Genomic DNA, 55,909 nt, shown 5'->3' with positions numbered 1-55,909 from the left:
GTCGCCGGCCGACACGGGACGGCTGGCCACACCCGCAAGAATGATCGAGGCTAGGATGCTTGCGAGGGTAAGTGAGTCGACCACGTGAGGCGGCGAGCATATGGTGACCCAGAGCAACGAAAACCGATCCCTGTACCTGTCTTATCTTGGGTACTGTAATGAGCACGATTTTGATGGTATGGCGTCGTTTTATACATCGACGATCAAAGTCGATGACGTTCCTATGGATCCAGCCGCTGTTACGGCGCAATTCTCACCTCTTGTCTCCGGATTTCCTGATTGGCATTGGGAGATGCGGCACCTCGTCGTCGACGGCGACTATATCGCGGTGCACTTCACGGTAACCGGTACCCACCGGGGGACTTTCCAGGGAATTGAGGCGACCGGTCGTCGGGTGACTATTTCGGAGTTCACTCTCTATCACCTCGAAGACGGCAAGTTCGCCGAGGTCTGGGACTACACCGATATCGACGCGCTGATGAGGCAAATCGGGCAAGACGAGGCACCGCTGAGGGCCCCCGCCGACCAAGCCGGTACCGCAGACAGCTGACTTCGCTCCCGTCCATTTGGTTTGACTCCAACCTCCTGGAAGGCAGGCCGATGACCCCCACCACACCCTCGTTCTTCGAGGCACAACTTCCCGCCCTCTTGAGCAGCGGAAGAGACGCACCGGCGTTCTGGATGCTCGATCTGCTGTGGATTCCGCTCCTGGAGGCCCGTCAAACCGGGGGCGTGTTTTCGGTCACCGAGCAGTGGATGCCGAAAGACTCTGGCGCACATACCAAGCACGTCCACAATGTCGACGAGTGGTTCTTCGTCCTCGACGGCACCGTCGACTTCGAACTCGACGGCGAAACGTCGTCGGGGCAAGATGGTGACTCGCTGTGGATTCCTCGGGGCACCGTGCACAGTTTCAATGTCACGAGCGATGTCTGCCGTGTGCTCAACGGCTACACCCCGGCCGGTTTCGAGCAAGTGATCAAGGGGCTCGCGCGACCGGCGCCGAAGCGTGAGCTTCCCCCGAGAACTGAAGAGCCGGCGCCAGCAGACATCGCGGCAGCACAGTTCCTGTTCAGCAACTACTGGACCGCACGAGCCGACGATCCCTGGGCGAAATTCTTCGTCCGCTGATCCCGCGCCCGCATGGATAGCACGCTCAATTGCCGACGCCCACCGGAGAAAGGGGCTGATCGATCATCATGGCCACGAAATCGTCCGTACAGAGCGTCACATACGATTTGCTGAGGTCGCTGCGCCTGACAACGATCTTCGGTAATCCGGGTTCGACCGAGGAGACATTTCTCAAGAACTTCCCGGATGATTTCACCTACGTTCTGGGGCTGCAGGAAGCATCTGTCATCGCTATGGCGGACGGCTTCGCCCAGACCACGCGGCGTCCTGCGCTGGTGAACCTGCACTCTTCGGCGGGGCTGGGCAACAGCATCGGCAACCTGGTCGCGGCCTATCACGGACACACGCCGCTGATCGTCGTGGCCGGTCAGCAGCACCGCGAGCTGTTGATCGGCGACCCGTATCTGAGTAACCGCGACGCGGTGGCAATGCCGAGGCCGTGGGTGAAGTGGTCCTATGAGCCCGCACGCGCCGAGGCCGTGCCCGAAGCGTTCATGCGTGCCTACGCGATGGCCGTGCAGCCTCCTGCCGGACCTGTTTTCTTGTCCATTCCGCTCGACGACTGGAACCAGCCGCTGGAAGGGCCCGCGGTACTGCGGGATGTCAGCACGACCTACGCGCCCGACCCGGAGCGGCTGCGGCGCTTCGCCGAGCGCATCACGGTGAGTCGGCGGCCGGCCCTGATCCTCGGGCCCGACGTGGACCGGGCGCGAGGGTGGGACGCCGGCATCGCGCTGGCGGAGAAGTTGCGGGCTGCGGTGTACAGTCCTCCGCTTCCGGATCGTGCCTCCTTCCCCGAGGACCACCCGTTGTTCCAGGGGTCGGTCGGTATGTCGGTCAAGGCCATCGGCGAACGGCTGGCCGGACACGATCTCGTCGTGGTGATCGGGGCCGAGGTCTTCCGCTACTACCCCTACGTACCCGGCGACATCCTGCCCGCCGGAACCGAGTTGCTGCAGATCACCGACGATCCGGGGATTGCCGCGGCCGCCCGTGTCGGGGACAGCCTCCTCGGCGATGCCCGGCTGTCGATCGAGCTTCTCACCGAACTGGTGGGCGACGGCGCCGGCCGTGAGGTGCCCAAGCCCATGCCGCGCGACCGGAGGCTGCCGGAAACGTCGAACGGGACGCTCACGCCTGCCGAGGTCTACGCGGCCCTCAGCGAAGTCCGTCCCGAACACGCCGTCTTCGTCAACGAGTCCACCTCGACCATGGCCCAGCACGCCACCTGGCTGCCCGCCGTGGAGCCGGACTCGATGTTCGCCACTGCCAGTGGTGGTATCGGCTGGGCCGCACCGGCTGCGGTCGGTGTCGCACTGGGCGACCGCGACCGTGGCGTCACGCGCCCGGTGATCGGTCTGATCGGGGACGGCTCGTTCCAGTACTCGGTCCAATCGCTGTGGACCGCGGTACAACACAAGGTGCCGATCGTGTACGTCGTGATGCGCAACCACGAGTACTCCATCCTCAAATCCTTTGCCGCTCTGGAACAGACACCGGGTGTCCCCGGACTCGACCTCCCCGGTCTCGATATCGCCTCCGTGGCACGAGGATTGGGCTGCCATTCCGTCGACGTCACCTCCGCCGGAGACCTCGAGAAGGAGTTCCGCCTCGCGCTGGAATCAGGCACCACCACGGTCATCGTGGTGACCACCCAACCCGAGAAGGCCACACTCTGAGCGATCGGCAATTCCGATTCCGCTCAGGCTCGACCTCGTCCAGGTCGGCCGGTCACCAGACCCCATGCTCGCTGCCCACCAGCGCAAGTTGGCGCGATCGAAGGAGCCGCAGGGGGGACCTGCGGCTCCTTGGGGTTCGGGTTACTTGGTGGCCGGTGGGGTGAAGGGTTGGTTGATGGTGGTGAAGTATTGGGCGGCGGCGAGGATGGCTACCGGGGCGGTGACGAGGAGTAGGCCGGCTACGGTGCCGAGGGGGGCGATGGCGGCGATGCCGCCGATGCAGCCGACGGCGGCGGCGGGGAGGAAGGGGCCGAAGAGGCCGACGATGGTGGCGGAGGCGGCGGCTGCGCCTGCTGCGCCGCCCAGGAGGCAGCCGACGGCGGCACCGCCCAGGCCGCCTACCAGGGTGCCGATGGCGGCGCCGGTGACGAGGGTGGTGCCGAGCCGGGCCCAGGCGGCTTGTTCGCGGTCGTATTCGTTCTTCCAGGGCGCCTGGTTCTCGTAGGGGAGGGCGACGGGTTGGTAGACCGCGTGGTCGAGGTCGAAGCGGGGGGTGAGGACGGCGGTGCGGTTTGTGATGTCGGCGGTGATGGGAAAGACGAAATCGTCTACGCGGAAGGATAATTCGGTGCCGGCAAGGGTGGTGCCGTCGGCGGCTTCGATCTTGAAGGTGCCGTGGTCGTTCACCAGGGAGCCGGCGTCAGTGGTGATGGTCAGCGCGCTGTCGGTGCGGACGGCGGTGTAGTCGACTCGGCCGGTGGTGCCGGAGTCCGCTTGTGTGGTGCCGGAGTCGGCGTGTGCGGTGGCGGGTAGGGCGGTCAGGGCGGTGGCCGTGAGCAGGGCGAGGCCGATGTTCTTGTGCAAGAGGATGACTTTCAATTCGGGGTGGTGAGGATGGGGTCGTGGGTGATGCTGCGTTCGCGGACCAGCCACGAGGTGCCGTGCGGAACGAGGTGATCGCGGATATCGGTGCTCAGGTGCAGCCGCGGGGACTGCCCGGGGCCGGCTTCGACGACCAGGGAGTAGAAGCGGGTACGGATGATTCCTGTTGCCGCGCCGTCGTTTTCGATGGTCAGGTTGCCCAGCCAGTGGCGGCGCACGAGGCCCGCGGCGCGGAGTCGCTGCGCGGTGCGGCGCAGCCCGTCGGCGATCTCGGCCCGCCCCGTGTGGGTGGCGGCCCGCTGCGGATGGATCAACAGCCCGGCGGGTTCGAACTCGGCCGCCCATTCGTCGACGCGCCCGTCGTCGAGCAGGCGCAGGTGCGCGGCATAGAACTGCTGGAGGTCGACATAGAGCTGTCGGGTGCGGTCAGCGTCGGACATCGGAGCCCCGTTCGGTGGATTCGGCCCATTTCTTCGCGTTCTCGAGGGTGGACAGGGAATTGCGGCCCAGGGCGTTTCGAATGAAGGCCGTGGCATCGGCGAGGGTCTTGCCCGTGCCGAGGATCGAGGGGATCGCCTCGGTGATGAGGGCGACGGTGTGCTCGGAGGTCGCGAGCGTCCCCCCGTCGCGCGGTGTGAAATTCCAGCGACCGCGGTGCAGGGAGAGCAGCGCGGGCAGCCGAGTCTGCTTGTAGACGATGTCGCCGGAGTCGAGGACCACGCGCCACGAGGCGGTGGTGTGGACGTCGCCGTCCGGTGTCCGGGTGTCCAGGCTCAGAAACTGGTGTCCGGGTACCGGTTCGGTGAGGGTGACCGCGTCGACGTGGGCGAGTCGCTCCGCCCACAGGTCAGCGCGGTCGATGAATTCCCGGACCCGTGCCGGTTCGGCGTCGATCCACAGCGAGTCCGCGAAGGTGACGGTGGCCTCGGGTCGCCGGGCCAGCGCCTCGGCCGCGGACTTGAGCGATTCGAGCTCCCGGGTCGAGTTGGTGTCGACCGCGGCCTCGATCCATTCCCGAGCTCCCGCGCTGTCGTCGGGAGAAAAGCTGTGCAGCAACAGCACTCGGCTGCTGTCGGCGTCGATCTCCTGCACCACCCATTCCCCGCTCATGGCGGCGACCGGGGGAGCGGAGACCACCTGCCGGAAGGTGATCCGGCGCTGTTCGGGGTGGAAGGTGCGGCGCGAGGTCCAGGTCTTCAGCGACTCGTTCGCGGTGGCCCACAGCCGGATGTGGTCGCCGGAGGCGTCGTGCTCGAGGGTCTCGGCGTGGATGGTCGGGGGAAAGATGTCGGGCCAGTCGACGACCGAGCGCAGCGCGTCGTGCACGACCTGGGCCGGCGCTGCGATCGTGATGGTGTGTTCGGTGTGATGGAGGCTCATCCGAGCCACCTCCTGATCTCTCGGTGGCTCAGTAGTTGCCCAGTCCGCCACAGACATTGATGGCCTGCGCGGTGATCGGCGCGGCGGCGGGCGTGGTGAGATAGCCGACCAGTCCCGCGACCTCCAGCGGAGTCGAATACCGCCCCAGCGGGATCTTGGCTTCGAACTTCTCGAGCACGGCGGCCTCGGTGGTGTTCCACACCTCGGCGTAGCCGCGCCGGACCCGTTCGGCCAGTGGGGTTTCGACGTATCCTGGGCAAACGGCGTTCACCGTCACCCCGGTCTTGGCCAGTTCCAGTCCGAGTGCCTTGGTGAATCCGATGACGCCGTGTTTCGACGCGGAATAGGGCGCGCCGAGCACCACGCCCTGCTTGCCGCCCGTCGAGGCGATATTGATGATGCGGCCGTCCTGGGCGTCGAGAATTCCTCCGTGCGACAACACTTCTCGCGTCACCCGGAAGGTTCCGGTCAGGTTGATGTCGAGCACGTCCTGCCACAGCGAGTCGTCGATGTCCCGGGTGACGCCCCCGCCGTTGCGGCCCGCGTTGTTGACCAGCGCCGTGACCGGTCCGAACCGCGCGACCGCCGCCGCGACGAAGGCCCGCACGTCGTCGGTCGATCGGACATCGGCGGCGATGCCGTCGATGGTGATGCCTTCGGCGCTCAGCTCCTCGACCGTGCTCTTGACCCTGCCCGCATCGCGGGCGTTGATGAAGACCTGATATCCGGCCAGGCCCAGCGTGCGGGCGATCTCGAGGCCGATTCCGCTGGTGGCGCCGGTGACAATGGCGTGCTTGCTCATGCGAGTGCTCCTGAGGATGGATCGGAGGCACCGGCGTCGTGGCCGGCGCCCTCCGCGAGGGTGGTGTTGACCAGCTCGAGAAAGTCTCGAACGGTCACGGCGTCGACCACCGAACTGTCGAGAAGCGTTATCCCGTACCGGATTTCAATTTGGTTGGACAGTTCCAGGACCGCGAGGGAGTCGTATCCCAGGTCCTCGAATGAGCGATCGGTGATGTCTCCGCTCAGGTCGATAGTCTCGTCTTCGCCGGCGACCCGCTGCAGTACCTCGCGCAGCTGATCGGTGGTCACGGCTGGGTTGGCAGACACCATGTGCCTCCCTTCTCGGTCGGGTGCTGTTGGGGGAGTGGGGTTTTCATCGGACGCCGCGCAGGACCACCGCCGAGGTGAACCCGCGCCCACCGCGGGCGAGCACGAGTGCGGCCGGCGTGGTCAGCTCACGCGGCTCCCGGACCAGGTCCAGGCGGGTGGGACAGGGATAGTGCTCGAGGCCGGGGGTGGGCGGGATGGTGCGGCTGTCCAGCGTGAGGGCGGCCGCGGCGATATCGAGCGCCCCGCCGCCCGCGAACAGTCGTCCGGTCCCGGTCTTGGGGGCGGTCACCGGGACCCTGTGCGCGCCGAATACCGTGTCGAGCGCGGCGATTTCGTGATCGTCCTGTTCGCGGACTCCGGCCGCGTCGGCGAACACCACCCCGATCTCGCCGGGCACAACGCGGGCGTCGGCGAGCGCGGCCCGGATGATCCGGGCCAGCGCCGGTGGCCGCGGTGAGCCGGGCCGAGGATCGAATCCGCTGGCATACCCGCTGATGTGGGCGTAGACGCGCGCACCGCGGTCGCGTGCCCGGTCCGGATGTTCGAGGACGGTCAAGGCGCCGCCTTCGCCGGGTACGAAACCCTCGGCGGTGTCGGCGAATGGCTGGTAGGCCCGTTTCGGGTCGGTGCTCGTGCTGACATTGCCCGCGGCGAGCGTGGCCAGCCAGCCCCACGGCGAGAGTACGGAATCGAAACCGCCGGTGAGCACCAGCGGGGTGCCCGTGCGCACCAGCCGGCGGGCCTTACCGACCGCGTCGAGGCTGCCCGCCTGGTCGGCCACCACGACACTCGAGGGTCCGCGCGCGCCGTGCCTGATCGCGAGCTGCCCGGTGTTCACGGCGTAGAACCAGGCGAAAGACTGATACCCGCTGACATGGCGACTGCCCTGGGCCCATAGTTTCTGCAGCTCCTTCTGCCCGAACTCGAAGCCGCCGCTGGTGCTGGCGGTGACCACTCCGAGTTCGAAGTCGTCCCGGTCGTCCGGGCTGATGCCGGCGTCGCGCATCGCGGCGTCGGAGGACACCAGGGCGTGCCGGGTGGAAATGTCGGTTTGCGGAAGCAGGCGGCCGGACAGCGGCGAGGGGTCGAAGTCGCGAATCTCCCCGGCCAGGGTGGCGGTGTACGGACTGGGATCGAAGCGGGTGATCCGGTCGATCGCCGAGCGCCCCGCGAGGGTGTTGCGCCAGTAATCCGCCACGGTGACTCCGGTCGGCGCGTGAACGCCGATGCCGGTGACGGCGGGCTCCACCGTGGCCGCGAGTCCGGTCATGGCGCGACCAGCACTGCGGCACTCTGGAATCCGCCGAATCCGCTGCCGACGCTCAGCACGGTGTCGGTGCGCTGGCCGCGCGCGGTCAGCGGCACGTAGTCGAGATCGCAGCCGGGGCCCGGGTTGTGCAGGTTGGCGGTCGGCGGGATGACGTCGGTGTCGATGGCCAGCGCCGAGGCGGCCAGCTCGAGGGAGCCGACGGCGCCGAGCGAATGCCCGATCATGGACTTGATGGAGCTCATGGGAACGCGCCGGGCATGATCGGCCAGCGCCCTTTTCACCGCGGCGGTCTCGTGCAGATCGTTCTGTTTGGTTCCGGAGCCGTGGGCGTTGACGTAGTCGACCGCGGTGGGGTCCACCCGGGCCTGGTTCAGCGCGGCGCCGATGGCCTCGGCCATCTCCACTCCGTCGGGCCGCAGGCCGGTCATGTGAAAGGCATTGCCGCGCGTGGCGAATCCGGCGAACTCGGCGTAGATGTGCGCGCCTCGGGCGCGGGCCCGGTCCCAGTCCTCGAGGATCAGGGTCGCGGAACCCTCGCCTAGGACGAAGCCGTCCCGATCCCGGTCGAACGGACGCGACGCGTGTTCCGGGTCGTCGTTGTTGGGGCTGGTGGCCTTGATGGCATCGAAGCAGGCCACCGTGATCGGTGAGATCGGGGCCTCGCTGGCGCCGGTCACGACGATATCGGCGGCGCCCTCGCGGATCAGATCGGCGCCGTGGCCGACCGCGTCCAGCCCGGACGTGCAACCGGTGGAGACCACCGAGGTGGGTCCTTCGGCGCCGATCGTCCAAGCCAGCTCCGCGGCAATGGAACTGGGCACCAGGTAGTCGAAGAGCTGCGCCACCGCCCAGGCCGGGTCCACCAGCCATTCCCGGCCCTGATCGCTGACCAGGGAGTACTCGCGTTCCAGGCCCGTCGTGCACCCGACCGCACTGCCGATGCTGATGCCGATTCGCGCGGGGTCCACACGGCCGAGATCGAATCCACTGTCCTGCAATGCTTCCCGGGCGGTGGTGACCGCGAACTGGGTGACCCGATCCCAGGCCCGCTCCTCGCGTCGGCTCAATCCGTGGTCGTAGGGCCGGAAGTCGATCTCGCCCGCGATCCGGGACCGGTAGCCGCCGGTGTCGAACGAGCTGATCCGGCGGGTGGCGGTGCGGCCCGCGGTGAGCAGGTCCCAGAATTGGCCGGTGCCGACCGCTCCGGGGGCCAGTATGCCGATTCCCGTGATCGCGACCCGGCGCGGTCCGTGCGTCTTTGTTGTCTTTGCTTGCGCCCCAACGTATGCCATGTTCCATCCTTTCGAGTTCGGAACAACTGCTGGCGATCGCCACGACTTCGTGTCAGTGGCGTCGACACTCGCATCGGCTGCTGGAGGCGACGCCGACGAATGCTGGAGGACCACTGGAATCGGCTGCTCCAGCGATCCTGTAGGCGGTTGTCGGGCGGGTGTGGGCACAGTCGAGCGACGACTGTCCACCTGGAGGAGAAGTAATGACTGTGCAGCCGAATGGTCTGGCCGAACGCCGCATCGTGATCACCGGGGGTGGCCGCGGGCTGGGCCGAGTGGTGGCCGAGGATCTGCTCCGCCACGGCGCGCGCGTAGTGATCGTCGGCAGGGAATCGACTGCGACACAGTGGATTCAGGAGCATCCGGCCGGGAGCGCCGTGACAGCGGATGTCACCGACGCCGTGCAGCTGGCGGCAGCCTTCGCCGAGGCCGGCAGCAGGCTCGGCGGTGTCGATGTGGTGTTCGCGAACGCCGGCGTGAGCCGCCCCGGCCCCTTGGCGATCACGCCGCCGGCGAATTTCACCACGGTGCTCGAAACCAATGTCGTCGGAACGTTTCTCACCCTGCAGGCGGCGGTGCCCTATCTGGCTGCCTCCGGGTCCGCCCGGTTCATCGCCCTGTCGTCGGCCCTGGCGCAGCGGATCGCACCGGGAGCGGGCGCGTACTCGATCAGCAAGGCGGCCATCGAGACCCTGGTCCGCATCGCGGCGATAGAGCTTGCACCACAATCCATCTCGGTGAACGCCCTGTCTCCCGGTTTTATCGACGAAGGGATGGGGCGCGATCTCATCGCGAATCCTCCGGTGTGGGACCGGTACCTACCGACCATCGCGGCGGGTAGGCCGGGGCGGGCCGAGGAGATCGCCGGTGTGGCCCGGTTCCTTGCGGGTCCGGACTCGGACTACGTCAACGGCCATGTGCTCGAGGTGAACGGCGGCCTCGCGTTCTGACGCCTGCTACCAGTGCAGGACCGCCTTGCCGTGAAAGGTCCGCTCCCGGAGTGCGGACAGCGTGTCGTCGAGCGTGTCCAGCGGCCCGGTTCGGTTCACGGCGAGGCTCAAATCCCCTGCGGCCCAGCGCCGTCCGAGCCAGAGCAGATCGTCGGCGGCCCCGGTCCCCGCGTCGAGCTCGTCGAACAGGTTCACATAGCTCAGACTCACCCCGGGCCGCCGATGTCCCCAATCGACCGGCAGCTCGAGCGGCGCGCGGACGGTATTGCCGAAACTCACCAGCACGCCTCGCGGTTTCAGCAGCTCGAACGCCGCCTGCAGCGTCGGTCCGCCGACACTGTCGAACACGACGTCGACCGGCCGCGGTGCGGTCGGTTCGCCTTCGGGAGAGACGACATCGAGTCCGGCGCCGGTGAACCGGTGCCGGACCGACAGCACCTCGGCCCCGGCAGCGTGCGCGAGCTGCGCCAGCACCCCACCGACGCCGCCGCTCGTTCCGGTGACCAGCACGGTCCTGCCGATGATCGGCCCGGCTCGTCGGATGGCCGCGAGCGCGGTCAACCCGGCCACGGGCAGTGCGGCGAGATCGACGGCCGCGCCGGGGTCGTCGATGACCGCGACGTCGCGGCGCGGCACGGCGACCCGATCGGCCCACCCGTCGCCGCGCGCGAGCGCGACGACGGCCCGCGAGTGCGCCGGCCCGTCCGCGTCGGCGTCCTCGATCGTGCCGAGAATGTCCCAGCCGAGCCGGGATCCAGCCGGAAGTCGCTCCGCCCGAGTCAGCTCACCCCGGTTGATCCCGATGGCCCGCACTCGGACCAGCACCTCACCGGGCCCCGGCGTCGGCTCGTCGACCTCGATCAGCCGCGTCGGCGTCTGCCGGTCGCCGGTGGTCACTACCGCTCTCATCGCGCACCCGTCCTGTCTCGCGTATTCACGCGATCCAGCAAAACGACTGCCGCGCAACGCTGTCCAGCAAGCGCCGGATGCCTTCCAGCGTTCCTCCAGCGGCGCCGGAGTGCGGCTGCATCGGCGGCGACAACACTGCGAACCATGATGGGTAGAACCGTGTGGCCGCTGGCCGCCCTGTTGACCGCTGCCGCGTTGGTCGCGGGCTGCTCCCCGGGTACGGACGGCGGGGGATCGGACGGGCCGCCGGTGGCCGGCGGCACGCTGCGCTTCGCGCTGCCCTCGGAGCCGAGTTGCCTGGACCCGGGGGTGAGTCCCGCCGACGCCACCGCCCTGATCGATCGCGGTGTGGTGGATTCCCTGGTGGCGCAGGGCAATGACAACACCTTCCACCCTTGGCTGGCGAAGAGCTGGACGATCAGCGATGACCTGACGCGGTACGTCTTCACCCTGCGCGACGATGTGGTGTTCCACGACGGCACCCGGCTCGATGCCGCCGCGGTCAAGGCGAACTTCGACCGGATCGTCGATCCGAACACCAAATCCCAATGGGCGGCAACGTTGCTGGGACCGTACAGCCGGTCGACCGTGATCGACGAGCACACCGTCGAAGTGGCGTTCACCGAGCCCTTTCAGCCGTTCCTCGCGTCGGTGAGCACCACCGCCCTGGGTATCCAGTCGCCGAAGAACTTCGCCGACAACGCCGGCAAGCTCTGCGATCACGTGGTCGGGTCGGGTCCGTTCACCTTTGCCGGGCATACCGCGCAGCAGCGCGTCAGCCTCGCCAAGTTCGCCGGATACGACTGGGCCCCTGCGACTTCGGCGCATGCGGGACCCGCGCACCTCGATGGTGTCGAGTTCCGTTTCGTGCCGGAGAACTCGACCCGCATCGGGGCGTTGACCAGCGGCCAGATCGACGGACTGCTGTCGGTGCCCGCGCAGAACGTCAGCGACCTGAAGGCGGATCCTTCGCTTCGGTACACCCGCTACGACGCACAGGGCACCGGCTACGGCGTCTACATCAATACGCGGCGGGGTCCCTGGCAGGACCCACGCGTCCGCCGGGCGTTGCAGCGATCGACCGATGTCGACGCGATCCTGTCCTCGATCTATTTCGGCGTCTACAGCCGGTCCTGGAGCATCCTGACCCCGGCCACCCAGTTCTACGATGCGGCACTGGAGAATTCGTGGAACTACAGCATCGACGAGGCCAACCGGCTGCTCGATCAGGCCGGGTGGAACCAGCGCGACGCCGAGGGCTACCGGATCAAGGATGGCGTCCGGCTCCGCGCGACCTGGACGACCACCAGGGCACAGGACGAATCCAACTATCGGGGCCTGGTCGGGCTGGCCATCGTCGCCTCGGCCAAGAAGGTCGGCATCGAGATCGTCCGCACCAATGTCCAGACCGGTGAGCTCTTCCAGCTCGTCGCGCGCGGCGACTACGACCTCTTCGACACCAGCTGGTCATCCAACTCGCCGGACATCATGCGCAACTTCCTGCTCTCCACCGCCAAACCGATGGCGGGACAGAATATTTCGTGGGTCGACGACCCGCAGGTCGACGCGTGGGTCGGCAATGCGGCGCGCACGCTCGACGCGGGCGCGCAGCGCGCGGACTATGCCGCCGCCCAGCACTGGGCCATCGATCAGGCGGTGCTCGTTCCGATCTTCGTGCCCGCCAGCCAGGTCGCGACCCGGACCCGGGTGCACGGTATCGCCGCCGCCCCGGCGTCGTACCCGGTCTTCTACGATGCGTGGCTGAACTGATGGCCGTCCTGGTGACCGTCGCCGGTGCGATCCTGCGCCGGGTACTCGGAATCGCCGGAATCCTCACGGGGGTGGCGACCGTGACGTTCCTCGCCATGTCACTCGTGCCCGGCGATCCGGCCTACGCCATGCTCGGGAATGCGCCCGCGACCCCGGCGACCCTGGCCGCCGTCCGTGCGCAGATGGGCCTGGACGAACCGCTGCCGCAGCGGTTCCTGCACTATCTGGGCCGCCTGGCCCGCGGTGATTTCGGCGAATCCTTCCAACGACAGCAGCCGGTACTGCAGGTGATCGGCGAACAGCTCACTCCGACACTGCAACTCGCCGCCGCGGCTATTATCCTCGGCGTCGCGGGTGCGCTGGTCACGGTGGTCGCGACCTCGGGGGCAGGCCGCGTGCCGCGGGCGATCGCCCATGCGCTGGAGCTGATCGCGGTATCCACGCCGACCTTCTGGACCGGCACCCTGCTGCTGGCGGGCCTCTCGTTCCGCCTGCATCTGTTCCCCTCGACCGGTTCCGGTCCGGCGGCCCTGGTGCTGCCCGCGACCACCCTGGCCGTGCCCATCGGCGCGCTGCTCGCCCAGGTGATGCGGGACGGTGTGGACGCGGTCATGCTGTCCCCGTTCGTGCTCAGCGCCCGCGCCCGGGGGTTGGGTGAGCTGGACATCCGAATCCATCACGCCCTACGGCACACGCTGCTGTCCGCCGTCACGGTCAGCGGTTGGCTGGTCGGCGGTCTGCTCAGCGGCGCGGTGCTGGTCGAGACGGTGTTCGCGCGCCCCGGTCTGGGGCGAGTCTTGTTGTCGGCGGTCACTACTCACGATTTTCCGGTGGTCATCGCGCTGGTCATGTTCGGCTCGCTGCTGTTCATCGCCGTCAATTCCGTGGTGGACCTGGCCTATCGGGTCATCGATCCGCGCTCGGCGACGCCCTCGGGGGTGGCCCGGTGACCGTGACGCGGAACGCGCGACTGCTCCTGCCCGGCCTTGTCGCCGTCGTGCTGGCGGCCTGTGTCCTCGTGCCCGGCTGGATCGCGACGCGATCGCCCATCGAGGTCGATCTCGGTCAGGCGCTGGCGACGCCCGGCCGCCACCACTTCCTCGGCACCGATCAGCTCGGACGAGACATCTTCGCGCGCAGCGTCTTCGGCGCCCGCTATTCGATCCTCGTCGGTCTCACCGCGACCCTGCTGGCCGTGCTCGGCGGCACGCTGATCGGGCTGTGCGCCGCGCTCGGCGGCCGGCTCATCGACACCGTCATCGCGCGGGGGCTGGACATCGTGCTGGCGTTTCCGGGCGTGCTGCTGACGCTGTTGGTGATCGCGATGCTCGGACAGGGGGCGGGCAGCCTGATCGCGGCGATCGCCATCGCCGAATCCGCCTCGTACGCCAGGCTGGTCAGGTCGCAGGCCCTGGTGGTGCGGAATGCCGACTACGTCCGGGCGTCGATCGCACTGGGTCGCTCGCCCGGATATCGGATTGCCCGCCACATCGTCCCGAACTCGCTGCGCCCGACCGTCGTGCTGGCGACCCTCGGCGTCGGCAGCTCGATCATGATCGGTTCGGCCTTGAGTTTCCTGGGGCTCGGCCCGAAAGAGCCCACCCCCGAATGGGGTTCGATGCTCGCGGCGGGTCGTGAACTGTTGTCCAAGTCGTGGTGGGTGGCCGTTCCGCCCGGAGCCGCCATCACCCTCACCGTCGTCACCGTCACTGTGCTCGGCCGGGCACTGCAACAACGTTGGGAGGGCGACCTTGCCCGTTCTGCACGTCGATGATCTGCACGTCTCCTTCGGCCGGGGTGGTGACCGGGTAGCGGCGGTGCGCGGCATCGGTTTCGAGCTCGCGGCCGGTGAATGCCTGGCGCTGGTGGGGGAATCCGGGTCCGGCAAGAGCGTCACCGCCCGCGCGCTGCTGGGCCTGACCGGACCGGGCTCGACGGTCGCGGCCCGGTCCCTGCGCCTGGGGGACATCGATCTGGATCAATTGTCCGCGCGGGAGTGGCGTTCCGTGCGCGGCCGGGAGATCGCGCTGATCCTGCAGGACGCGCTGATCTCGCTCGACCCGTTGCGGCCGGTCGCGGCCGAGGTGGGCGACACGCTTCGCGCGCACCGGCTCGCGCGCTCCGCGGCCGACCGCGCCCGCCGGGTCGACGAGTTGCTGCGATCGGTCGGCATCGACGATCCGGAACTGCGCAGAACTATGCGCCCACACCAGCTTTCGGGCGGGCAGCGCCAGCGGGTATTGATCGCGTCCGCCCTCGCGGGCCGGCCGAAGGTGATCATCGCCGACGAGCCGACGACGGCCCTCGACGCCACCGTACAGGCGCGGATCCTGAAACTTCTGTCCGCCCTGCGTGATGATGGCACCGCCCTGCTGCTGGTCAGCCACGACCTGTCGGTGGTTGCCGGAATAGCCGACCGGGTCGCGGTCATGCACGAGGGCCGCATTGTCGAACAGGGCCCGGCCGCACGGGTTCTCGGCGCACCCGGGCACCCCTACACCCGCCGGCTGCTGGCGGCGGTCCCGACTCCCGGCAAACGGGGCAGGCGGCTGTCCGGGGATGGCCGGACCGTCGCGCGATCGGAACCGGCGGTCCTCGCCGACGCCGGGACCGAATCCGCCCAGCCCGCCCTGTCCGTGACGGGGTTGTGCAAGTCGTTCCGCGTGGCCCGCGGCCGGTCGGTGGCGGCCGTCACCGAGGTCGGCTTCGAGCTGCCGGTCGGCACCACGCTGGGCCTGGTCGGCGAATCCGGCTCCGGCAAGAGCACCACCGCCGCACTGGTTCTCGGCCTGCTGAGACCGGACGCGGGCACTGTCACCCTCGGCGGCCAACCCTGGAGCGCCCTGCCCGAGCGGGCCCGCCGGGCCCGGCGTCCGCGGGTCGGCGTCGTCTGGCAGGACCCGGCGAGTTCGTTCGATCCCCGCTGGGATGTCAGCCGGATCATCGGTGAGGCCCTGTCCGCGCGCGGGCGCAGCGCCGCCGATCGGCGCAAGCGAATTCTGAGCCTGCTCGATTCCGTCGGTCTGCCACACACTTTCGAACGGCGGCGGCCCGGCGAGATGTCCGGCGGGCAGCGCCAGCGGGTGGCCATCGCCCGCGCCCTGGCCTCCGATCCCGCCGTCCTGATCTGTGACGAGCCGGTCTCCGCCCTGGACGTCACGATCCAGGCGCAGATCCTGGATCTGCTCGCGGATCTGAAAGCCCAACGGGGACTGTCGATGCTGTTCGTTTCGCACGATCTCGCGGTCGTGCGGCACCTCAGCGACTCCGTGGCGGTGATGTCCGCGGGCCGGATCGTGGAGCAGGGGAGTGTCGACCAGGTCTTCGACACTCCGCAGCACGACGTCACCCGGGCCCTGCTCGCCGCGGTCCGGCTTCAGCCGCAGAGCGAATCCACCTGTGGTCGCAGTCGACCCGCGATGAGCTCGGCCGAATAGCGCGAGGCGGCAACAATTTTCGGTGGCGGAGCCAGCTCCGGGGCGCTGCGCAGCACCTTGTGGTGCAGTTGCTGCAGCGCCGGGGTGGGCTCCAAGCCCAGCTCTTCGGCCAGCCGGTGCCGCAACCGCTCGTACACCTGCAGCGCGTGCGCCTGCCTACCGGAGCGGTAGAGCGCAATGATCAGATGCGCGTGCAGGCTCTCCAGCAGCGGCGAGCGCTGCACCATGCCGCTGAGTTCACCGATCAGTTCGCGATGACGGCCCAGCCGCAGATCCACCTCGATGCGGTGTTCGAGGATCGACAGCCGCACCTCGTTCAGGCTGGTGGCCCACATGGTCAGCACCGGACCGGGTTTGATGTCGGTGAAGACCGGGCCGCGCCACACGGCCAGGGCCGCGCGCAGCGCGCTGTCGGCGCTGTCGTCGTCCTCGGCGGCGAGCGCCAGCCGCGCCAGCCGGACCTTGTCCTCGAAGACGTCGACATCGAATTCCCCGGGGCCCACGTGCAGGAGGTAGCCGCGTTCGCGGGTCTCCAGCCGGGACTCGCCCCGATCCAGGTTCGAGCTGTGCTCGCCGAGGCATTTGCGCAACTGCATGACATAGGTCTGGAGCGTGGAGGCCGCCGAGGACGGCGGCGCCGACTCCCACAGTTCCTCGATGCAGTAGTCGGCCGAGATCACCCGGTTCGCGTTCATCAACAGCAGGGCGAGCAGTTGGCGCTGCTTCGGTGCGCTCGGGACTGCGCCGACACCGTCGATGCAGCACTGCAGTGATCCCAATACCCCGAATTTGATCATGTGTAGCTCCCGAGCTGTATGAAGATTTCAGCGCGCCGGAAATCCGGTCACGCTGGTCGTTCGATCGCGTAGGCGCGCAGAATCAGTCGTGCGGCGCGCGCCGAGATCTCTGCGGCCCGGTCCGGCGTGAGCGCGATGGTGCCGAAGGCCGAGGCCTGCTGGCCGTCGTGGGACAGCTGCGCGAAGAACTGGCCCGCCACCTCCGCCGGTTCGGTCGTCTCCAGAATGCCCGCCGCGGCGAGCACTTCGAAGCGATGGGCGAGCCACCCGGCGATCCGCGGCCCCTGCGCCACGGATTGATCGGCACAGACCTGATGCAGGTCCGGATGCCGCGCCACCTCACCGACGATCAGCCGCCGTACCGCGGACACCCGTTCGGACAGGGTCACCGCGAGGAACAAACGCCCCACCGTGACCAGATCCTCGAAGACGGTGCCCGGATTCCGCAGCAGGCGCGGATCGAGTTCGTCGGCCGTATCGGCCGCCGCCCGCACCCCGGCGAGTACCACCCGGAACAGGGTCCGTTTGTCGCCGAAGTAGTTGTAGATCGTCTGCTTGGACACGCCGGCCTGCTCGGCGATGGCCTCGACACTGGTTCGCTCGTAACCGAATTCGAGGAACGAGTCCGTGGCGGCATCCACGATCACCGACCGCTTGCTCGCCGCGCGTGAATCCAGCGCGACTGCGGCCCGGGACGAAGCTGACACCATGGGCACACTCCTTCATTCGAAATGCGATCCGATTCCACAGGCTAGCCAGCGTCCGCCGGGTGCGGAATCGTCCCGCTCGCCGTGATCGGAAGGCTTCGTCAGTATTTCATAATCTGTTACGGCACAGTCGAATTGGTGACATGGTCGGCAATCGGCGGGTGGGCGTGCCGAGGTCAGGCGGAGGCCGGGATCGAATGCCCCAGGAAGGCCGCCATATCCGCCAGGACCGGTCCCGAGCGGATCGGCGCGGCGGTGTCCGCGATCTCGGCGTACGCACGATGGAGATTGGCCACCAATCGCTCCGGTTCATTCCACGACGACCACGGATGCTCGCCCAGTCGCGCCGGATCGACCTGGCGGGCCGCCTCGAGTGGCGTCGCGCCGGACGGCATCGCGTCCCGGGCCACCGCGAGCAGCCAGTCGAGATAGTCACGGGTCTCGGTGAGGACGTGACGGTCGGCGACCTCGCCGTGGCCGCCGATGATGGTCTCGGGCGCGAGGTCCCGCAGCCGATCCATCCAGTCGAGCGTGCCGCGCACCGAACCCGACAGCAGGAACGGTGTCGTGCCGGGCATGACGAGATCACCCGCGACGACGACCCGCGCGTGCGGCACCCATACCGCCAGATCGGCGTCGGTGTGTCCGATACCCCCGGTGAGCAAGTGGATCTCGCGCTCACCGGCGTGCAGGACGGTCCGATCACCCACCCCGACACCGGGCAGCACCAAAGGCAGGTCCCCCCAATCGATCTCGGGCCACAGGGCCCGCACCGCCCAGCCGTCGCGAGCCATCGCCGGCCGGCACCGTCGATGCGCGACGACCGGAGCCGGGGCGAACAGCGCGTTCCCCGCCGTGTGGTCCCCGTGCCAGTGGGTGTTGATCACCATCGCCGGCGAGCCCGCGCCCATCCGCGTCAGCGCGGAACGCAAACCTCGGGCCCGGCTTTCGGTGCCCAACGTATCCACCAGAACGGATTCGCCGTCAGCGCGGACGAGCGCGGCATTGCTCACGCACCAGCCGCCGGGGCGCTCGATATAGGCGAAGACGTCGTCGGCGACCTCGTCGAGTGCGCTCACCCCGACTGACCGGCCGATCGAATGATCCGGCACAGCTGCGGATCTCCGGCCGCCACTTCACCGACCCGGGTGCGGGTGCGGAATTCCGGATTCGAGGTCGCGCGCAGGAATGCCTCGCGGCCGGACCAGCGAGCGATATTGATGTAGACGTGCGGATCGCTCTCGGATTTGAGCAATTCGTAATGCCGGAAACCGGGTTGCCGCGAGAAATAGTCCGCGACATCGGCATAGATCGATTCGAATCGCTCCGGCGGACCTGCCAGGCGCAGGACGTTCACGAAGACGTACTCGGACTGCCCGGCCGCTACCGGGTCGGTCGTTGGATCGGACATCGATCGTCCCCACTTCTCATCGATCGAACACGTGTCTCCAGCATGTGCGCGGGATCTGCAGCGCCACTGGAGTCCCGCTGGAGTCTCGCTGGAGTCCCGCTGGAGCCGGATTGACGGTGGACTCACGAGTCCAGATATTGGACCCATGAGTCCATCGGACTCGAATCACCTTTGTATCCAAGGAAATTGGAGCCCAATCCATGTCCACACCGTCTCCGTCGTTCGACACCACACGGTCCCGGATTTCCCGTCCGCCGGATTGGGCGGTGCTGAGCCTGCTCTGCCTGGGGCAGTTGATCGTCGTCCTCGACCTTTCGATCGTCAATGTCGCGCTACCCGCCATCCAGGGTTCGCTCGACTTCTCCGACGCCGGACTGCAATGGGTGGTCAACGGCTACGCCATCACCTTCGCCGGCTTCCTGTTGCTCGGCGGCCGGGTCGCCGACCTGATCGGCCGCCGGCGGGTGTTCCTCATCGGCCTCACCATTTTCACCCTCGCCAGCCTGGCCGGTGGTCTGGCCAGGTCGTCGGAATGGCTGGTGATCGCCCGTGTCGTCCAGGGTTTCGGCGGCGCGCTGCTCTCGCCCGCCACCCTGGCGATCCTGTCGACCACCTTCACCGAGGGCAGGGCGCGGGCCCGTGCCACCGCGGCCTGGGGTGCGATCTCGGGGGCCGGGGCTGCACTGGGGTCGGTGCTCGGCGGCGTACTGACCGATATCGCCAGCTGGCAGTGGATCTTCTACGTCAATATCCCGCTCGGTGCGCTGGCCCTGGCACTGACCTATCCATTGCTCGGTGAGAGTCGGGGCGCGGCGGGGAAGCGACTCGACGGGGTCGGCGCGGTGCTCGTCACCACGGCGCTGGTGGCGCTGGTGTTCGGTGCGGTCGACTCCCAGAACCACGGCTGGTCCGCACCTTCGACCTGGGGGCCGATTGTGGGTGCGGCCGTGCTGCTGGTCTGGTTCACCGTGCACGAGGCGAAGGTCGCGGCCGCGCCGCTGATTCCGTTGTACGTCTTGAAGATCCGTTCGGTCGCCTTCGCCAATATCGTCATGTTCTGGATCGGCGCGGCGGTGATCGCGCACTTCTACTTCTTGTCGCTGTACATGCAGAACATCCTGGGCTACAACGCCTTCCGCACCGGCATCGCGTTCCTGCCCGGCGCGGTGGCGATGACCATCGGCGCGTACTCGGGTCCGCCGCTGGTCAAGCGATTCGGGGGCGTCCGCCCGCTGCTGACCGGCGCGCCCGCGTTGAGCGCGCTCGGCTTGATCTGGCTCGCGTTCGTCCCGGATCACGGCTCCTTCGCGCTGCATGTGCTGATCCCCCAGGTCCTGATCACCCTCGGTGCGGGCTTGGTGATGGTGCCGCTGGTCATTGCCGCCACCGGCGGCGTGGCGCCCGCCGAGGCCGGCGTGGCCTCCGGAATCATCAACACCACCAGGCAATTCGGTGGAGCCATCGGGCTGGCGGTGCTGGCCACCATCGCTGCCTCCCGGACCGGTTCCGGCAGCGGCGGCCACCCGCCGTCGCACGCTGAACTGCTGTCCGGCTATCACGCCGCGTTCGGTGTCGGCGCGGTCTTCGCGGTGGTGGCGCTGGTGTTCACCTTCGGGCTGCGGACCGCCGCGCCGCCCGCACCGGCGGCGGCGACCCCGGCGGAGCCGGAGATCGACGCACCTGAGTCCGATACCGCGCTGGAGACCACCGAAAGCAGTTCCGCCCGCCCGTGACCGGCGCCGGGCGAGGGTCCTCACGAGTCGCCGAGGAACCTCGCCCGGTGGTCGCGCACGAACTTCTCATAGCTGATCGGCGGTGTCCCGGTGAGTATTTCGACGTCATCGAAGATCAGGCTCCGGACCGGGCCCGCGGCGGCACGGGCCGCGGTGACCGCGTCCGCGACCGCCGCGGGCACCCGGCGGGCCAGCCGCTCCCGCTCCTGGTCGATCGAGATCTCCCGCACGGCGATCGGCCGGCCGAGCACCTCGGCGAGGACGGCCACCTGCTCACGCGGGCTCACCGCCCGCGGGCCGCTGAGCCGCAGCACCGGTGCGCCGGCGGGGTCGGTCTCCGCGGACAGCGCCCGGGCTGCCACCCGCCCGATATCGCGGGGATCGAGGTGGGCTGCGGGCAGATCGGGCAGCGCCACCTCGACCACGCCGGTGCCGAGAATCGAAGGGATCCACGCGAATGTATTGGAATAGAACCCGTTCGGCCGCAACACGATCGACGGAATTCCGGACTCGACGGCCACTCGCTCGCCCGCGGCATGCCAGCCGCCGAGCGCGCCGTCCGGATTCTCGTCCACTGCCAGCGACGAGACCGTGACCACCCGCCGAACGCCCGCCGCCGCGGCGGCCGCGACGACGGTGGCGTCCTGCCTCGCCTTCAGATGGCCGGAGGTCGCGATGAAGACCGAATCCACGCCCTCCAGTAGCGGAACCAGTGTGCGAGGAACATCGAGGTCCCCGGCCACGAATTCCACGCCCGCCACCGGGGCGGTCCGGCCCGGATCCCTGGCCAGGGCGCGAACCTTCGCGCCCCGCCGCGACAATTCCCGTACCGTCGCGGTGCCGACGATACCGGTGGCTCCGACCACGAGAATCATTCGAATCATCTCCCTTGCAACGCGATTCACTGCGACGGCGGGAGCGTATCCGGCAATTCGGGCGCACGGCCGAATGCCGGATCCACGCTCCAGAGATCCTCCAGGAGCCGTGCAGCAGCGCTTTCTACGGTCGATTCCGACGCCAAACCTCAGGAGAACTCGATGAGTCACGTCTCCACACCGCTGATCCCCGCTCCCGGTGAGAACCTCGACAACACCGATTCCGGTGGATCGCCCGCACATATTCTCGGCCTGGTCTCCGGGGCCCGCCGCGCCCAGGTGGTGCTGGCCGCGGTGGAGCTCGACCTGTTCACCGCACTGGCCGACCAAGAGCTTCCGGCAGTCGAAATCGCCGCGATCACCGGAATTCAACCCGAATGGTCGCGCGATTTCCTCGATGCCGTCGCCGCCACCGGACTGCTCATCACCGATAACGGTCGCTACGCGAACAGCCCCGACGCGCACCGTTATCTGGTACATGGCCGTCCCCACTATCTCGGTGGATTCCTGCGTTTCCTCGACAAGACCCTGCATCCGGCCTGGACCGGGCTCGCCGCCAGCCTGAAATCCGGGAAGCCGGCCAATTCCGATGCGGCGGGCGGTGATCCATACGGCACCCTGTTCACCGACGCCGACGATCGTCGCGCCTTCTTCGAGGCGATGGATGTGCTCAACGCCCCCATCGGCGCGGCGCTGTCCCGGCTGGACTGGTCGCAGCGCACCACCTTCGCCGATATCGGCGGCGCGCGCGGAAATATCGCCGCGGAAGTGGTGCGAGCCCACCCACACCTCACGGCACAGGTCTTCGACCTGCCCGAGGTCGAGCCCGAATTCGACGCCCACATCACCGAACTGGGGTTGACCGACCGGATCGCCTTCCGGCCCGGCGACTTCTTCACCGATCCGCTGCCCAGCGCCGATGTGCTGATTTTCGGGCACGTCCTGCACAACTGGCCCGTCCACCGTCGGCAGCAGCTCATCGCCGCCGCCTACGCGGCGCTGCCGGAGGGCGGCACCATCGCCATCTACGACCCGGTGCTCGATCCGGTCAGCCCCACCCCACCGGCCCTGCTCGCCAGCCTGAACATGCTGGTGTGGTCCTCGGGCGGCAGCGAGTACACCGTCGCGGAGGCCGAAACCTGGCTGCGCGCGGCGGGATTCGTCGATATCGCCGCGGCTCCGCTCGGTCCGACATCCACGCTCATCACCGGCGAAAGGCCACATCATGGCGGTGCCACTGCAGCGATCGCGCAATAGCACCCGGGATCTGGTGCTGGGCTGGCTGTCCCGCACCTCGACCGGGTACGACATCGATCCGGACAGCGTCGATATCTCGCTGCCGCGCAACGGTTTCTCGGCGGAGACCATTCAGGTGACCGCGCGCGATATCGCGGGCGGCACTCACCGTTCGATCATCCGGGTCGGCGCTACCGGAGAGCGGATCTATCCCACCGAATCGATTGTGGCGCAGGCCGATGCGCTGCGGGCGGTGCGCCGCCACAGCGATGTGCCCGTGCCCGAGGTGCTGGCCGTCGAACCCGATGCCACCGTGCTGGGCGCGCCGTTCTTCCTGATGGAGTTCGTCGACGGCCGGGTCCCGCCGGACTTTCCGTCCTACCACCGGTCGGGCTGGGTCGCCGATCTGGTGCCCAGCGAACGCACGGCGGTCTGGTGGGCGGCCCTGACCGCGCTCGAACGACTGCATTCGATCACGGCGGACACCGCCGATCTGCCCGATCTGGGTCCTGCGGGTCCCGCTGCGCAGGTGCGGTATTGGAGCGATGCGCTGGACTTCTATCGCTGCGCGGACGATCCGGTGATCCGGCGGGCCGAGCGGTGGCTGGCGGGCAATATTCCGGTCCACCGGTCGCCGTACGTGCTGCTGTGGGGTGACGCCAGGCTCGGCAACATCATCTACCGCGATACCGAGGTCGCCGCCCTCGTCGACTGGGAGATGACCGGATACGGCGAACCCGAGAGCGATCTCGCCTGGTTTCTGTACCTGGACCGGCACCTGAGCCGGGGGATCGGCGCACAGCGACTGTACGGGCTGCCCGACCGGGACCGAACCGTCGAGGCATACGCCGCGCTGTCCGGCCGGACCCTGCGGAATCTGACCTTCTACGAGGTGCTGGCCGGATTCAAATTCGCGCTCATCACCGCGGCGGTGACGCGCCGCGCGGAGCGCACCGGACTGCCCTCGGATACGCCATTTCCCTTGCACCGCAATGCGGTAGCCCTGCTCGACGAAACCCTGGAGGCGCTATGACCATCAGATTGTCCATCCTCGACCAGGCTCCGGTCCCCGAGGGCACGCCCCAGTCGCAGGCCCTGGCCAATTCTCTCGACCTCGCCCGCCACGCCGAACGCTTCGGCTACACCCGCTACTGGGTCGCCGAACACCATGCCATGTACTCGCACGCCATCTCGGCGCCCGAGATCCTGGTGACCGCGATCGCCTCGGCGACCTCGACGCTGCGGGTCGGATCGGGCGGGGTGCTGCTCACGCACTACAGCCCGTTCAAGGTGGCCGAGACGTTCCGGACGCTGACGGCCCTGCATCCGGGCCGCATCGACCTCGGTATCGGACGGTCCACGGGCGCCGACGAGGTCGAGACCCTCGCACTGCGACCGGTGCCCGAGGCCGGACGCGGACCGTCGATCGACGCGAAGGTCGAACAGCTGCGCGCGCATCTGGCCGGCTCCCCGGCCGTCGACGGGGCGCGCCGCGCCCCGGTCGCGGTCCCGCTCGACGCGCCCGCACCGGATATCTGGCTGCTGGGCAGCAGCCCCGGGAGCGCCGTGTCGGCAGGCCGGGCCGACATCGACTACGCGTTCGCGCATTTCATCAATCCGGGGGCGACCCGGGAGTCCATCGAGGCGTACCACCGGCTCGCGCCCGGGCGGTCGCCGATCCTCGCCATCACGGCGGTGGTCGCCGATACCGAGGCCGAGGCCGCGCGACTGTACTCGGCCCAACGCGCGGTGCGTAATCGGTTGTTCCGCAACGATGTCCGGCCGATTCCGGAGCCGGACACCGCGTTGGCGGAGCTGGCCCGTTACGGCGACATCCTCGAAAACGAGAACTTCGAATGGCCCCGGTACTTCTGGGGCACGCCCGACCGGGTCGGTGACCGAATCCGTTCGCTCGCCTCGAGTCTCGACGTCGAGGAGATCATCGTCGTCACCACGGTGCACGACCATCAGGCGCGGGTGCGCAGTTATGAACTCCTGGCCGCCGAGTTCGCGCTGCCGGCCGCCACCTCTTCACTCCAGGACGTGACGCGATGAAGTTCGGCATCAACCTCTTTCCCACCGTCGGCCCGCGCGACCAGGCGCCGGTCGACTATTACGATCACGCGCTCTCGATCGCGGTGTATGCCGAAGAGCTCGGCTACCACCACGTCAAGACCGTCGAGCACTACTTCTTCGAATACGGGGGCTACAGCCCGGATCCCACCACCTTCCTGACCGCCGTCGCCGCCCGGACGGAGCGGATCCGGCTGATCACCGGCGCCGTGGTGCCCGCGTTCGATCATCCGATCAAACTCGCAGCGCGGCTGGCGGTGCTGGACAACATCAGCCACGGGCGGCTCGATGTCGGTGTCGCACGTGGATTCCTGCCGGACGAGTTCGCGGCCTTCCAACTGTCCCTGGATGATTCGCGGCCACGGTTCGACGCCACCGTGGCAGCGATCGTCGAGCTGTGGACGGGATCCGACGTGACCATCGACAACGGCTTCCACTCGTTCGGGCCGGTGACGCTGCAGCCGCGTCCGTTTCAGAGTCCGCACCCGCGCATCCTGGTGGCCACGGCGATCACCCCGGAGTCCGCCGAGCGGGCCGGTGCGGCCGGGCACGGGCTGCTGCTGGTGCCGTCGATCAATCCGCGGGAGAAGGTGCAGGACATCATCGCCAGGTATCGGGTGGCCCGGGAAGCCGCCGGATTCGACCCCGCCACAGCCGAAGTGCATCTGAGCTACAGCTCGTTTCTTGCCGACGACGCGGACGAGGCGCGCAGCCTCGGCGAGCAGTTCGCGAACACCAACCACCGTGCGCTGGCCCGGGCCGTCTCCGGCTGGTCGACCGCCCGCAGCACCCAGTACGAGGGGTACGAGAAGATCGTCGACCGGGTCGCGGGCGGGACCTTCGCCGCCCAGCTCGCCGCCGACAAGACCATAGTCGGGACGCCGGCCCAGGTCGTCGATCAGATCGCTCGTATCAGAGAGGCGTTCGGCGACGTGACGATCAGCCTGCAGACGCCGCCCAGCACCGCGCCCGAGGCCGTCGTGCGGCGCTCGGTGCAACTCTTCGCCGAGGACGTGCTGCCGCACTTCTCGACGCCCGTCGCGCTCGACGGCACAGCTCCCGGCGTCGCGGCGGCGGCTGTCGCGCCGGGCCGATAGAAAACACCCGCATCAGAAGGAGTTTCGAGCATGGCGCTCTTCGCCGTCTTCACCAAGCAGCACCCCATCGGCATCAGCGCCGACGAATTCCGGCACCGGCTGCCGGAGGGATTCGCACACCACGTCGATCTCGTGAAGCGTGGCATCATCAAGCACAGCTGGATCATTGCCGGACAATCCGGCGGGCTGAATGTCTACGAGGTGGCCAGCCACGAGGAACTCACCGACGCGCTGTACGGCAACCCGCTGTCCTCGCACCTGGAGTTCGAGGTCTTCCCGCTGTCGGACCCGGGTGGGTTCGATGTCGACGAATTCGCCACGCGGGACTAGGACATGCGAAAGCGGGGTGGTCACCGATCGGTGACCACCCCGCTTTCGTGCATGCGGCTATCAGCCGCGGGCCAGGAACGTCTCGACGACGGAGCTGAACTCGGGCGCGTTGTCGACCCACGGATAGTGGCCCGCTCCCGCGATCGACACGTGCGTCGCGACCGGGAACAGCGCGGCGGCGGCGTTTCCGGCCTCCACACCGGTCAGCGCGTCCGCGGCGCCTGTCACGACCAGGACAGGTGCGGTGACCTGCCCGAACGTCGGCAGGAAGCGTTCTGGCTCGGTGCGATCGCCATTGCCGTGGAAGTGCTTCCACGCCTCGAGCGAGAACTGTTCGCGCTGTGTCGCGGCATGCGCGCGCTGCCGCTCACCCCACCCGCCGTACGCGGCCGGGACATAGCGGTCCAGTAAGTCGAGCACAGCCTCGGGCGAGTCCTGTGGCCCGGCTGCTGCCAATTCCCCGGCAGCGGTACGCACCTCGTCGAACCACGGCTCGGCTGCGCGGGCATTCAGCAGGCTCGCGATATCGCCACCCCCGCCGAAGAAGTCCGGTCCCGGCACGACCAGCACCAGCCGGGACACCCGATCCGGATGATGCCCGGCGTACACCGCCGCGACCACCGCCCCCGACGAGTGGCCGAGCACATCGATCGTCTCCACCCCGAGATGGGATCGCAGCGCGTCCACGTCCCGGGCGAGCGACGGATAGGCGTACTTGGCTGGATTATCCGGGGCCGCAGTGGATCCCGTGCCGCGCGCGTCGTACCGAATCAGGGTCCGGCTCGCGGCGAGCCCCCCGAGGTCCTCGAGATACCGCGAATCCCGGGGTCCGCCCGGCACCACGACCAGCGGTGGCCCCGATCCGATCGCCTCGAACGCCAGCTCGGCCCCATCGAACGACACTGCGGTGCCATGAGTCGAAGTAGTCATAGCCCGAACCTACGAACCCCGGGTCCACTCTCCCTACGACCTCGCTACAGCCCCGCTGGAAGCCTCACGGCGACTCTGTCAGGCGACGACGGAACGTTGTGGGACGCCGACGTATTGGCTCAGGGGGCGGATCAGGGCGTTGGAGGCGCTCTGTTCGATGATGTGGGCGGTCCAGCCGGTGATGCGGCTCATGACGAAGATGGGGGTGAAGGACTCGATGGCGAAGCCGAGCAGGTAATAGGCGGGGCCGGTGGGGAAGTCGAGGTTCGGCTCGATGCCGGTGGCCTCGTTCATCGTGCGTTCGAGGATGTCGTACATCCGCACCCAGGTGCCGCCGTCGGTGGCGGCGGCGATGTCGAGGAAAGCCTTTCTCATGGTGGGCACCCGGGAGTCACCGCTCTTGTAGACCCGGTGGCCGAAGCCCATGACCTTTTCCTTCTTGAACAGCTTGTTGCGCATCCACTCCTCGGCCAGCGCCGGATCGCCGATCTCGAGCATGTCGTGCATGACCGCCTCGTTCGCCCCGCCGTGGAGCCGGCCCTTGAGTGCGCCGATGGCGGCGGTGACTGCGCTGTAGATATCCGAGAGTGTCGAGGTGACCACGCGGGCGGCGAAGGTGGAGGCGTTGAAGCTGTGCTCCGCGTACAGGATCAGCGAGACTTCGAAGGCCTTCACCAGTTCAGGTGCGGGGACTGTGCCGAAGCACATGTTCAGGAAGTTCTCGGCGAAACCCAGATGTGAGTGCGGCGCAATGGGATCCAGGCCCTGGCGGCGGCGGTGATCGGCGGCCACGATGGTCGGCAACACCGCCATCATGCGAAGTGCTTTGGCGCGGTTGGCTTTCGCCGAGTTGTCGTCCTCGGCGGGGTCTTCGGCGCCGAGATAGCTGATAGCGGTGCGCACCACGTCCATGGGGTGGCAGCTGTCGGGCAGCTTGGCCACCAGCGACAGCAGCGAGCGATCCGCGCGCCGCGAGGCACGCTCCTGCTGCAGGAACTGGGCCAACTGGGTGTCGTTGGGCAGTTCGCCGTACCAGAGCAGGTAGGCGACCTGTTCGAAGCTGCAGTGCGCGGCCAGATCCTGGACCGCGTAGCCGCGGTAGATCAGGGAGTTGGTTTCCGGCACCACCTTGGAGATCGCGGTGGTGTCGACGACGACGCCGGCGAGACCCTTGTAGATGGTCGGAATCGCGGTCTCTATCATCACTGGTTCCTTCCCAGGGTGAAATTGAAGATGTCGGAATCGAATTCGTTGTAACGCTCGTACTGCAGCAGCTCGTAGAGCCGGCTGCGGTGCTGCATGCGATCCAGCAGCCCGGACTGGGTACCGGTCGCCGCGATCTCCCGCAATCCGGTTTCGGCGGCGAACATGGCCAGCCGCAGCGTGGTCACCGGGTAGATGACCGCGTTGTAGCCGATCGACTCGAGCGTCTGGGCCGGAATCAGTTCGGACTTCCCGAACTCGGTCATGTTGGCCAGCAAGGGAATCGACAGCGCAGCCCGGAATTTCTCGAAGTCGGCCTCGGTGTGCAGCGCCTCGGTGAAGATCAGGTCGGCACCGGCCTCGGCATAGGCCTTGGCCCGGTCGATGGCCGCGTCCATGCCCTCGATGCCCGCGGCGTCGGTGCGCGCACAGATCACGAGGTTCGGGTCCCGGCGGGCGGCCACGGCCGCACGCAGGCGGCGCACCATGTCGGCGGTGGGCACCACGGCCTTGCCGTCGAGGTGGCCGCAGCGCTTGGGGTTCACCTGGTCTTCGAGGTGCAGCCCGGCGATGCCGGCGTCCTCCATGACCGTGACGGTGCGCGCGGCGCTCATGGGTTCGCCGAATCCGGTGTCGGCGTCGATGAGCACGGGCAGGTCGGTGACCCGGGCGATCTGCTGACCGCGCCCGGCCACCTCGGTCAACGTGGTGAGCCCGATATCGGGCAAGCCGAGATCAGCGGAGAGCACCGCCCCGGAGACGTAGACGCCTTCGAAGCCGATCTCCTGAATCAGCCTGGCCACCAACGGATTGAACGCACCGGGGAACCGCTGGATCGTGCCGGAGCTCAGCCCCGCTCTGAACGCTGCGCGCTTGTCTGCGGCCGAGGCGGCGGCGGCGAGCAGGCCGGTCATCGGAACAGCCCCTTCGGCGACCGGGGCGCGCGGGCGAGCACGTCCGACGAGACGGTGAACGTCAGCTCCGACAGCTCGCCCGCGGACAGCTGGCCCGCGCGCTGGGCCACCTCGAGGAAGCGATCCTGCTCGGCGGGCGCGATGACACCCTCGGCGAGAGTGCGGAACTTGGCGACGTATTGATCCCGGGCGAAGGGACACGCGCCGAGTGGATGCGCATCGGCGACGGCCAACTCGTCGATGATCACCTCACCGCTCTTCAATGTCACCTCGGCGCGGGCGCCGAACGCCTTCTCGTTCGGGTCTGTCGAGTGGTAGCGCCGCGTCCACTCCGGATCCTCGGCGGTGGAGATCTTGTTCCACAGCTCGATCGTGTCCGGACGCTGCGCGCGCTCCGGCGCGTAGGAGCGCTCGTGATGCCAGGTGCAGTCCTGCAGCGCCACCGCGAAGATGTACATGACGGAGTGGTCCAGGGTTTCGCGAGAAGCCTTGGGGTCGAACTTCTGCGGATCGTTCGATCCGGTGCCGATCACGTAGTGGGTGTGGTGGCTGGTGTGCAGCACGATCGACGCGATCTGGTCGAGGTCGCCGATCCGCTCCCGCATCCGCCGCGCCAGATCGATCGGGGCCTGGCTCTGGTATTCGGCCGAGTGTTCCTTGGTGTAGGTGTCGAGAATCCCGCGCTTGGGCTCACCCGGACCCGGCAGCGGCACCGAGTATTCCACGTTCGGGCCGCCCAGCAGCCACGCGATCACACCGTCCTCGCCCTCCCAGATCGGCGCGGGCGCGCCTTCGCCGCGCATGGCGCGATCCACGGCCTCCACGGCCATCTTCCCGGCGAAGGCCGGTGCGTAGGCCTTCCAGCTCGAGATCTCACCCTTGCGGGACTGACGGGTCGCGGTGGTGGTGTGCAGGGCCTGACCGACGGCCTGGTAGATGGTCTCGGTGTCCAGGCCGAGGAGTGTGCCGATACCGGCGGCCGCCGACGGTCCGAGGTGGGCGACATGGTCGATCTTGTGCTCGTGCAGGCAGATCGCGCGCACCAGATCCACCTGGATCTCGTAACCCGTTGCGAGACCGCGGATCAGGTCACGGCCGGTGCGTCCGGTGTGTTGCGCGACGGCCAGGATCGGCGGGATGTTGTCCCCCGGGTGCGAGTACTCGGCGGCCAGAAAGGTGTCGTGGAAGTCGAGTTCGCGCACCGCGACCCCATTGGCCCACGCCGCCCACTCCGGGGAGTACGAGCCCTCGACCCCGAACACGGTGGCGCCCGGCCGGTAAGGGTGGGCCAGCGCCTGCGCACGGGCATTGGCGACCGGCCGGCGGGCGATCGAGGCCGCCGCGACCGCCGCATTGTCGATGATCCGGTTGACGATCATCGCCTCCACCTCCGGAGCGACCTCCACGGCATCCGCGGCAACCTCGGCGATCCGCCAGGCGAGGTGTTCCTCTCGGGGGAAGTGCTCGGCGGAGCGGTGGGTGCGGACGAGATGGTGCTTCACTGTCGGAGTCCTCCAGGGCGTCGATTTCACCGGTACATTTCGCACGCTACACAGCGCTGTATTCGACCGAAACACCACGCAAATGCCGATTTTTGTGGAACCAGCCCCGCGAATTTGCAAAGGTTGTGAAAATAGGAATTGCTAGATTGAACCCAAGTAGAAGATGTACGCGGGTGCGCGATTGCGCACGGTCCGGGAATAGCGGGGGGTTCACCCAGTCGGCCTGAGCCAAGGCGCTCGGGCTATCCGTGAGCTACGTCAACCAGCTCGAGCACGACCAGCGACCGCTGACCGTGCCGGTGCTGCTGCGCCCGGGCAGGCACGGGTGCCGTTCTTCTTCGTGCGCACCGACCGCGCCGGCAATATCTCGAAGCGGCAGTCCACCACGGCCCTCCACTTCTCCCGGGTGGGCGGCAGCTGCCCGCTGTCGGTGGTGCACGAGGCGTTCTCGACGCCGGGGAGCACCCGCCACCCAGATCGCCCAGATGCCCGTGCCGACCGTGGCGTAGCGGTCAGGCGCTCAGGGGCGCGGCGGTCACCTCATAGCCCAAGTTGGTCAGCACCTCGGTGGTCGCCTTGGCGAAGTTGTGGGTGATGAAATGCAGGCAGGGCGCGCCTTCGTCGATCAGGCGCTGCGCCATCTCCGTGGCGATCTCGATACCGGCCGCGCGTGCGGCGGCACGATTCTCCTCCGGACCGTCGCCCGCCGCCTTCCGCAGGCGCTCCAGCACCGTCGTGGGCAGCTCGCGCCCGGACAGCTCGACCGCCCGCCGCACCGTGCGCAGCGAGGTGATGGGCATCAGCTCGGGAATGATCGGCTTGGCCCCCTCGACCGGATCGACCTGCAGCACCCGGTCGCGCAGGCGTAGATAGTGCTCGGGGTCGAAGAACATCTGTGTGATCGAATAATCCGCTCCGGCACGGAGTTTCGCGGCCAGGAACGCGGTATCGATGTCCAGGTCGGGGGAGCGGTGATGGCCCTGCGGGAACGAGGCCACCCCGACATGGAAGTCGCCGAGATCCCGCACGATCCGTACCAGCTCCTCGGCGTACTCGACGCCGTCGGGATGCTTGCGCCAGTCACCGAGCGGGTCGCCCGGCGGGTCGCCACGCAGCACGAGAATATTCCGGATACCGCAGTCGGCGTACGCGCCGACGAGCGCGCGCAGTTCGGCGACGCTGTGACCGACCGCGGTCAGGTGCGCGACCGGCAGCAGCGTGGTCTGCTGCGCCAGCTGCCCGGTGATGCGCGCGGTGCGGTCCTTCGTGGAACCGCCTGCCCCGTAGGTCATGGAGACGAAGGCCGGGTGCATGCGCTCGAATTCGCGTACCGTGCGCCACAGCCGCGCCTCCCCGGCGGCGTCGCGGGGTGGATTGAATTCCACCGAGAAGGGCACCCGGGGGCCGGAGTGCGTGCGCAGGCTCCGCACGACCGACGGTACTCCGGTGACTATCGGTGAGATCCGGGTCGAGCGCTCAGCGATCGAACGGTTCCGTTCGAGTGGGGAATCCATGATGACCTCGTGGAAGAGATTGTGGCGCGGCCGATGCCGCGCCGATGGGAGAACGACGTCACGCCGGGGCGCCCGCGGTGTGGAGCGCCCCGGCGCGCGGTCAGCGCAGCGCCTGTGCCGCCGTGACCAGGTTGCGCAGCGAGGCGGTCACCTCATCGGTGTGACGCGTCTTCAGGCCGCAGTCGGGGTTGACCCAGAGCCTTTCGGCCGGAACGGCTTTCAGTGCCAGGCTCAGCGACTGCTCGATCTCGCCCGGGCTCGGCACGCGCGGCGAGTGGATGTCGTACACGCCCGGCCCCACGCCCAGGCCGAAGCCTGCGGCCGTGAGGTCGTCGAGCACCTCCATATGGGAGCGGGCGGCCTCGATCGAGGTGACGTCGGCATCCAATTCCGCGATGGCGCCGATGATCTCGCCGAACTCCGAGTAGCACAGGTGCGTGTGGATCTGCGTGGCGTCCGCGACGCCGGAGGTCGCAAGCCGGAACGCGTCCACCGCCCAGTCGAGGTAGGCGGGCTGGTCGGCGCGGCGCAGCGGGAGCAGTTCCCGCAGCGCGGGCTCGTCCACCTGGATGATGCCGATACCCGCGGCCTCGAGATCCACGGTCTCGTCCCGGATCGCCAGCGCTATCTGGCGTGCGGTGTCCGCGAGCGGCTGATCGTCGCGGATGTAGGACCATGCCAGGATGGTGACCGGCCCGGTGAGCATGCCCTTGACCGGCTTGGCGGTCAGCGATTGCGCGTAGGTGCTCCAGCCGACAGTCATGGCCGCGGGGCGCACCACGTCGCCGAACAGGATCGGGGGCCGGACGCATCGGGTGCCGTAGGACTGGACCCAGCCGTTCGCGGTGGCGGCGAATCCGTCGAGCTGCTCGGCGAAGTACTGCACCATGTCATTGCGTTCGGGCTCGCCGTGCACCAGCACGTCCAGGCCGATTTCTTCCTGCAGCGCAACGACTTCGGCGATCTCCGCTCGCATCCGCGCGTCGTACTCGGCCTGATCGATCTCCCCGCGGGAGAGCTCCGCGCGCGCTACCCGGATCCGGCCGGTCTGCGGGAACGAGCCGATCGTCGTGGTCGGGAGCACCGGCAGGTGCAGTCGCTGCTGCTGGAGCGTCCGGCGCTCGTCAGCCGGGGCGCGCCGGGCGTCGGTCGTCCCGGCCAGACGGGCCCGCACGGTCGGGTTGTGCAGCCGGGGGTCGGATCGCCTGTCCCGCACGGCCGTTCGCGCGATCTCCAGCTGCTCGCCGACCGCGTCCTGCCCCTCATGCACGGCGCTCGCGAGCATCCGGATCTCCGCGATCTTCTCCGCGCCGAAGGCCAGCCATGAGCGCAGCCGCGGCTCCAGCGCGGTCTCGGCGTCCAGACTGTAGGGAACATGCAGCAGCGAGCAGGAGCTCGATACGGCGACCCGGGCACCGCCCTCGCGCAGGGCGGCCAGCCGGGGCAGCGCGCGATCGGGATCGACGCGCCACACGTTGTAGCCGTCGACGATGCCGGCCACGATGAGTGTGTCCCGAAGCGACTGCGCCGCAACCACATCCGCGTCGCCGCCCGCGACCAGATCGACGGCGATACCTTCGATGCCGGTCGCCGCCAGCACCGGCAGTGCCTCACCCAGACGGCCGAAGTACGAGGCCACCAGCAGCGCGGGCCGCGCGGACACCTCGGCCAGCCTGCGATAGACGGTGTGCACCAGCGCCAGTTCGGTCTCGCTCAGATCGGTGACCAGCACCGGTTCATCGAGCTGCACCCAGCGCGCGCCCGCCTTCGCCAGCAGGCCCAGCAGCCGCTCGTACAGCGGCAGCAGATCCGGCAGCCGGTCCAGCAGGTCGCTGCCGTCCACCGACTTGGCCAGCTTCAGGAACGTGACCGGTCCCAGGATCACCGGACGGGCCGGAACGCCCAGTGCCAGCGCCTCTTTCAGCTCGGCCAGCGGCTTGGCCGGATGCAGCGAGAACTCCGTCACGGCCGAGAGCTCCGGCACCAGGTAGTGGTAGTTGGTGTCGAACCACTTGGTCATCTCCAAGGGCGCGACCTCGGCGGTGCCGCGCGCGGCGGCGAAATACCGGTCCAGCTCGTCCTCGATGCCGCCCACCCGGTCGGGCAGTGCACCCAGCAGCACCGCGGTGTCGAGCACATGGTCGTAGTACGAGAAGGTCCCCACCGGAACCGAATCCAGGCCGGTGTCGCGGATCCGCAGCAGCTGTGCGGCGCGCAGCCCCGCCGCGACGTCGTGCAGCGTGGCGGCGTCGATCCGCCCCGCCCAGTACGACTCGACCGCGCGCTTGAGCTCGCGGTTGGGCCCGATGCGCGGCAATCCGAGCACCGTGGCGGTGAAAGTGTTGTCAGGGTTCAGCATTGATGAACTCCTTGGTCAGTAGCCGATGGCCGCCGCCCTTGAGAAACGCACGCTGACGGAGCCCGCAAAGCATCGATCCCGTGCCCAGGTCCCACTCGGCGTACCGCCCAATCCACGAGGCGACGACCGCCGGATACGGCGTATCCGGCACAACGGCAGGTCTTCGGACTCGTGGGCATCGACCCGGAAGGGTCGGCCCCGGCGCTCGAGGCCGGGGCTGGTCCTACTGGCCGTCGCTTCCCAGGCATCACTTCATGCGCCCAGTGCGAATGACGGCTGTCGTTCCCACTCACCGCTGCGGGACAGTCCCGGATTCTCACCGGGTTCCCTCTCACCCGCTCGGCACGCGCACGCGCCGCCGGGCTTCGACGCCATCGGATGGATCAGGGGCTCCTCGACTCCACCTCCGGCGAACCAGCTGCGATGGCGAATATAGCGAAGGTTCGTACGAACCCGCTGCGCGGCCGGTGCGATCCCATCAGCTGGACAGTCGTGCGCACCCGGATTGACCAGCGTGGATGTGTCCTCGTATGGTTGTTCGACGATGTCTCGAGGAATCCGGTGCAATTCCGGAGCGGTCGCGCCACTGTGAGCATTCCGGTAGGGGTGTGAGTCAGACCCTCGCATCGTGAATTCGATCGACTGTGGGGACGCGAAATCCCCCTGACTCAAAGGGGTCACCGTGGCTACGTCCTACGCTCCTCGTTCCGGTCTCGGCACCGGCGCTCTCGCCCTCCCCACCACCGCCCTGTGGCTGGTCGGCACCACCCTTCTCGCGCTGCTGGCGATCTACTTCATCGGCATCGACCAGGGTGCGGTGTCGATCTTCGGCAGTGACATGCACGTCCACGAGTTCGTGCACGACGGACGGCATTTCCTCGGGTTCCCCTGCCACTAGTCGCGGGAATCGAGTCACCACAATGGAAAAGCGAATCATCGGCCGAGGAGTCCTGCTGGGGGCACTCGGCGGATTGCTGGCGTTCGTCTTCGCCCGGATCCTGGCCGAGCCCATCATCAACCGGGCCATCGACTACGAATCCGGCCGCGACGACGCGCAGATGGCCCTCGACAAGGCCGCCGGAAAGCCCATGGGCGACATGGGCCCCGAACTCTTCACCCGCACCCAGCAGGAGAACATCGGGCTGGGCTTCGGCGTGATCGTGTTCGGCGCGGCGCTGGGCGCGCTGTTCGCGGTCGTCTACTTCCTGGCGCTGCGCAAGGCCGGCAAGATCGCCCCGCGCAATCTGGCGCTGCTGGTGTCGGGCGGCATGTTTCTGGTGCTGTACGCGGTGCCGTTCCTGAAGTACCCGGCCAACCCGCCCTCGATCGGGCATCCGGAGACCATCAAGGAACGGACGGCGCTGTTCGTGGGCATGATCGTGATCAGCGCGGTCGTCCTGCTCGCCGCCATCTGGCTGGGCCGCAAACTGGCGGCACGGCTGGGCAACTGGACCGCCGGCGTCACGGCTTCGGTGGCCTTCGTGGTGGTCATGGGCGCGGTCATGGCCTTGCTCCCGTCCCTCGGGAAGCTCTCGGCCAATAAGGAGTACGGCGACTTCGCCACCGAAACCCCGCAGCCACTGAAGGATCCGTCCGGAACGATCGTGTACCCCGGCTTCCCCGCCGACGACCTCTATCACTTCCGGCTGTATTCCTTCGCCGCCCAGCTGATCCTGTGGGCGGTCATCGGCGTCGGCTTCGCCTGGCTCGCCCCGCGCCTGCTCGGCGACCGCTCGACCACCACCGAACTGGCCGCATGAGCGCGGTCACCCGCCTCACCCTGGTGACGCACGCGATCACCGACACCGTGCAGGCCGCCCGCTTCCCGGCCGACGAACCGCTCAACCCGCTCGGGTCGCGGTCGGTCGAGAAGGCGGGCGGCCTCCCCGGCCTCGAACCCGCCGTCGTCTACCACGCCCCGGAAATCCGTACGGCCCAAACCACTCACGGTCTGAGCTTGACCGGAACTCCCGAGCCGGCCCTCCGCGATATCGACCACGGCACCTGGAGCGGCCGGTCGATGGACGCACTCCCGCCCGACCAGCTGATGGCCTGGCTCACCGATCCCGCCTACCGCGCCCACGGCGGCGAATCCATCATCGGACTCCTCGACCGCGTCGGCTCCTGGCTGGGCTCGCTGACCGGCCGCGGTGATCGCATCGTCGCGATCACCCACCCCGCCGTGGTCCGAGCTGCGGTGTTGCTCACCGTGAACGCCCCCGCGGAGTCCTTCTGGCGCATCGACATCCCGCCGTTGACGGCCACCACGCTCCACCATCGCGCCCCCGCCTGGACCCTGCGGACCACCGCCCACGATCTCATCGTTTGATCGTCGGTGGCGCTCCGGCCGTCGCTCACGCGGGTTATCGGATCCCGACGATCACGCGGTCGTCGCCGTACTGCCATACGATTCCGGATTCGGCGAAGCCCGCCTCGCGTGCGAAGGCGATGTAGTCGTGGACGGTAGGTCGGTCGTCGACCGGGTGGGCGAATCTACCGTCGCGCAGCCGGACCAGGTCGGCCAGTTCGGGAGCGTGATCGACCGCGGCCCACCACGTGTCCCAGTCCTCCGTACTCGCGGTTCCCATGCGTTGGGCGCGGCGGGCGGTCATGGCTTCGCCTAGTGCGTCCAATCGCGGGCCGGCGGCTCCTTCGTGGAGATGGTCCCCGTCGATGAACAGACCGCCGGGTGCGAGTGTGTCGGCGCAGGTTCGGATCAGCGCGCGAAGCGGTTCACGGTTCATCCAGTGCAACGCGGTGGTGCTCACGAACGCGTCGGGTACTCGAGGCAAGCGGAGTCTGTCGAGCCAATCGCGCTCGCGCAGATCAGCGTTCACCGTACGGAAGCGCGGTGACCCCAGGGTCATCTCGGCCAATGTCAGCAGCAGTGGATCCACGTCCACGCCGACGATGGTGGCGGCGGGCATTCGCCTGAGCAGCCGGTCCGACAGCGTTCCCGGCCCGACGCCGAGGTCGACGATCAACGGGTCCGTCCGGTCGGCAAGTTCGGTCAGGACGTCACCGATCACCTCGAACCGCTGTTCGCGATCGGGCATGTAGTGCTCCTGCTGACGATCCCACCGGCCGACCCAGTACCGCGCCCGCGACATATCGAGTTTGCTGGTCGTCACACGAATCCTCCTCGCAGGTAAGGTATTTCGCGCATTCTGCGACAACCGCGCCCTTCCCGGTCGACGCGCTTCGACGCCCCAGCATATGTGTGTCGAACCCAATACAAGACCATTTGGTCCGGTTCGAGGCGAAAAGGCTTCTGCGGCCGCCTGCGGACAGAGCCGGATATGAGGGCGCAAACTCGTGCCCACCCGCCGATGGTCCGGGCATCCCGGATATCACCGCGGCGTGCTGGTATGCATGCATTGCCGTAAAACTCACCCGATACAGAAAAGGAACCGGGATATGACCGACGAACACTCCCACGTCGAGCCCCATACCCACCCACACAGTCACGGCACCCAGACCCATACCCACGCCCACAGCACGCACGAGCATGACCACAGCGAACACGAACACACCCATACACATGAGGACGGGACCGTGCATTCGCATCGCCATGTGCATCAAAGCGATCTACTCGACGATCACTCACACACCCACGACTGAGCCGAACCGCACGGGAACACAGCTGCGGTGCGGCCGGGCGTCAGCTGGTCAGTCGTGGTGGTCGGTTCGCGGCTGGAGTCCGGCGGTCCATTTCTCTTCGATGCGTCCATAGCGCCAGGCGAGGATGGCGATGGCCCAGGTCGCGACGAACAGGCCGACGATCAGGTAGCCGATCAGGTTGAGGTCCAGGGCGCTGATCCAGTCGAAGAAGCCTCCGGTCCAGCCGAATTGGTCGGCGAGCAGGCCGACAAGTTCGACGGTGCCGATGATGAGGGCGACCGCGACCGAGAGCGCGGTGATGGTGATGTTGTAGTAGACCTTGCGCACGGGTTTGGCGAAGGCCCAGCCGTAGGCGAAGTTCATGAAGCTGCCGTCGATGGTGTCGAGTAGGCTCATGCCGGCGGCGAACAGGATCGGCAGGCACAGGATCGCGTACCAGGGCAGGCCCGCCGCGGCGCTGGTGCCGGCCAGGACCAGCAGCGCGACTTCGGTGGCGGTGTCGAAGCCGAGGCCGAAGAGGAGCCCGATCGGGTACATCTGCCAAGGTTTGGTCACCGACTTCATCACCGGGCCGAGCAGTCGGTTGATCAGACCGCGTTGTGCAAGTTGGTTTTCCAGCTCGGCGTCATCGAACTCGCCGGTGCGCATGCGCCGGAACACGCGCAGGATGCCCACCAGCACAGCGATATTGATGATCGCGATGACATAGAGGAACGTCCCGGACACGGTCGTGCCGATCAGGCCCGTGTAGTGGTGCAGTGCCGAAGAGTCGTCCTCAACTGGCCCGACGATGGCCTTTACGCCGATCGAGAGCAGCAGCGCCAGACCGAAGACGACGCTGGAGTGGCCCAGGGAGAAGAAGAATCCGACCGACAGCGGTCGCTGCCCGTCGTGCATGAGTTTGCGGGTGGTGTTGTCGATCGCGGCGATGTGGTCGGCGTCGAAGGCATGCCGCATGCCCAGCGTGTAGGCGGTCAAGCCGACCCCGATACCCAGGGTCCGATCGCCCAGGCTGAAATGCTGCGGAGCGACGAACGCGACCAGGGTGAACCAGCCCAGCACGTGCAAGCCGATGATGACCCCCGCCATCGCGGCCAGCCGCAGCCATTCCGGGCGGGTCAACGCCAGCCGATCGGTGACCGCGCGAAAGGGTTTCAGGATTGCAGACATCACGATATGCCCTCTCCGCACGAGCCGAATTCATCGAAGGTAGAACGCATCCCGCCTTGTTGCAACTGATTGGCAAGACGAGGGTTGGCGGTTGAGCGGGTGGAAGCGGCAGACTAGGGGCCATGGCGCGCGTTTCGCACCTGACTCACGCACCGGCGCCGGCCGGTGAGCACAACGCTCGCCGTTTGCTGCGCAGCCGCGGACTGCGGTGCACCGCACCACGACTGGCGGTGCTGTCGATCCTGGACGGCTCGCGCGAGCAGGGACACCTGACGGTGGCCCAGATCCAGCAGGGTCTCGCCTCGGCCGGCCATGAGGTCGACCTCACCACCGTCTACCGGACGGTGGCGACCCTGGTCGACGCGGAAGTGCTGCACGCCTTGGTCATCGATGAACGGATCACCAGCTACGGGCTCACCGACATCCCGCACCATCACGCGGTGTGTACCCGGTGTGGCGCGATCGACGAGGTCCCCTCGGCACATCTCACCGTGGCCCTGGCCGAAGCACGCAACGGCAGCCGCTTCGCCCTGCCCGACACCGGCGGACTCACCCTGCACGGTTTATGCCCGGCCTGCCAGCAGGACACCGAGCACTGACCACGCAGGAACCGCGGTCGACTACTCGATGAGTTTTGCGTGGTCAGTTCATATTCGCGATGTGGTGTCCCACAACCCGCGAATCTCATACCCGCCACCGATGCGCTGGGCATCGATGCGGTGGGAGTCGGCAACCTTCCGCTCACCTTCGATGCGGTCGATGATCGCCTGCACCGACCACTGATTGTCGCTCGACATCTCGCTGCCCTCCCTGCCGTCGTTGTGGTTCCAGCACACCACCAGCGATGCAGGGGATACAGTGATGTTGGGTACCCGGTCCGAAGTCGTCCAAATCTCCATGAGCCGACCCGTAAATCCCGTGGACCGCACCCGATTTCGTGCTCCGATCGACCCGATTTCACGTAGTGATGGGACGTCGACATGACCAGTGCGTACGACGACACCGAGAACACGCCGAGTTCGACGCTGCCGAGGCGGCAATTAGGTCGGTTCCTACGCGAATTGCGCGAAGCCAATGGCTTTACCATCGCTACCGCCGCGAAACTGGTCGATTTGTCCGCGTCGGCTCTGCAACGTATCGAGGCGGGCCAGACCCAGAAGGTGCGCAAGCAAGACGTGCGTGCACTGTGTGACATCTATGGGGTCGGCTCCGGCGATGCCGCTGCCGCAGCCGATTTGGCGGCCGTGGCCAGGATGCAAGGCTGGTATCACGCGTATGGCGGACTGTATTCGGACGCGTTCAACATGTATGTGGGACTCGAAGCAGCTGCGCGGCGACTGACCACCTACCACGAACACATTCCCGGTTTGCTGCAGACGGCCGACTACGCCCGCGCCATCATCGGTGCGTATCCGGGATTCGCCGATTCCACCGACGTCGACCGCCGAGTCGAACATCGGCTGAGGCGACAGGCGATACTTACTCGCAAGACCAATCCTGTTGTCCTGGAGGTGTTGCTGCACGAGTCGGCATTGCATCGGATGATCGGCAACCGGCAGACCATGGCCGCCCAGTTGCGCCACCTGGCCGAAGTATCGGAGCTGGACAACCTCACGGTGCGCATTCACCCGTTCGCGGCGGGGATGACCTGGGGAATGCCACGAGGGTCGTTCACGGTCTTGGAGTTCGACGCCGAGCCCGGGCATGAACCAGTAGAACCGCCCGTCGTGTATATCGAGGGCGGGCCGACCCAGGACGTGTACCTGGAAAAACCCGACGAAGTGCGACTCTATAGTGAGCTTGCGTCAGCGATTCGAAGCTCGGCACTGGACGATGGACCCACCCGGGAGTTGGTACGCCGGGCGACGAAGGAGTATGAGCGTGAGCAGCATTGATCCCTCCGAGCCCAAGTGGTTCAAAAGCAGCTACAGCGGCAGTCAAGGTGACTGCGTCGAGGTCGCGCATCTCGACGGCGGCATGGTCGGTGTCCGGGATTCCAAGAATCCGACCGGTCCGGCTCTGGTCTTCGGGCCGGGGGAGTGGGATGCCTTTACGTCCGGTGTGGTCGGCGGAAAGTTCGGTCATCCGGCCTGACGCCGATCGCTCTGATGCTGAGGTGACAGGTCGAGTAGATCATCGGGTTTCGGCCTGAGGCGCAACTTTCGAGGGCTCGGTACCGCAGCGACACCGATGCGGGTGTGTGGCCGTGCGTGATGCCGGTGGTGCGGATCATGGCGTGGCGGAGCTGGATTCGTTGATGGCCCGAGGCGCGTTCAAGGTCCGCCCGCTCCCCGTCGGAGCCGAGGGAGCGGGCGTCTGCTGATTCTTCTTGCGGGACCGAGGGTTCCGGGTCGGAAGAACCCTCGGCTAGCCGGAGATGCTGGGGAGCGGGCAGCCGAAGCTGCCGGTGGAGCTGGCTGCGCCGACCTGGACGGTCAGCGGCGTCAGGGGCATGGGGGTGTTGAAGCTGAAACCGGCTGTGGCGGTGAGGATGTGCTGGCCCGGGGTGGCCGGTGTCCACGAGACTTCGGCCGGGTTGCCGAGCAGGCTGGTGCCGACCTTGCCGGTGCCGATGGTGGCCCCGTTGTCGTAGAAGGTGACGGGCATCTCGTTGAACGCGCTGCTGCCGCCACCGACCAGGTCGCCGCTGGTCAGCGTGTAGCTGCACCCGGCCTGCGGGTTCGAGCCCTTCAGCGTCACCTCGCCGATGCCGGCGGCCGCGGCGTCCGGAGCCGCGGCCAGCAGCAGCGCGCCCGTGCCCGCGATCGCCGTCACGGCGAGTTTCGCGTGGCGTACCCAGGGTGTTGTCATGGCGTCCCTTCACTACGAGATGTCCGCGCGGTCACGAACATCCGACGCGATCCGCGACCACGCCGAGATAGTGAAATTAACATGCTTCAGAATTGGCCGAGCCGGATTCGCGGCAGCCGGACCGGCAGCCGGCCGGCTGGGGGAAGTTCCTGGTCAGTCGCAGAGCCGGACCGCGTCGGTCTTCTTGTCGGCATAGCGCGAAAGGGTGCCGCGCTCGCTGTCCTGAATGACCGCGAGGGTTTCCCAATGGTCGCCCATCCAGTTGAGGAGGGTGACCTGCTTGCCGGTCCGGTTCCAGTACGAGGTGAGCAGATCGCCCTTGCCGGCATTCCCGATGTCGTGGAGGAAGCAGTCGGAGTTGGCCTGGACAACCAGGTTTCCGGTTCCGTCGCGACCCTCCCATCCGCAGAACATGCCACCGGGGCAGTCATAGGCGTAGGCGTGCGCGGGGGTCGCGGCGACCAGGGATGTGGCGGTGAGCGCGCCGAAGGTCAAGGCGACGGCGGCGAGGGGCGCGAGACGCGCGCTGTTCGAGCGGGACACTGTTTCCTCCTCTGGCGGGACACCCAACTGCGGGTGCTGCGGGAAGCGTATGGACAGCTGCCGGTTCCGGACGTCCGCCGAACTACTCACCGCGCCTACTCATTCGAAGCCGGTGGCCGAGGCTCGCACGGAATGGCGAGGGTTCGGGTTGGATCCGGCCCTTCGGGCGCGAGCATGATCAAAGTTATTGCGTGACAACAAGGCTCGACTGCAACAGGTTTCTGTGGATTGCGACTCTTGTGGGTTTCGGTGTGTTGCAACGGAATTACAGATAGTTCACGTTGCTAACAATCTGGAGATCCCCGAATGTGTGGGATTGCAGGGTGGGTGTCGTTCGAGGCGGATCTGACGCGGCGGCAGGGGTGGTGGACGGGATGACGGAGACCATGGCGTGCCGGGGGCCGGATGCGCGGGGGACGTTCGTGCGTGAGCATGTCGCGCTGGGGCATCGGCGGCGATCACCGGCTCGTCGAGTACGTGTACAACACGCCCTGGGAACTCGAGACCTTCGACGGTCGCGAGAAGAGCCTGCTGCGGGCGGCGGCGAAACACGTGCTGCCGCAATCGGTCGTGGACCGCGTCAAGAGCCCGTACCCGTCCCCGGGTACGCACCGATCTGCAGCAGCACGTGAAAGAACGCCTGATGGAACACGATTCGCTGTTGTTCGACCTCTGGCAGCGATGGCGAGAACTGTCGTAGCCATCATTTTCTTGGTGTACATGATCTCATCCCATCCGTTCGGGATTGTCATTCGACGCTCCCCCGACGCACGGCAAACCGGATGGGATGAGATCAATAACGCGCTTGCACGCGCTCCCTGTCTATGGGTGTTACCGCTGGTGAGGGCGGTTTTACGAGACTGCGCCGCTCGACTTCCCGCAGCAGCGCGTGCACCCGCGGGTCACGGGTCAGGCGGGAATCGAGCACGGTATTGATCACGCCACGCAGCAGCGAGTAGGGCATCCAGGCCAGCGGCGAGATGGCCTGCGGTGCGCGGTGCTCGATGGCGTCGGCAATGGTGCGCGCGGCGTGCTCGGCGGTGATGCGGGTGCTCAGCGGCCACGGCAGCAGCGCCTCGATGCGGCGGCCGAGCTCGTCCCGGTCGAGGGTCGAGTGGGTCATCTCGGTGTCGACGATCCCGAAATAGGCGACGCCCGCGGACGCCCCGTGCGGCGCCAGCTCGACCCGCAGCGCCCGGCCGAGCTGCTCCACCGCCGCCTTGCTGATCATGTACGGCGCGCCGCCCATCCCCGGAGCGAAAGCGGCGCACGAGGATACGACCTCGACATGCCCGCGCGCGGTGATGATGTGGTCCAGCGCCGGGTGCACGGTATTGAACACCCCGGTGAGGTTGATGCCGATGACCCGGTCGAACTCGGCGGGATCCATGGTCCGCAGCGTCGCCGGCGGCGGCACCACGCCCGCGTTCGCCACCACGATGTCGAGATGCCCGAAGTAGGCGACCACCTGCGGAATCGCCTCGGCCATGGCGGCCCGGTCGGAGACATCCGCGATCACCGGCAGCGCCCGATCACCCAGGGCGGCGGCCAGCGAGGTGGCGGCCCGGGCATCGACATCGACGATGGCCACCGACGCGCCCCGCCGGTACAGCACCCCGGCGAGTTCGCGGCCGATACCCTGACCGGCCCCGGTGATGAGGGCGACCCGGCCTTCGGGACGGAAGGGGCCGGGACCGGGGAGACAGCGCGGAGTGGACATCAGCGGCTCATTTCGTAGGAGTCGGAGTCGAAACGCCGGGTGCGCCGGCGGTATTCGAAGCTCCAGTTGGGGTACAGGCCGGCATTGCGGCCGTCGGCGGTGGTGTAGTAGCTCTGGCAGCCGCCGGTCAGCCACACGGTGTCGGCGCTGCGGCGGTCCATCTCGTCGAGGAAGTCGTCCTGCACCTCGGGGCGCAGCTCGATACGGTCGATTCCCCTGTCGCGCATGGTCTTCACCGCATCCACGATGTAGGCGATCTGGGATTCGATCATGTAGACGGCCGATTGGTTCCCGGCCGCGCCGAACGGGCCCAGCGTGCAGAAGAAGTTGGGGAATCCTGCGACGGCCGCGCCCAGATAGCTCTGCGGCTCCTGGTGATACAGGTCCGCGATGGACTGCCCGTGCCGTCCGATATAGCGGTGATACGCCGACGGAATCGAGGTGAAGCCGGTGCCGAAGATGATGGTGTCGACCGCATGCTCGGTGCCGTCGCGCAGCACGATCGAATGCGGGCGCACCTCGGCGATGCCGTCGGTGACGACCTCGACATTCGGCTGATCCAGCGCGGGTAGATAGGCATCGGAGAAGATGGCGCGTTTGCATCCGATGACATAGTCCGGGGTCAAGGTCTTGCGCAGCGCCGGATCGCGCACCTGCCGTAGCAGCTGCAACCGGCCCAGTGCCTCGTATGGATGGCGGAACCGCTTGTCCACCAGCGAGATCAGGCCGAAACCCTCGATGGCGGCGTACCAGCTGCCACGGATCGCCTTCTGAGCGAGGGGAATCCGACGTAGTAGTGTCCGTTCCAGACCCAGCGTGCGCCGATCCATCCGCGGCACGATCCACGGCGCGGAGCGCTGGAACAGCAGCAGCCGGTCGACCACCGGCTGGATCTCCGGCACGAACTGCACCGCCGACGCACCCGTGCCGATCACGGCCACCCGCTCGCCGGTCAGGTCGTGGTCGTGATCCCAGTGCAGCGAGTGGAAGGCCTTGCCCGCGAACCGATCCAGCCCCGGCAGCTCGGGATACTTGGCCTCCGCGAAGATGCCCGCCGCGGAGATCAGGACATCGGCGGTGAGCGCACCCCGGCTGGTCTCCACCCGCCAGAGCGAGCGCTCCTCGTCCCAGCGCGCGTCCAGCAGTTCGGCGCCGAATCGGATGTGCCGCACCACATCGTGGTCAGCGGCGACCCGGCGCAGATACTCCAGGATCTCGGCCTGGCGTCCATAGGTCCGCGACCAGTTCGGATTCGGGGCGAATGAATAGCTGTAGAGCTGTGAGGGGACATCGCACGCGCAGCCGGGATAGGTGTTGGTCCGCCACGTCCCGCCCAGATCCTCGGCGCGCTCGAGAATCACCAGGTCCTCGAACCCGGCCTCGCGCAGTTTGATCGCCAGGCCGATGCCCCCGAATCCGGCCCCGACGACGGCGATCCCGACATGTTCTGCCGGTGCCGAATCGGGTTCGGCCACAGCTATTTCCGTTTCAATCGACATGAGTGTTCCCAGCGTTCAGAGATCGAGCACGAGCGCGTCGCCGCAGGCGCGGGACACGCAGAGCAGCATCCGGTCCTCCCGCTCGGCCGCGGTGAGCAGCCGGTCGCGGTGGTCCACGTCGCCCGCGCGGACCGCGACCTTGCAGGTGCCGCAGAAGCCCTGGCGGCAGGAGTAGTTCACATCGGGCAGCACCCGCCGTACTGCCGTGAGCGCCGTCTCCTCCGCGCCGACCCGGACCGTCCGGCCGCTGCGCGCCAGGGTGATGTCGAAGGCCCGCCCGCCGACCACGGGCGGCGCCGAAAAGCGTTCCGTGTGCAGTGATCCCGTCGGATCCAGTGCGAACCGGCAGCGCTGCGCCGCCGCCAGCATGGCGGGCGGACCGCACACGTACACGGCCGCACCGGGCGCCGCGCTCGCGATGATCGCGGCGACATCGGGCGGTCCGAGCTCGTCGTCGGGCCGCACGTCCGCGTCGGGCAGCTCGTCCAGGAACGGCATCGTCGCCCGTGACCGCCCCGCGTACACCAGTCGCCCGCGCGACCCGGCAGCACGCACCATCGGCAGGATCGGGGTGATGCCGATCCCGCCGGCCAGGAACAGATACGACGGCGCGTCGACCAGCGTGAAAGCGTTGCGTGGCCCGCGAATTCGCATGCGGTCCCCGACCCACAGCGAGTCGTGCAGCTCGCGCGACCCGCCTTCGCCGTCCGGGATCAGCCGCACCGCGATCCGGTACCGCGTCCGATCCCGCGGATCCCCGCACAGCGAGTACTGCCGTTGCCGCCCCGACGGCAGGAACACGTCCACATGCGCCCCGGGCCGCCAGCTCGGCAGGTCCCGCCCGTCCGGGGCCCGCAGCGTCACCGCGAGCACGTCGGGTGCGGGCCGCTCCAGCCGCTCGACCACCGGGTCCAGCTCGAACCCACTGTGGCGCACCGGATTCGACGGCGACAACAGCCGAGCCGCGCGGCCGCTCACGAAAAGCTGCTTGTAGGCGTCCATCATCCCGCCTAGCATCCGCAGGCTCGCGGGCATCGTGGCCGCATCCACGGAGTCGACCGCATGCGCCCGACCGGTCGTGCTCGCCTGGCCCGGGCTGCCGGACCGGTGCGCCGCGCCGACCCGGGCCGGGACGGCCGTTCGGCTCTTGGCGCCCAATTGGATTCGCGTGCTCACGCTGTCCTCCCGGCTCACTCGGCGGTCGCCCGTGCCGCCGGGGAATGTGCGAGATACCGCAGCGCCACATCCATCGGGCCCAGTTGCGACGGATGGAATCCCGGCCGCAGATACCGCGGAATCTCGGTGAAGAACACCGTCCAACTGGGAATCACGCCACGCCGCGTCGCGCTCAGGAACTGCTGCGCCCAGAACCGCCCCTTCCGCGGCGACGGATCCTTCCGATACAGATATCCGGCCGAAATGATGAACAGCGGCAGCAGCGTCGCGCTGGCCAGTACCGCCGTGCGCGCCTTCCGCAGATACCCGCCGTCGAGGTACATGTACGCGTCGTAGACCACGCTGCGGTGCTCGACCTCCTCGGCCCCGTGCCAGCGCACCAGGTCCAGCATGGCCGGATGCATGCCCTCGGTCTCCAGAATGTCGGCATTGAGCAGCCATTCGCCGATGACGGCCGTGTAGTGCTCCATCCCGGCGAACAGGCCCAGCCGCTCCTTGAGCCACTCCTCCCGGGCCCGGCCGCTCAGCCCGTGATCGCCGAGAATCCGATCGACCAGCCAGGCAATGGCATCGACATAGGAGTCGACGTCCAGCCCGAGGGACCGCAGGTGCCGGCGCGCCGCCTCGTGACTGCTGGCGTGCATGGACTCCTGCCCGATGAACCCGGTCACCTCCTCCCGCAGCCGCTCGTCGTGGATGTGGGGGAGGGCCTCCGACAGCGTCTGCGCCATGGCCCGTTCGCCCTCCGGCAGCACCAGGTGCATGACATCGACAATGTGGGTTGCCAGGACTTCGCCCGGAATGTAGTGCAGCGGAACGGAATCGAAATCGAACCGCACATCGCGGGCGGAGATGGCGTGCGCCTCGTCGCGGTAGTGGCGCTGCGTCGCGCCAGCCTTGTCAGCCATGACCGAACCGTACAGCGCAACAAATCCTATTGCAATGTTGCAGCTACAAATTGTCCGAGATTGTTGCAACGGGGGTGGCGCCTGCTAGCGTGGATCCGGTGACGACCGCGTCGAAAAACCCGCTGACCCGCACGGATGCCGCCGATGACATCGAGACGCGCATCCTCGACGCGGCACTCGTGCAGTTCCAGAAGGTCGGGGTCAAGAAGACGACGATCGAGGACGTCGCCAAGCAGGCCGGCGTCGACCGGGTGACCGTCTACCGCCGCCTCGGCTCCCGCGACGACCTGGTGCAGGCCGTCGTCAGCCGCGAGGTCGGCAACCTGCTGGCCGAACTGTCGAGCATGCCGGACCGGCACGACGACCTACCCGGACTGGTTGCCGACATCTTCGTCACCGTCATCACCCGCTGGCGGGCGCATCCGCTGGTGGAGCGGCTGCTCGCGGTCGAGCCGGACCGAATCCTGGTGAAACTCACCGTCGAAGGCGCGACCACCTTCGCCATGTCCGTCGCGGCCACCATCCAGATCCTGGAGCGGGCCGCCGCCCAGGGCCTGTTCGAGGCCCCGGACGATCTGGCCGCGCGCACCGAAATCGGCTGCCGCATAGTGCATTCGCTGATTCTCGTCGGCGGCGGCGCGGCCACCCTCGAAACCCCGGACGAGCTGGGGGAATTCGCGCGCACGTATCTGGTGCCGATCCTCGTCGGGTAGGGGATGCCCGACTACAGCACCGCCTGGGTCTGGGTCACCTTGGCGACGAGTTTGCCCGCGTCGTCCCGGATTTCGGTCTCCACCACGATGAAGCTGCGCCCGGCGTGCAGCGGACGGGCCGCGGCGGTGGCGTGACCCGAGCGCAGGGCACGCAGGAAGTTCGTCTTCGACTCCACCGTGGTCGTGCCCTGCTTGCCCGCCGGCAGATTCAGGAAAGCGCACACCGCGGCGGTGGCGTCGGCCAGCGACATGAGCGCGCCGCCGTGCATCGATCCGCCCAGGGTGCACAGGTTCTCGCGCCACTCCAGGCGGCTGCGCACCAGCTCCGGGCCGCATTCGAGGACCTGGACGCCGAGGCCCTCGGTGAACGGCATGGTGGCGAACAGCTGGGCGCCCGTCGGAGCGGTGGCGATCTCGATATCGGTCATCCGATCGACTCTGCCCGACGCTGGGCCGCGCGTCGATTACCTCGCGGGTAATCGTGCCCGATCGGCAGTTGCTGCCGATACGCGAGGTAATCGCCTGTGCTCCGCGGTAATCGGCGGGTCCGTGGCCGCGCGCCGGGCCGCGATTCTGGAAGACTCGGCACGTGGAGGTTGGTGTGCTCGGGCCCGTGCGGGTCCATGCGGAGGATGGGACGCCGGTGGAGATCCCCGGCGTGCGGGTGCGGATGCTGCTGGCGCGGCTGGCGCTGGAATCGGGGCGGGACGTGCCGGCGAACGCGCTCATCGACGGACTCTGGGGTGAGGAGCCGCCCGCCGAGGCGGCCGGAGCATTGCAGGCCGCGGTGTCGCGGCTGCGGAAGGCATTGCGCGGCGTGGGCACGGTCGAATTCGGGACCGGCGGCTACCGGCTGCCCGGGGTGACGGTGGACGCCGATCGGTTCGAGGAGCTGGTGCGGCAGGGTCGTCAGGACCTGGCCGCCGGGCGGGCGGAAGCGGCCACCCGGCGGCTGGGCGAGGCTCTCGCGCTGTGGCGTGGACCGGCGCTCGGTGATGTGCAGGACGCGCCGTTCGCCCAGGCCGCTGCGACCAGGCTGGACGATCTACGGGCCGCCGCGGTCGAGGACCGGTTCGACGCCGAACTGCGGCTGGGCCGGTACGCCGATGTGCTCACCGATCTCGAGATCGCCGGAGGGGACAATCCGCTCAGCGAGCGGCTGGCCGCGCTGCGCATGCGGGCGCTGGCGGCGGCGGGACGGCAGTCGGACGCGCTGGCCGTGTACGAGGAGATGCGGGAGCGGCTGGACGAGGAACTCGGCATCGATCCGGGAGCCATCCTGCGGGACACGCATCTCGCGCTGTTGCGGGGCGAACTCGAAATCCCCGCTCCGCGTGGGGAATCCGTGACACGGACGCTGCCCGTGCGGCTGACCGGATTCATCGGGCGTGAGGCGGAACTCGCGGAACTGGACGGGCTGCTGGCGGATTCGCGGCTGGTCACCATTGTCGGACCCGGCGGAGCGGGCAAGACCCGGCTCGCGCTGGAAGCCATGGACCGGCAGGCCACCGGGGCGGTGTTCTTCGTACCGCTGGCCGAACTGGGCGCGCCCGACCAGCTCGCGGACGCGGTGGCCGGGGCGCTCGACAGCGACTCCGCCGCGCGGCCGGACAAGACCGCCCGGCTGACCGAACTACTGGACGTCGGGCCCGCGGTGCTGGTGCTCGACAACTGCGAGCACGTCATCGCGGCCGCGGCGGCCCTCGCCGAACAGCTGCTGGATCGGCTGCCGCAGCTTCGTGTACTGGCCACCAGCCGGGAACCCTTGGCCATCACCGGCGAGGCGCTGTGCCACCTGGGACCGCTCGGCGTTCCGGTCGAGACAGCGGATCCCGTTGTGGCCCAGGGCGCACCGGCCGTGCGGCTGTTCACCGATCGCGCCGCCGCCATCCGCCCCGGCTTCACCCTCGACGACGCCACCGTCGCCCCCGTGGTGGAGATCTGCCGTCGACTCGACGGCCTCCCACTGGCGCTGGAACTCGCCGCCGCCAAGCTGCGCGCCATGAGCGTCGACCAGGTCGCCCGGCGGCTCGGCGACCGCTTCCGGCTGCTCACCTCCGGCAGCCGCACCGCCCTGCCCCGGCAGCGCACCCTGCTCGCCCTGGTGGAATGGAGCTGGGACCTCCTCGGCGAACCCGAAAAGATCCTGGCCCGAAGGCTTTCCGCCTTCCCCGGCGGCGCCACCGCCGAGGCAGTCGAAGCCATCTGCGCCGACGGCGACCTCCCCATCGAGGACATCGTCTACCTCCTCGACGCCCTGGTCGAGAAATCCCTCGTCACCGTCACCCCCGACGACCCGCCGCGATACCGCATGCTCGAAACCATCCGCGCCTACGCCGCCGACCAGCTCACCCGCTCACCCGACGACCTGACCCCGCTCTTCACCGATTACTACCTCACCCTCGCCGAACACGCCGAACCCCACCTCCGCGGCACCGAACAGCTCACCGCCATCGCCCTTTTCGACGCCGAACACGCCAACCTCGCTGCGGCACTTCGTACCGCCCTCGGCACCGGCCCCGACCCGGAGACCGCGATGCGGCTCGTGCGGGCCATGTTCTGGTACTGGGGAATCCGGGGAATGAGCAGCCAGTTCGAGAGCTCGCTCGATGCGGTGCTGCGGTTCGGGGACGAGCTCCCGGCTGCCGCGCGGGCCGCCTTCCGGGTGATCGCGCTGATGGCCGGTTCGCCGCCCGCCGGGAGCTCGCTGACCGCGCTCATCGAGGACTGCGTGCAGGCCGGCGGGCTGGAATTCCATGCGGCCGTACCACTGTGGACGGCGCTCCTGGCGGCGCGGGCCGACGACGAGAAGCTGGCCGAACGGCAGCTCGAACAGGCGCTGACCTGGCCGGACCCGTGGGTGCGGGCCAGCGCGCAGCTCGCCCGCGACATCGCCCTGACGGGGCAGGGGCGCCTGCACGAGGGGGCCGCCGCGCGACGGGAAGCCTTGCGCGGCTTCGAAATCGTCGGCGACCGCTGGGGCCTGGGCATGGCGCTCCTCGCCGTCGGCCGCGCCCACTCACTGCAGGGCGACCACAACCAGGCCCGCGCCGCCTACGCCCGCGCCGTCACCCTTGCCTCCGAACTCGGCACCGAGGACGACATCGTCGCCGCCCGCACCGCCCTCGCCGACGAACGCATGCGCGCCGGCGAACTCGCCGAAGCCGCCCGCGACATCGACGCCGCCCAGCGCCTCGCTGCCGCCCAGAGCTTCCCCCGCCTCGCCGCCGTCATCCTCCTCACCAGCGCCGAATTACACCGCCGCACCGGCGATATCACCCGCTCCGACCAAGAGCTCGACCAACTCGAGCATCGCTTCCGCCACCTGCCCTATCCAGAAGCCATGGCCGCCAACCACATAACGGTCGCCCGCCTGCGCAACCGCCTCACCGAAGGATCGCCCGCCGCGGCCCGCGCCCTGCTACCCCGCGCCATCGAAGGCGCCTTCACCTACGGCGACTCCGCCGCCACCGCCCAGGCCCAAGCCCACGCCGCCGAACTCCTCGCGAAACTCCATCTGCTGGAAGACAACCCGTCCGCCGCCGCCACCGCCCTCGGCCTCGGCCAAGTCATCCGCGGCACCGCCGACCACGGCGAGCCCGAACTCATCGCCCTGACCGCCACCCTCACAAACCGCCTGGGCGACACCGAATACCACCGCGCCTATCACCTCGGCGCAGACCTCCCTCGACCACAGGCCCTGGCCCGCCTCGCAACGGAGGCCACCCCCGCCCCGTAATCGAAACCGAGAAGTCGACCCGCGACTTTCCAAACGCTGGACGCTGTATTCTGATCACCAGAGCTCGCCGCCCCCTCAATGAATTACGTCTTGCGGCATCGGGAAATTGGTAGAGACGCAACCGATAATCTCCATCCGGGTGGGGGAACGCTCGTTCTGCCCGCCGCCCGGCCCGACACGATCGAGGGTGAGCATCATGACCACACACAGCGCCATCGGTATTCTCGGAGCAGGAAATATCGGCCAGGCGGTCGCCGACAAGGCCGTCCGTCACGGCCACGAGGTACTCATCGGCAACAGCCGGGGCCCGGAGACGCTCCGGGCCGTCGTGGAGCAGTTGGGGCCGAAGGCCCACGCGGTGACGGCCGGGGAGGCGGCGCAGGCCGAACTCGTGTTCCTCGCGGTGCCGTTCACCGCGGTCCCGGATCTGACCGGGCTCACCGACTGGTCCGGGAAGATCGTCGTCGACACGACGAATCAGTTCGCCTCGGCGAACCCCTGGCAGGGCCGCTACGACGTCGGTGACCTCACGGGCAGCGAGTGGGTCGCCGAGCGCCTTCCCGGCGCGCGGGTCGTGAAGGCCTTCAACACTGTGTTCGCCGCATTCATCGCCGCCGACCCGCAGCATGCCGAAGGCCGGCAGGTGATCTTCTACGCGGGCGACGATGCCGAGGCGAAAGCCGCCGTGGCCGGATTGCTGGACGAGTTCGGATTCGCCGGGCTGGACCTCGGTGGTCTGCGTGCCGGCGGACAGCTGATGCAGCTGGACGGTCCGCTCAACGCGCGGCACCTGCTTCTTCAGGACGTCGGCTGACGCCCGGGTCATCCTGGTCGACTCGGCCAGGGCGTGATAACCAGTTAGTTGCCGAAAGGTTCTGTATGGGAGCAGAATCGAGCGGGTGGAACCGGGGCGCCGGCTCCGGTCGAGATAGTTCAGGCGATCGATGACACCACGAGGTGACCTTGATGCGAATGGACGGGGACAGCTGGGACATCGTGACGAGCGTGGGGCTGACCGCCTTGGGCGTCGCCACGTTCCGCGCACTCGAGACGATCGATCCCGAGCCGATGATCCGCGACGACTACGCGGCGTGGTTCGTCGAGGCGGCGGGTGAACCGCACTTCACGCAGATGCTGGAGGACCCGGCATCCGTGGGCGACATGACGCGGTTCGGGCGGTTCATGGGTGTCCGGACGAGGTTCTTCGACGAGTTCTTCGCCACGGCGTGGCAGCAGGGTGTGCGGCAGGCGGTGATCCTGGCATCCGGCCTGGATGTGCGCGCGTACCGGCTGGATTGGCCCGCGGGCACGGTCGTCTTCGAGATCGATCAGCCCCGGGTGCTGGAGTTCAAGGACCAGGTTCTCGCCGAGCACGGTGCCGTGGCCAAGGCCGATCGGCGCGTGGTGGCGGTCGATCTGCGCGACGATTGGCCCGCTGCGCTCACCGCCGCGGGATTCGATCCGGAGCGGCCGACGGCATGGTCGGCCGAGGGGCTGTTGCCGTTCCTGCCGGGTTCGGCACACGACGCCTTGTTCGAACGCATCGACGCCCTGTCCGCGCCCGGCAGCAGCGTGGCCACCGACGACTTCGGTCGCGGCTTGGACCCGCAACGCTTCGAAGACACGGAGGAGAAGTTCTTCGGCAGCAACCCCTTCGGGAACCTGGACGTGAGCGACCTCTGGTACGACGACGCCCGCGCTGTTCCCGGCGACTGGCTGGCACGGCACGGCTGGTCGGTCCAGAGCACCGCCCCTGTCGACCTCGCCGCCGGCTACGGCCACCCGATCACCGACATGCCCGCCGAATTGCTCGATCTCATGCAGCAGGCGCACTATGTGAGCGCCGAAAAGCGCCGGTGAACCCGCATATGCCGGGTCACAAAATTCGGTACATGAAACAAATTGAGAAATATTCGGCTTCGATCTTGCGTCAGGTTCTGTCGGATTATTATTTCGAATCCCATCGGCATTCGCCGCGACAGTTCGGTCCGGTCGTATAATTCCGTTATGGCGGATGAGCGGTCCTCCACGGAATTCCCCGAGTCGCCCGTTCTCGTGGTGCAGACGCGAGAACACGTCTATCGGCTACGCGCCGGGGGTGCATACAACATCGGCCGTGATCCGACCGCCGACATTGTTGTCACCGATCCGCGTGTTTCGGCCTTGCATGCCGTGCTGGAGAAGGGATCGCACGGCTGGGAAATCGAGGACGCGCACAGCCTGAACGGCACCTTCTTCGACGGTCAGCGCGTCGAGCGGATGCTGATCGACCACGAGGAGACCTTCAAGCTGGGGCATGCCAAAGACGGTGCGCGGCTGTCCTGCTCGCTGGAAGCGTCAGCCGAGCCCGAGCCCGAGCCAGATGACGATTTCGGTGGGGACACGATGGTCGTCCCGAATCCTGGCTATGACCTCGACGATGAAACAACGGTCACCAAGTTCGAGCCGGGCCTGCCCCGGCGAGTGTCGCGGTCGTCGCCCCCGGCCGCCCAGCCCACCGCGGTGGTACGGATCGTCTCTGGCACGCTCCGGATCGGGCGCGCCGCCGACAACGACATCGTCGTGCCCGACCTCATGGTCTCTCGCCATCACGCCGAACTACAGGTGATCGCCGAAGGCAAATATCGAGTCGTCGACCTTGACAGCCACAACGGCACCTACGTCAACGGCCACCGGATCGAGACCGCGGATCTGTCCGAATCCGACCTGATCGGCATGGGGCACACCACCTACCGGCTCGTCGGCAACGAACTGCGCGAGTCCGTCGACACCGGTGACATCTCGGTCTGTGTCCAGAACCTCATCGTGCGGACACCGGAAGGCAAAGTGCTGCTCGACGACGTGACCTTCCCCATCGCGCAGCGCTCACTCGTCGGGGTCATCGGACCCAGCGGAGCGGGCAAGTCGACGCTGTTGGGCGCGGTCACCGGGCTGCGGCCTGCGACCGAGGGGACCGTCCGCTACGACGGACGCGACCTGTACACCGATTACGACGAGCTGAGACACCGGATCGGGTTGGTTCCGCAGGAGGACATCCTGCACAAAGAGCTCGCCACGCGCCGCGCCCTGCTCTACGCGGCCGAGCTGCGCTTCCCCGGTGACACACAGAGCGAGGAGCGCGAGCAGCGAGTCGACGAAGTCCTCGACGAACTCGGCCTGTCGCGGCATGCCGACACCCGCATCGATCGGCTCTCCGGCGGGCAACGCAAACGGGTGAGTGTCGCATTGGAACTGCTGACCAAACCGTCGCTGTTGTTCCTCGACGAACCGACCTCCGGCCTGGATCCCGGCCTGGACAAGACGGTCATGGAAATGCTGTCCGAACTCGCCCACGACGGGCGGACCGTCATCGTCGTCACCCACAGCGTGGCGAATCTCGATTCCTGTGACCGCCTGCTGGTGCTGGTGCCCGGCGGCAAGCTTGCTTACTACGGGCCGCCTGCAGAGGGCTTGCAGGAGTTCGGGCAGCGCACCTGGGCCGAGGTGTTCCAGGCATTCGACCGGGAGGAGAACCG

The 55,909-nt window shown here is 67.9% G+C and carries 54 protein-coding genes, 2 pseudogenes and 2 riboswitches (1 of these 58 cut by a window edge); of the genes and pseudogenes, 27 read left to right on the top strand and 29 right to left on the bottom strand.

The window, feature by feature from the left end:
- The first annotated feature begins 100 nt into the window (after positions 1-100).
- The 3 genes from ACWEKS_RS09280 (at position 101) to mdlC (ending at position 2,810) form a co-directional block, all read left to right on the top strand.
- Complete coding sequence (locus ACWEKS_RS09280) at positions 101-550, top strand: ester cyclase (protein WP_452339603.1); 450 nt, start codon at positions 101-103, stop codon at positions 548-550.
- Positions 551-600: 50 nt separating this feature from the next.
- On the top strand, positions 601-1,131 hold the full coding sequence (locus ACWEKS_RS09275) for a cupin domain-containing protein (RefSeq protein WP_452339602.1): 531 nt from the start codon (positions 601-603) through the stop codon (positions 1,129-1,131).
- Positions 1,132-1,199: 68 nt separating this feature from the next.
- Positions 1,200-2,810: a benzoylformate decarboxylase gene (gene mdlC / locus ACWEKS_RS09270; RefSeq protein WP_452339601.1), complete on the top strand. Its 1,611-nt coding sequence runs from the start codon at positions 1,200-1,202 to the stop codon at positions 2,808-2,810.
- Positions 2,811-2,951: 141 nt separating this feature from the next.
- Here the strand turns inward: mdlC and ACWEKS_RS09265 are convergent, their stop codons facing one another.
- From ACWEKS_RS09265 to ACWEKS_RS09235, 7 genes are all read right to left on the bottom strand, one after another.
- A complete protein-coding gene (locus ACWEKS_RS09265) occupies positions 2,952-3,680 on the bottom strand; it encodes a hypothetical protein (RefSeq protein ID WP_452339635.1) in 729 nt (242 codons plus the stop codon).
- Between the two features lie 5 nt (positions 3,681-3,685).
- Positions 3,686-4,132, bottom strand: a complete 447-nt coding sequence (locus ACWEKS_RS09260) for a nuclear transport factor 2 family protein (RefSeq protein WP_452339600.1) — start codon at positions 4,130-4,132, stop codon at positions 3,686-3,688.
- On the bottom strand, positions 4,119-5,072 hold the full coding sequence (locus ACWEKS_RS09255) for an aromatase/cyclase (RefSeq protein ID WP_452339599.1): 954 nt from the start codon (positions 5,070-5,072) through the stop codon (positions 4,119-4,121). Before ACWEKS_RS09255 ends, ACWEKS_RS09260 begins: the two co-directional genes overlap by 14 nt.
- Positions 5,073-5,100: 28 nt before the next feature.
- A complete protein-coding gene (locus tag ACWEKS_RS09250) occupies positions 5,101-5,874 on the bottom strand; it encodes an SDR family NAD(P)-dependent oxidoreductase (RefSeq protein WP_452339598.1) in 774 nt (257 codons plus the stop codon).
- Positions 5,871-6,164 carry an acyl carrier protein gene (locus tag ACWEKS_RS09245; protein ID WP_452339597.1) on the bottom strand — a complete coding sequence of 98 codons (294 nt, stop codon included), beginning with the start codon at positions 6,162-6,164 and terminating at the stop codon, positions 5,871-5,873. The genes ACWEKS_RS09250 and ACWEKS_RS09245 overlap by 4 nt, the downstream gene beginning before the upstream one ends.
- Before the next feature lie 64 nt (positions 6,165-6,228).
- The gene (locus ACWEKS_RS09240; RefSeq protein WP_452339596.1) at positions 6,229-7,455 is read right to left on the bottom strand and encodes a ketosynthase chain-length factor; all 1,227 of its coding nucleotides are present in this window, start codon (positions 7,453-7,455) and stop codon (positions 6,229-6,231) included.
- The gene (locus ACWEKS_RS09235) at positions 7,452-8,747 is read right to left on the bottom strand and encodes a beta-ketoacyl-[acyl-carrier-protein] synthase family protein (protein WP_452339595.1); all 1,296 of its coding nucleotides are present in this window, start codon (positions 8,745-8,747) and stop codon (positions 7,452-7,454) included. The genes ACWEKS_RS09240 and ACWEKS_RS09235 overlap by 4 nt, the downstream gene beginning before the upstream one ends.
- Positions 8,748-8,950: 203 nt before the next feature.
- Here ACWEKS_RS09235 and ACWEKS_RS09230 point away from each other — a divergent pair, with 203 nt between their 5' ends.
- Entirely contained in the window at positions 8,951-9,697 is a 747-nt protein-coding gene (locus ACWEKS_RS09230; protein WP_452339594.1) for an SDR family NAD(P)-dependent oxidoreductase, read from the top strand.
- Between the two features lie 6 nt (positions 9,698-9,703).
- On the opposite strand, the gene ACWEKS_RS09225 is transcribed toward ACWEKS_RS09230, so the two are convergent.
- Complete coding sequence (locus ACWEKS_RS09225) at positions 9,704-10,606, bottom strand: zinc-binding dehydrogenase (protein WP_452339593.1); 903 nt, start codon at positions 10,604-10,606, stop codon at positions 9,704-9,706.
- Positions 10,607-10,750: 144 nt separating this feature from the next.
- On the opposite strand from ACWEKS_RS09225, the gene ACWEKS_RS09220 reads away from it, so the two are divergent.
- The 4 genes from ACWEKS_RS09220 to ACWEKS_RS09205 are packed head-to-tail and all read left to right on the top strand — an operon-like array spanning position 10,751 to position 15,813.
- Entirely contained in the window at positions 10,751-12,376 is a 1,626-nt protein-coding gene (locus ACWEKS_RS09220) for an ABC transporter substrate-binding protein (RefSeq protein WP_452339592.1), read from the top strand.
- The gene (locus tag ACWEKS_RS09215; RefSeq protein ID WP_452339591.1) at positions 12,364-13,326 is read left to right on the top strand and encodes an ABC transporter permease; all 963 of its coding nucleotides are present in this window, start codon (positions 12,364-12,366) and stop codon (positions 13,324-13,326) included. The genes ACWEKS_RS09220 and ACWEKS_RS09215 overlap by 13 nt, the downstream gene beginning before the upstream one ends.
- The gene (locus tag ACWEKS_RS09210) at positions 13,323-14,150 is read left to right on the top strand and encodes an ABC transporter permease (RefSeq protein ID WP_452339590.1); all 828 of its coding nucleotides are present in this window, start codon (positions 13,323-13,325) and stop codon (positions 14,148-14,150) included. Before ACWEKS_RS09215 ends, ACWEKS_RS09210 begins: the two co-directional genes overlap by 4 nt.
- Positions 14,128-15,813 carry a dipeptide ABC transporter ATP-binding protein gene (locus ACWEKS_RS09205; RefSeq protein WP_452339589.1) on the top strand — a complete coding sequence of 562 codons (1,686 nt, stop codon included), beginning with the start codon at positions 14,128-14,130 and terminating at the stop codon, positions 15,811-15,813. Before ACWEKS_RS09210 ends, ACWEKS_RS09205 begins: the two co-directional genes overlap by 23 nt.
- On the opposite strand, the gene ACWEKS_RS09200 is transcribed toward ACWEKS_RS09205, so the two are convergent.
- From ACWEKS_RS09200 to ACWEKS_RS09185, 4 genes are all read right to left on the bottom strand, one after another.
- A complete protein-coding gene (locus ACWEKS_RS09200) occupies positions 15,753-16,610 on the bottom strand; it encodes an AfsR/SARP family transcriptional regulator (RefSeq protein WP_379400007.1) in 858 nt (285 codons plus the stop codon). The two genes, ACWEKS_RS09205 and ACWEKS_RS09200, sit on opposite strands and share 61 nt — an antisense overlap.
- A 47-nt stretch (positions 16,611-16,657) precedes the next feature.
- Positions 16,658-17,320, bottom strand: coding sequence for a TetR/AcrR family transcriptional regulator (locus ACWEKS_RS09195; protein ID WP_452339588.1), 663 nt, complete (start codon positions 17,318-17,320; stop codon positions 16,658-16,660).
- Between the two features lie 173 nt (positions 17,321-17,493).
- A complete protein-coding gene (locus tag ACWEKS_RS09190) occupies positions 17,494-18,396 on the bottom strand; it encodes an MBL fold metallo-hydrolase (protein WP_452339587.1) in 903 nt (300 codons plus the stop codon).
- A complete protein-coding gene (locus ACWEKS_RS09185) occupies positions 18,393-18,728 on the bottom strand; it encodes an antibiotic biosynthesis monooxygenase family protein (protein WP_452339586.1) in 336 nt (111 codons plus the stop codon). Before ACWEKS_RS09185 ends, ACWEKS_RS09190 begins: the two co-directional genes overlap by 4 nt.
- Before the next feature lie 200 nt (positions 18,729-18,928).
- Here ACWEKS_RS09185 and ACWEKS_RS09180 point away from each other — a divergent pair, with 200 nt between their 5' ends.
- Positions 18,929-20,461 (top strand): MFS transporter, encoded by a 1,533-nt coding sequence (locus ACWEKS_RS09180; RefSeq protein WP_452339585.1) that lies wholly within the window; start codon positions 18,929-18,931, stop codon positions 20,459-20,461.
- A gap of 20 nt (positions 20,462-20,481) precedes the next feature.
- Here ACWEKS_RS09180 and ACWEKS_RS09175 read toward each other — a convergent pair whose 3' ends face one another.
- On the bottom strand, positions 20,482-21,336 hold the full coding sequence (locus ACWEKS_RS09175) for an NmrA family NAD(P)-binding protein (RefSeq protein WP_452339584.1): 855 nt from the start codon (positions 21,334-21,336) through the stop codon (positions 20,482-20,484).
- A 162-nt stretch (positions 21,337-21,498) separates the two neighbouring features.
- Here ACWEKS_RS09175 and ACWEKS_RS09170 point away from each other — a divergent pair, with 162 nt between their 5' ends.
- Genes ACWEKS_RS09170 through ACWEKS_RS09150 form a run of 5 tightly spaced genes read left to right on the top strand, consistent with a single transcriptional unit; the run spans position 21,499 to position 26,072 of the window.
- Positions 21,499-22,593, top strand: a complete 1,095-nt coding sequence (locus ACWEKS_RS09170; protein ID WP_452339583.1) for a methyltransferase — start codon at positions 21,499-21,501, stop codon at positions 22,591-22,593.
- Positions 22,562-23,605: a phosphotransferase family protein gene (locus tag ACWEKS_RS09165; RefSeq protein WP_452339582.1), complete on the top strand. Its 1,044-nt coding sequence runs from the start codon at positions 22,562-22,564 to the stop codon at positions 23,603-23,605. The genes ACWEKS_RS09170 and ACWEKS_RS09165 overlap by 32 nt, the downstream gene beginning before the upstream one ends.
- Positions 23,602-24,627 (top strand): MsnO8 family LLM class oxidoreductase, encoded by a 1,026-nt coding sequence (locus tag ACWEKS_RS09160; protein WP_452339581.1) that lies wholly within the window; start codon positions 23,602-23,604, stop codon positions 24,625-24,627. The genes ACWEKS_RS09165 and ACWEKS_RS09160 overlap by 4 nt, the downstream gene beginning before the upstream one ends.
- The gene (locus ACWEKS_RS09155) at positions 24,624-25,742 is read left to right on the top strand and encodes an LLM class flavin-dependent oxidoreductase (protein ID WP_452339580.1); all 1,119 of its coding nucleotides are present in this window, start codon (positions 24,624-24,626) and stop codon (positions 25,740-25,742) included. Before ACWEKS_RS09160 ends, ACWEKS_RS09155 begins: the two co-directional genes overlap by 4 nt.
- A 30-nt stretch (positions 25,743-25,772) precedes the next feature.
- The gene (locus tag ACWEKS_RS09150) at positions 25,773-26,072 is read left to right on the top strand and encodes a muconolactone Delta-isomerase family protein (RefSeq protein ID WP_354838102.1); all 300 of its coding nucleotides are present in this window, start codon (positions 25,773-25,775) and stop codon (positions 26,070-26,072) included.
- 60 nt (positions 26,073-26,132) lie between these two features.
- Here the strand turns inward: ACWEKS_RS09150 and ACWEKS_RS09145 are convergent, their stop codons facing one another.
- The 4 genes from ACWEKS_RS09145 to prpD all read right to left on the bottom strand — a co-directional run bounded on the left by ACWEKS_RS09145 (position 26,133) and on the right by prpD (position 30,621).
- A complete protein-coding gene (locus ACWEKS_RS09145) occupies positions 26,133-27,002 on the bottom strand; it encodes an alpha/beta fold hydrolase (protein ID WP_452339579.1) in 870 nt (289 codons plus the stop codon).
- Between the two features lie 78 nt (positions 27,003-27,080).
- Positions 27,081-28,205, bottom strand: coding sequence for a bifunctional 2-methylcitrate synthase/citrate synthase (locus ACWEKS_RS09140; protein ID WP_452339578.1), 1,125 nt, complete (start codon positions 28,203-28,205; stop codon positions 27,081-27,083).
- Complete coding sequence (gene prpB / locus ACWEKS_RS09135) at positions 28,205-29,119, bottom strand: methylisocitrate lyase (protein ID WP_452339577.1); 915 nt, start codon at positions 29,117-29,119, stop codon at positions 28,205-28,207. Before prpB ends, ACWEKS_RS09140 begins: the two co-directional genes overlap by 1 nt.
- Positions 29,116-30,621, bottom strand: a complete 1,506-nt coding sequence (gene prpD / locus ACWEKS_RS09130) for a 2-methylcitrate dehydratase PrpD (protein ID WP_452339576.1) — start codon at positions 30,619-30,621, stop codon at positions 29,116-29,118. Before prpD ends, prpB begins: the two co-directional genes overlap by 4 nt.
- A 310-nt stretch (positions 30,622-30,931) precedes the next feature.
- On the opposite strand from prpD, the pseudogene ACWEKS_RS09125 reads away from it, so the two are divergent.
- Positions 30,932-31,112, top strand: a pseudogene (locus tag ACWEKS_RS09125) (short-chain fatty acyl-CoA regulator family protein); the annotation flags it as partial.
- 21 nt (positions 31,113-31,133) lie between these two features.
- Here ACWEKS_RS09125 and ACWEKS_RS09120 read toward each other — a convergent pair.
- Positions 31,134-32,135: a methylenetetrahydrofolate reductase gene (locus ACWEKS_RS09120; protein WP_452339575.1), complete on the bottom strand. Its 1,002-nt coding sequence runs from the start codon at positions 32,133-32,135 to the stop codon at positions 31,134-31,136.
- A gap of 100 nt (positions 32,136-32,235) precedes the next feature.
- Complete coding sequence (gene metE, locus ACWEKS_RS09115) at positions 32,236-34,494, bottom strand: 5-methyltetrahydropteroyltriglutamate--homocysteine S-methyltransferase (protein WP_452339574.1); 2,259 nt, start codon at positions 34,492-34,494, stop codon at positions 32,236-32,238.
- Between the two features lie 157 nt (positions 34,495-34,651).
- Positions 34,652-34,824: riboswitch (cobalamin riboswitch) on the bottom strand.
- 197 nt (positions 34,825-35,021) lie between these two features.
- Positions 35,022-35,137, top strand: a riboswitch (cobalamin riboswitch).
- A 39-nt stretch (positions 35,138-35,176) separates the two neighbouring features.
- Between metE and ACWEKS_RS09110 the strand changes: the two genes are divergently transcribed.
- Genes ACWEKS_RS09110 through ACWEKS_RS09100 form a run of 3 tightly spaced genes read left to right on the top strand, consistent with a single transcriptional unit; the run spans position 35,177 to position 36,823 of the window.
- Positions 35,177-35,392: a CbtB domain-containing protein gene (locus ACWEKS_RS09110; protein ID WP_354838114.1), complete on the top strand. Its 216-nt coding sequence runs from the start codon at positions 35,177-35,179 to the stop codon at positions 35,390-35,392.
- Between the two features lie 22 nt (positions 35,393-35,414).
- Positions 35,415-36,254, top strand: a complete 840-nt coding sequence (locus ACWEKS_RS09105; RefSeq protein ID WP_452339573.1) for a CbtA family protein — start codon at positions 35,415-35,417, stop codon at positions 36,252-36,254.
- Positions 36,251-36,823, top strand: a complete 573-nt coding sequence (locus ACWEKS_RS09100; protein WP_452339572.1) for a histidine phosphatase family protein — start codon at positions 36,251-36,253, stop codon at positions 36,821-36,823. The genes ACWEKS_RS09105 and ACWEKS_RS09100 overlap by 4 nt, the downstream gene beginning before the upstream one ends.
- Before the next feature lie 34 nt (positions 36,824-36,857).
- Here ACWEKS_RS09100 and ACWEKS_RS09095 read toward each other — a convergent pair whose 3' ends face one another.
- Together ACWEKS_RS09095 and ACWEKS_RS09090 are read right to left on the bottom strand one after the other, a co-directional pair.
- Positions 36,858-37,625 (bottom strand): class I SAM-dependent methyltransferase, encoded by a 768-nt coding sequence (locus ACWEKS_RS09095; RefSeq protein WP_452339571.1) that lies wholly within the window; start codon positions 37,623-37,625, stop codon positions 36,858-36,860.
- Between the two features lie 538 nt (positions 37,626-38,163).
- Entirely contained in the window at positions 38,164-39,285 is a 1,122-nt protein-coding gene (locus tag ACWEKS_RS09090) for a HoxN/HupN/NixA family nickel/cobalt transporter (RefSeq protein WP_452339570.1), read from the bottom strand.
- Positions 39,286-39,407: 122 nt separating this feature from the next.
- Between ACWEKS_RS09090 and ACWEKS_RS09085 the strand changes: the two genes are divergently transcribed.
- Positions 39,408-39,884 carry a Fur family transcriptional regulator gene (locus ACWEKS_RS09085; protein ID WP_452339569.1) on the top strand — a complete coding sequence of 159 codons (477 nt, stop codon included), beginning with the start codon at positions 39,408-39,410 and terminating at the stop codon, positions 39,882-39,884.
- A 48-nt stretch (positions 39,885-39,932) separates the two neighbouring features.
- Here the strand turns inward: ACWEKS_RS09085 and ACWEKS_RS09080 are convergent, their stop codons facing one another.
- Positions 39,933-40,082, bottom strand: coding sequence for a hypothetical protein (locus tag ACWEKS_RS09080; RefSeq protein ID WP_452339568.1), 150 nt, complete (start codon positions 40,080-40,082; stop codon positions 39,933-39,935).
- 183 nt (positions 40,083-40,265) lie between these two features.
- Here ACWEKS_RS09080 and ACWEKS_RS09075 point away from each other — a divergent pair, with 183 nt between their 5' ends.
- Complete coding sequence (locus tag ACWEKS_RS09075) at positions 40,266-41,180, top strand: helix-turn-helix domain-containing protein (protein WP_452339567.1); 915 nt, start codon at positions 40,266-40,268, stop codon at positions 41,178-41,180.
- Entirely contained in the window at positions 41,167-41,379 is a 213-nt protein-coding gene (locus ACWEKS_RS09070) for a DUF397 domain-containing protein (RefSeq protein ID WP_452339566.1), read from the top strand. Before ACWEKS_RS09075 ends, ACWEKS_RS09070 begins: the two co-directional genes overlap by 14 nt.
- A 273-nt stretch (positions 41,380-41,652) precedes the next feature.
- Here the strand turns inward: ACWEKS_RS09070 and ACWEKS_RS09065 are convergent, their stop codons facing one another.
- On the bottom strand, positions 41,653-42,096 hold the full coding sequence (locus tag ACWEKS_RS09065; RefSeq protein ID WP_452339565.1) for a hypothetical protein: 444 nt from the start codon (positions 42,094-42,096) through the stop codon (positions 41,653-41,655).
- 153 nt (positions 42,097-42,249) lie between these two features.
- Positions 42,250-42,639, bottom strand: a complete 390-nt coding sequence (locus tag ACWEKS_RS09060; RefSeq protein ID WP_452339564.1) for a peptidase inhibitor family I36 protein — start codon at positions 42,637-42,639, stop codon at positions 42,250-42,252.
- Between the two features lie 456 nt (positions 42,640-43,095).
- On the opposite strand from ACWEKS_RS09060, the pseudogene ACWEKS_RS09055 reads away from it, so the two are divergent.
- Positions 43,096-43,266: pseudogene (locus ACWEKS_RS09055) on the top strand (asparagine synthase-related protein); the annotation flags it as partial.
- 166 nt (positions 43,267-43,432) lie between these two features.
- Here ACWEKS_RS09055 and ACWEKS_RS09050 read toward each other — a convergent pair.
- The 4 genes from ACWEKS_RS09050 to ACWEKS_RS09035 all read right to left on the bottom strand — a co-directional run bounded on the left by ACWEKS_RS09050 (position 43,433) and on the right by ACWEKS_RS09035 (position 47,942).
- Positions 43,433-44,359, bottom strand: coding sequence for a short-chain dehydrogenase/reductase (locus ACWEKS_RS09050; protein ID WP_452339563.1), 927 nt, complete (start codon positions 44,357-44,359; stop codon positions 43,433-43,435).
- The gene (locus tag ACWEKS_RS09045) at positions 44,359-45,858 is read right to left on the bottom strand and encodes a flavin-containing monooxygenase (protein WP_452339562.1); all 1,500 of its coding nucleotides are present in this window, start codon (positions 45,856-45,858) and stop codon (positions 44,359-44,361) included. The genes ACWEKS_RS09050 and ACWEKS_RS09045 overlap by 1 nt, the downstream gene beginning before the upstream one ends.
- Before the next feature lie 15 nt (positions 45,859-45,873).
- Complete coding sequence (locus ACWEKS_RS09040) at positions 45,874-46,893, bottom strand: PDR/VanB family oxidoreductase (protein ID WP_452339634.1); 1,020 nt, start codon at positions 46,891-46,893, stop codon at positions 45,874-45,876.
- A 155-nt stretch (positions 46,894-47,048) separates the two neighbouring features.
- A complete protein-coding gene (locus ACWEKS_RS09035) occupies positions 47,049-47,942 on the bottom strand; it encodes a metal-dependent hydrolase (protein WP_452339561.1) in 894 nt (297 codons plus the stop codon).
- 98 nt (positions 47,943-48,040) lie between these two features.
- Here ACWEKS_RS09035 and ACWEKS_RS09030 point away from each other — a divergent pair, with 98 nt between their 5' ends.
- Positions 48,041-48,655: a TetR/AcrR family transcriptional regulator gene (locus ACWEKS_RS09030; RefSeq protein ID WP_354838144.1), complete on the top strand. Its 615-nt coding sequence runs from the start codon at positions 48,041-48,043 to the stop codon at positions 48,653-48,655.
- Positions 48,656-48,666: 11 nt separating this feature from the next.
- On the opposite strand, the gene ACWEKS_RS09025 is transcribed toward ACWEKS_RS09030, so the two are convergent.
- Entirely contained in the window at positions 48,667-49,083 is a 417-nt protein-coding gene (locus tag ACWEKS_RS09025; protein WP_452339560.1) for a PaaI family thioesterase, read from the bottom strand.
- Between the two features lie 161 nt (positions 49,084-49,244).
- Between ACWEKS_RS09025 and ACWEKS_RS09020 the strand changes: the two genes are divergently transcribed.
- From ACWEKS_RS09020 to ACWEKS_RS09005, 4 genes are all read left to right on the top strand, one after another.
- Entirely contained in the window at positions 49,245-52,394 is a 3,150-nt protein-coding gene (locus ACWEKS_RS09020; RefSeq protein WP_452339559.1) for an ATP-binding protein, read from the top strand.
- Between the two features lie 196 nt (positions 52,395-52,590).
- Positions 52,591-53,208, top strand: coding sequence for an NADPH-dependent F420 reductase (locus ACWEKS_RS09015; RefSeq protein ID WP_452339558.1), 618 nt, complete (start codon positions 52,591-52,593; stop codon positions 53,206-53,208).
- 149 nt (positions 53,209-53,357) lie between these two features.
- Positions 53,358-54,254 carry a class I SAM-dependent methyltransferase gene (locus tag ACWEKS_RS09010; protein ID WP_452339633.1) on the top strand — a complete coding sequence of 299 codons (897 nt, stop codon included), beginning with the start codon at positions 53,358-53,360 and terminating at the stop codon, positions 54,252-54,254.
- Between the two features lie 147 nt (positions 54,255-54,401).
- Positions 54,402-55,909: the 5' portion of an FHA domain-containing protein gene (locus tag ACWEKS_RS09005; protein WP_452339557.1), read on the top strand. It continues 952 nt past the right edge of the window; 1,508 of the gene's 2,460 nt are visible here — the first part of the coding sequence; it begins with the start codon at positions 54,402-54,404; its stop codon lies beyond the right edge, outside the window.

Source organism: Nocardia sp. NPDC004711, assembly GCF_053601595.1.
The sequence above is the reverse complement of the archived record's forward strand: the minus strand, read 5'-3'. Positions and strand labels throughout refer to the sequence as shown.

Coding starts and splice junctions, on each gene's coding strand:
- ACWEKS_RS09045 (WP_452339562.1), bottom strand. CDS start 45,858: ATGTCGATTGAAACGGAAATAGCTGTGGCCGAACCCGATTCGGCACCG.
- ACWEKS_RS09120 (WP_452339575.1), bottom strand. CDS start 32,135: ATGGATTCCCCACTCGAACGGAACCGTTCGATCGCTGAGCGCTCGACC.
- ACWEKS_RS09255 (WP_452339599.1), bottom strand. CDS start 5,072: ATGAGCCTCCATCACACCGAACACACCATCACGATCGCAGCGCCGGCC.
- ACWEKS_RS09280 (WP_452339603.1), top strand. CDS start 101: ATGGTGACCCAGAGCAACGAAAACCGATCCCTGTACCTGTCTTATCTT.
- ACWEKS_RS09160 (WP_452339581.1), top strand. CDS start 23,602: ATGACCATCAGATTGTCCATCCTCGACCAGGCTCCGGTCCCCGAGGGC.
- ACWEKS_RS09085 (WP_452339569.1), top strand. CDS start 39,408: ATGGCGCGCGTTTCGCACCTGACTCACGCACCGGCGCCGGCCGGTGAG.
- ACWEKS_RS09165 (WP_452339582.1), top strand. CDS start 22,562: ATGGCGGTGCCACTGCAGCGATCGCGCAATAGCACCCGGGATCTGGTG.
- ACWEKS_RS09140 (WP_452339578.1), bottom strand. CDS start 28,205: ATGATAGAGACCGCGATTCCGACCATCTACAAGGGTCTCGCCGGCGTC.
- ACWEKS_RS09065 (WP_452339565.1), bottom strand. CDS start 42,096: ATGACAACACCCTGGGTACGCCACGCGAAACTCGCCGTGACGGCGATC.
- ACWEKS_RS09185 (WP_452339586.1), bottom strand. CDS start 18,728: ATGTCCGATCCAACGACCGACCCGGTAGCGGCCGGGCAGTCCGAGTAC.
- ACWEKS_RS09275 (WP_452339602.1), top strand. CDS start 601: ATGACCCCCACCACACCCTCGTTCTTCGAGGCACAACTTCCCGCCCTC.
- ACWEKS_RS09195 (WP_452339588.1), bottom strand. CDS start 17,320: ATGGTGTCAGCTTCGTCCCGGGCCGCAGTCGCGCTGGATTCACGCGCG.
- ACWEKS_RS09250 (WP_452339598.1), bottom strand. CDS start 5,874: ATGAGCAAGCACGCCATTGTCACCGGCGCCACCAGCGGAATCGGCCTC.
- metE (WP_452339574.1), bottom strand. CDS start 34,494: ATGCTGAACCCTGACAACACTTTCACCGCCACGGTGCTCGGATTGCCG.
- ACWEKS_RS09090 (WP_452339570.1), bottom strand. CDS start 39,285: ATGTCTGCAATCCTGAAACCCTTTCGCGCGGTCACCGATCGGCTGGCG.
- mdlC (WP_452339601.1), top strand. CDS start 1,200: ATGGCCACGAAATCGTCCGTACAGAGCGTCACATACGATTTGCTGAGG.
- ACWEKS_RS09080 (WP_452339568.1), bottom strand. CDS start 40,082: ATGTCGAGCGACAATCAGTGGTCGGTGCAGGCGATCATCGACCGCATC.
- ACWEKS_RS09260 (WP_452339600.1), bottom strand. CDS start 4,132: ATGTCCGACGCTGACCGCACCCGACAGCTCTATGTCGACCTCCAGCAG.
- ACWEKS_RS09240 (WP_452339596.1), bottom strand. CDS start 7,455: ATGACCGGACTCGCGGCCACGGTGGAGCCCGCCGTCACCGGCATCGGC.
- ACWEKS_RS09100 (WP_452339572.1), top strand. CDS start 36,251: ATGAGCGCGGTCACCCGCCTCACCCTGGTGACGCACGCGATCACCGAC.
- ACWEKS_RS09180 (WP_452339585.1), top strand. CDS start 18,929: ATGTCCACACCGTCTCCGTCGTTCGACACCACACGGTCCCGGATTTCC.
- ACWEKS_RS09105 (WP_452339573.1), top strand. CDS start 35,415: ATGGAAAAGCGAATCATCGGCCGAGGAGTCCTGCTGGGGGCACTCGGC.
- ACWEKS_RS09050 (WP_452339563.1), bottom strand. CDS start 44,359: ATGTCCACTCCGCGCTGTCTCCCCGGTCCCGGCCCCTTCCGTCCCGAA.
- ACWEKS_RS09150 (WP_354838102.1), top strand. CDS start 25,773: ATGGCGCTCTTCGCCGTCTTCACCAAGCAGCACCCCATCGGCATCAGC.
- ACWEKS_RS09220 (WP_452339592.1), top strand. CDS start 10,751: ATGATGGGTAGAACCGTGTGGCCGCTGGCCGCCCTGTTGACCGCTGCC.
- ACWEKS_RS09145 (WP_452339579.1), bottom strand. CDS start 27,002: ATGACTACTTCGACTCATGGCACCGCAGTGTCGTTCGATGGGGCCGAG.
- ACWEKS_RS09170 (WP_452339583.1), top strand. CDS start 21,499: ATGAGTCACGTCTCCACACCGCTGATCCCCGCTCCCGGTGAGAACCTC.
- ACWEKS_RS09225 (WP_452339593.1), bottom strand. CDS start 10,606: ATGAGAGCGGTAGTGACCACCGGCGACCGGCAGACGCCGACGCGGCTG.
- ACWEKS_RS09015 (WP_452339558.1), top strand. CDS start 52,591: ATGACCACACACAGCGCCATCGGTATTCTCGGAGCAGGAAATATCGGC.
- ACWEKS_RS09155 (WP_452339580.1), top strand. CDS start 24,624: ATGAAGTTCGGCATCAACCTCTTTCCCACCGTCGGCCCGCGCGACCAG.
- ACWEKS_RS09025 (WP_452339560.1), bottom strand. CDS start 49,083: ATGACCGATATCGAGATCGCCACCGCTCCGACGGGCGCCCAGCTGTTC.
- ACWEKS_RS09200 (WP_379400007.1), bottom strand. CDS start 16,610: ATGATCAAATTCGGGGTATTGGGATCACTGCAGTGCTGCATCGACGGT.
- ACWEKS_RS09035 (WP_452339561.1), bottom strand. CDS start 47,942: ATGGCTGACAAGGCTGGCGCGACGCAGCGCCACTACCGCGACGAGGCG.
- ACWEKS_RS09175 (WP_452339584.1), bottom strand. CDS start 21,336: ATGATTCTCGTGGTCGGAGCCACCGGTATCGTCGGCACCGCGACGGTA.
- ACWEKS_RS09075 (WP_452339567.1), top strand. CDS start 40,266: ATGACCAGTGCGTACGACGACACCGAGAACACGCCGAGTTCGACGCTG.
- ACWEKS_RS09040 (WP_452339634.1), bottom strand. CDS start 46,893: ATGCCCGCGAGCCTGCGGATGCTAGGCGGGATGATGGACGCCTACAAG.
- prpB (WP_452339577.1), bottom strand. CDS start 29,119: ATGACCGGCCTGCTCGCCGCCGCCGCCTCGGCCGCAGACAAGCGCGCA.
- ACWEKS_RS09235 (WP_452339595.1), bottom strand. CDS start 8,747: ATGGCATACGTTGGGGCGCAAGCAAAGACAACAAAGACGCACGGACCG.
- ACWEKS_RS09230 (WP_452339594.1), top strand. CDS start 8,951: ATGACTGTGCAGCCGAATGGTCTGGCCGAACGCCGCATCGTGATCACC.